This is a genomic window from Rhodococcus sp. 27YEA6, assembly GCF_044908235.1.
Lineage (GTDB): Bacteria > Actinomycetota > Actinomycetes > Mycobacteriales > Mycobacteriaceae > Rhodococcus_F > Rhodococcus_F qingshengii.
In genome coordinates, this window is sequence record NZ_JBIYCY010000003.1 from 1 (window position 1) to 57,671 (window position 57,671).

The window sequence follows — 57,671 nt, forward strand, 5'->3', positions numbered from 1 at the left end:
ACTGGCACAATCACAGGCGGCTGCATGGTCACTGCGGCGACATCCCGCCAGCAGAGTACGAGAAGACGTTCTACGCTACTGAGCAGGGTGAGCAGACCTTGGTTGAAATCAAATAGCCAGAGCCTCCATCAGACCCAGGGCGATTCAATTGCTTCGATTCGTCGTGCTGGAGAAACGCTTTGAACCATCCTTTTGAGTGAGGCGCGGGCGGCGGTGAGCTCGTCCTGGAGTTCTTCGGTTCGTGTTGTCATGGTGTCGGCGCGTCTGCGTTCGGAGTCGAGGTCCGAGCGCAGCTCGGCTGCTATCTGTTCGAGCTCGTGGATACGGGCGAGCAGTGTGTCGTGCGGCAGGTGTTCGAGTTGGTTGCCGAGTAGTAGTTGCACTTTGGTCTCGAGCTTGGTTCGGTCCGTTCGTAGCGCCCGAACTTCCTCACGCGCCATCAACAGTTCGGCGTGAAGACTGTCCGCCGTAGCGGACGTGCGTCCGGCGCTGCTTCTGGTGGCGGTGTGGGAGTGCTCTTCTGTGGCGCGTTCGACGGCGGTTCGAATTGCTGCGGTGTTGTAGATGAACCATGGAGAAACGCCTGCGCGACGCGCTATTTCGCTGATGTTGATGCGTTCGCCAGCGGATGAGAGGTCGGCGATGACTGTCAGCGTTCTGCGTTGTTTGTCAGCGCTGTCACGTCGACGGGAGGCGATGAGCCGTTGGGTTCGTATGTCACGGTCATCGGCAGTCATCGTTGTTCGTCCTCGTTCGTGTGGGTGGTTACGGACTCGAGCGGTATGAAGGCAGCTGCGGTCCTCGCTTTCCTCAGTTCGCGGGAGGCGTTGTCGATGACCGCGCGTTGGTCTGCGGGCAGGTCGGCAAGCATTGCGTCCATCGACGAGATGACGTCCGTGAACGCGTGAATTTGGGCGTCGAAGTTGGTGATCACCCACGACGCGGAGTCGGTGGCGATTGCAGTTTCTTTGTCTGTGCGCAGCTCTGCGAGATGCTGCTCGATTGCGGGCCGGTAGGACGGGTCCGGTCGGTAGAAGGAGCATCCTGCGCACTGGAATCGGATCGGGCAGTGTTGGCCGCCGGCTTTGATGTTCGAGGGTTCGGTGCAGTTTCCGAAGGGCACGGCCACCGACTGTCGCTCGTACTCCGTTACCGACGTGAATCCCGCCGGTCGTCCGTGCCTGTCGATCGCGAACTTCGAAATCTCCTCGGTGGCTTGGCGTTTACGTTTGAGTGTGACGGAGAAGTATCCCATGGTCGTGTCGACGCTGCGGTGATCCATCAATTCGCGTAGGACGTCCACCGGTGTGCCGTTGTCAGCGTGCCGCTGAGCGTAGGAGTGCCGCAATCCGTAAGGAGTGATCATTGATCTGTCGTAGAGAGCTGGGTTTCCGTCATCGTCGAGTCTTTCGTCGACAAGTTCCGGGATTGCATCGATCCAGATGGCGAAGGCCCGGGACCCGAACTGCGCACCGCTCAAGTGCCCGCGGCGAATGTTGTTGCGGGTTCCCGGCGTGGGAAAGAGCCAGTCGCACAGTGTGTCCGGAACAGACAGCGATTGAAGGTGGTCGAGCCATTGGTCGATCACGGTTGCCGTTGCAGTGCTGATCGGCAATCTACGCCCCATTCTGCGACGTTTACGGTTGTCGTAGACGAGTGTGGGCTTGCCGTCGACCCAGTCCAGGCATGAGCGTTTGAGCCCGACGATCTCACTCGGGCGTCGACCGGTGTCCCGGATGATCTGGTAGACCGTCTGATACATCATGGCGTAGTCGTCAGGGTTCCAGCCCGGCGCGGAGTACGTGGAGTGCCTACCCAGCAGCTCGAGGTGTTGATCGAGTTGTGCGATGACATGTTCGGGGATCGTGCGTCCGAAGTCGTCCTCGCTGGTCTCGACCTGGGCAATTGTGTGCGAACGCAGATCGAGTGCGAAGGAGCCGGGGATGTCATCCATTGCGCCCGTGCGGCGTGAGAACTCGAGAAGTCGGCGCCACCACCCGAGCAATGATCGTCGATGGGTGAAGGAATGGGGCTTGCCCTCTCGATCGGCGCTGGTGCGGAAACCCTCGACGACAGCGCTCATGTCACCGTGGTCGAGTAGTTCGGGGTGATCGCCGTTCGTGCGCAGCGAGAGTTGCCGTGAAGCGATTTCGGCGGCATGAACGGTGTGCCGCAGTGTCGTCACGGGTGGGCGTACCTCGCGGCCGAATTGTTTGGTGATCTCTCGAAGCCATCGCTGTCTGATCTCTCGGAAGTCCACAACGCCACCGGCCGCACTGTATCGCCGGTCCGGAGCAGCTTGCAGGCCCACGACGGCAGGTTTCCACACGTCGGCCATGGTGGGATCAGTACCGGAGTACACGACGTGCGCCCGCTGCAGATGTGTGACCAACGACCGGAACACACCACCGGCTGCAGCTCCGAGTGCCTTCTCGAACTGGCGATTTCCGGCGACATCGAGCAGTGAGCGACAATCCGGTGGGAGGTGGGAAACTATGCTGCGGATCCGCATCGGAACCAAGATGATCTGATCACGGTCACGCTGCTGCACTCCGTAAATAATCTCCGCCGCAACAGTGCCGTTCACCTCACTGAGTTCGAAATCGACTTTCGAAAAGGCTTTTTCGTCTCTTCGTGGAACCGAATCGGGGTCGAATGTCCGGTCGAAGAATGAAGGTGAGGTCCCGTTGAGCTTGCGGTGGCGTTCGCACCGCCTGCAACGGCGGTCGAAGATTTCCACGACCGTCATGCATCGGTCGACTCGGCACAGATAGACCGCTGTCATTTCGTTGTCGACGTCTCCGGTGAATACCTGTCGGCGTGAATCCCATTCCGCGACTCGCCATTGCGGGTCGATTCGTTCGATCAACCACGCTTTCCAGGTCTGTTCGTTTCCAGTCGAGAGGGCTCTTGACTCGACGGGTAGAGCGGTGATGCTCATATGCCCACTCTTTCCACTGCCGCCCTCAGGTCCTCCGCGTCGGGGTGTTGATAGATCGCGGTCGATGCTCGGCTCACATGACCGAGCAACGACTGAACCACGTCGATACCGGTGCCGTTGCGCGTCCAGATTGTGGCTGCCGTATGCCGGAACATGTGGGGCCGCAATCGGAAACCGGCACGGTTGCCGATCCTTTCCACAATCTGTTTTGCGTTCGAATACGACATCGGCGAACCGGCGTGATGCCCGAGAAGGTTGACGAACACGAAGTCCGAGGTCATTGCGGTGGGCACGCTGTCTCGTTCGAGAAGGTACTCGCGATACTGAGTGACCACCTCGTCGCTGACCGGTACGACTCGGGATTGTCCTTTAGCGCGGGCACCGTTCGAATTGCCTTCACGCCGAACAACATGAACATGAGGTCCACGTTCCTGGCATCCCAGATGAACCGAGGTCGGAAGGAAATGCAGGTCGCTACGGCGCGAACCCAATGCCTCTCCGATTCGGAGTCCGGAACGAACCAGCAACAGCACCAGAAAACGGTCTCGTTCGGTGTTCGCGGAGTTCAGAGCATGCGAAAACTGTTCTTCAGTAATAATTTCCGGAGGCTTTACGACTTCCGGCGCTTTGAGGGTTCTGGCACGAATCAGCCGATGCTGACCGGATTCACCTTCGTGGAAATCGCGGGGTGCGTAGGCCAGGTACTTGGGCTGGGACAGCCCAGAAACAACATCTGCGGAGACCAATCCACGCATTCCGCAGAACCTGAGGAATTCGACGACAGCGGTCATCACTGCGTTGACCGATCTGCCGGAGCGCAGCCGGTAGTGGACGGTTGGGGTGTGTTCGACGGCGAATTTGAAACGAGTGAGTTCACCTACACGAATCTCGTGCCAATCCAGTCCGCGACCGGCAGTCCAGTTCAAGAACCAACAGACCCGAGGAACGTATGCGCGGATTGTTTGAGGTGACCTTCCGGCGCCTTGCATGAACAGCACCCACTCGGAAGCCTCCGCGACCGGGCGCATGGATTCTTCGTCCACGATCACCCAACCCGACTGCCCCGTCGTCGGTGAAATGACCTTCTCTACAGCACACGACATCGCCACTCCTATGGCTGTCCCACCTGTGATATAGACGCTATTAGATAACCATGAGGGACAGGGCGACCGACACGCCGTGCCTACCGTGCCTTCATCCTGATGCGGCGCTAGAGATAACACGCAATGACGTCCTGCGGCGTGACCTCACCGACCTGACATTCAAGGACGGCTCCAAAAGCTGCTCGGTCCAAACCGGTACGCTCCGTGACCCGTACACGAACAAGACCATCGCGTTCGCCCGCGGCCAGGACACGTCTTCTGCAGTCCAGATCGATCATGTAGTCGCACTCTCGGACGCCTGGCAGAAGGGCGCACAACAGCTCGATACACAGACGCGAACCAATCTGGCCAACGACCCTCGAAACCTGCGCGCTGTCGACGGGCCCACGAACCAGAAGAAGTCGGATTCCGACGCGGCGACCTGGCTGCCACCCAACAAGGCCTACCGCTGCCAGTACGTGACTGCTCAAGTGGAAGTCAAAGCGGCATACGGTTTGTGGGTCACCCAAGCCGAACACGACACCATCGCAGACATTCTCGCGACCTGCTGAACTCTTGCGGTGATCAGCGGCCCTTGATCAGATACCGCACAATCGCCATTCCGAGCGCGAGGCCCACTACGGTGGCGAGCGCTGCAACCAGACCGTGACCGGTCAGTGCGACGAACACACCGGTGATGACTGCGACGACGGCAATGATCCCCGCGTCCACTCTGCTTTGACCACGTTCAGGCATGGCACTCTCTCGTGCTGTCAGGTCCGTCCGCTCCCCTCGTAGCGGACGGACCCAGCGGCAATCTGTCGAAATGCGCGAACTCCGGTGGCCTCACCGGGCTGACTTTGCGGGCGGTCCTGCGAGGCCGGCACGTCCCCCGGAGCCAACTCACATCGGTTCACGAAGTCCGTACCTTCGCAGAATATACCGATTGGTAGGTAATTACCGAGGGCTAAAGTCCCTGGTCATGGACTCATGCGACGAGTGGTCGGAAACTCGAGACGAACGAGCACATCCGCGAGGCGAGCGTTAGCCGAGATAGCAGAGGTCCGTGGCCACGGCCAGAGGCCCATCTGGAATCAGAGCGGCGACGTCTATGACCCGAAAAGTGATCCGAGATCCAACGATCCGACTGACGACACTCGCTTCCAATCAGAGCAATATGCGGTGGTGAAGCGAGAATCCGTCAAGAGAATCGTGACTGTCGCCGGTTCGAGGGTGCTTTCGAACTCGAGTACATTCAATTCACCATCGCCGTCGACTTTTGCTCGGCCGTATATGCACGGCATGTCAGCTGATACGGGCCCAGACGTCGTGTAGGTTCCCGGCAACACCTCCCACGGCACGTCGAACAGCCCGTGACCGGGAATCGTTCCCGGCGCTGCTGAGGCCGACGTCCCGATCATTGCCACACCGACAGCTACTGCTGCAGCGGACGCGAGCAAACTAACCTTGCGCATTTTCCCTACCTTGTTCATACCTGAACCGCAGCGGCGAGTTCGAAGGCTTGTTGATGTAAGAACCCGCGGTTCGCGCAGTTCTTCAACTCACGGTAGTAAAAGGGCACGAGTTTTGGTGAGCTACCTTTTTGTGGTTCTGGCCCGATTTCCGTGACGGAGACTCCCATTGAGAAGATCAGAGAACGCCGGCGTTGCGGCTCTCGGCATGATTCGAACCTGTCATTCCAGTATTCGATCACACACCCGCATTCGAGCCGAAACGTCGACGCTCCCCTGCCGTTTGGGTGACTCAGCCTCCGAGTGAGCCCGTCGGCAGCTTCGAGAAGATGTCCCCGAGGCTTCCGGTTCCACCAGGAGTTTCCGGTTCCGTCGGATCCACCGGCTCGACGACGATGACACCAGGCACGGTGACGGTCACGGTCTTGTCCGCAGATTCCGAAGAACTGAACTTCTTGGTACCCAAGAACTTTGCGGTGATGCGATGCTCGCCCTGGTCGCGGAACCGCCAGACCAGTTCTGCATGGCCATTGGAATCGACTGTGGCGCTGCCGATCTTCGTATCGCCGTCGAAGAACTCGACCGTTCCCTCACCCGGGTTCGGGTCGATACTCGCCGCAATCTTGACGTCTTCGCCCGTCAGTGCCTCCAGTACGACAGCGACCATCGTCTCGGTCTGGTTGGTCGTGAAGACCTCGGTAGTCGAGAGGGCGCTGCGTCCCTCGCCCGCAGCAACACAATACCCAGCGGCATTGACCCACCGGGACTCACCGAAACTCATGCTCGTGTCTTTGATCTTGATACTCGGGCTCGTCGCCCCGGCGCGCAGGTGCGTCGTCGCGTTTCCCTCGTCGGACCGAGCTTCGAGTTTCAATTCGACTGCCGGTAAACGAAAGTCCGTGTTGGCCTTGACTTGCAGCCCTTCCTTGGGCTTGTTGTCGTTCGCGCTCGGACCGTCGTTGACTGTCTTGTTGCCGGTACCGGTAATTCGCAGGTACTCACCCGCCGGGTTCGCGTTTCCGTCTGCGCCCACCCGGAGCAGCACCGCAGTCTCGCCGGTCAAGTTGGACGACGAATCACCGACGAGGGAGTACGAAACCAGGGTTGCCCCTTGCGGTAGTGCGATGTCGTACTTGATACGACCGGTGTCCGAATCCGAACTACGCATGGTGCCTGGATGCAATTTCACTGTGAACTGTTCGCCGGGACGCACGGACGTGGGCGCCGTTACCTCCATGTTGTCGGAGAACGACGAATCCCAATCGGTGGCGCCGTCGACCCGGCACTTGTGTTCGAAGGAAACTGTCCGCGTCACGGTATCGGAAGCCGCTGCCACCGGCGCGGACACAGCGAGGAGTCCGGCCGCGAGTGCTGGTACGACAGCGCAAACTGCCAGAGTGCGGGGGTTCATGTGTTGCCTTTCAGAAGAACTCGGCCATTGAAAGTTCAGTGAGGTAGGACCGTGATCACTTGCCACCGAGCGAACCCGTTGGCAGCTGCGGCAGAACGGACTCGAGGCTGCCGAGACCGCCCGGAGTGCCCGGATCGGTCGGGTCGGGATCGACCGGACCTGTGGTGTCACCGGTCACCGTGAGTACGTGTGCCGCCGACGTGTACTTCGCCTCGTCTCCGGTAGCGGTGAATACTGCAGTCACGGACTTGGTACCCGCCTTACCGAAGGTGAGATCCAGGCGCGCAATACCGCGAACCACCGGCCGCGGGTCACCGACGGGTTTGCCGTCGACCATGAACTGTACTGTTCCCGTTGTGTTTTCCGGATCGACGTGAGAAGCAAAAGACACCTTGGTACCGGTCGCGGCGGTAGCCGGTCCTTCGAGCTTAGTCACGATGTCCGCGCCTGGCTCAGGATCAACGGGCCCCAGGTCCCCGTCGATCTTCGTGGATGCCAGGGCGCCGGCACCGGCATTGAGGGGGCCGGTCTCAGCGTCGCGCGGCGAGCAGGATGTGGGCGCCCAGATGGTTCCCGCGAGCCAGTGACTGACCTGAGGGAGGAAGGTCAAAAATGACTCGGGCCCGCCGAAAGTACCTGCAGCACCCGAAGTCCGGACATTGGTTTCGACTGCGCCGGACGGCCCGGCCTTTACGGTGATTCTGATCTTCGGAAAGACGATGTTGGTCTCGACTCCGGACTGAGCATTGATCGCAAGCCCGCCGTGCGCACCCGACGACGATGACGGACTGTTGCCGATCGCTTCGTTTGCGCCGGACAACCGGAGTATCGGACCGTCCGCTGCGGGAGTGCCGTCTTCGTTGACACGAATCACCGAAGCAGGTTTCCCGGCAATAACATTGCCCGGATCGGTGACCGTCGCCGAAACGAACTCCGCGTTGGTCGGAATCGGCAGATCAATCTTCAGACGCGAGATCTTCTTGACGCTTGCGCCGCTCACATCGTTCGGGATCTGGACGCTACCCGGATCCACGTCGATGTCGAAGACCTGACCTGGCGCGACTACCGTCGGAGCCGAAACCCGCACCGTAGCAGGCTTTCCGTCTGACGACCGGAGAACGCACTCGGAACTGCGCGGCACGTGACCTGGAACATTGTTGACGTGGTTTCTGCAACGGGCGCCGCGGTCGCCGGAATCACGGCCGCAGCGGTTCCACCGGCAAGGAGGCCGGTAAGGAGCGCAGCACTCAGTAGGCGTTTTGACATGATGTCCTCTCGGAACAACCTGATTGACGTTTGCCGCCGAACTGTAACGGAGCCAGCGTCCGAGTTGACCCGTTTTCAATAAACAAAACCCACACAGTAAGTAAATACTTGGTAAGAGTTGCCGGTCGTCACATCTGACCGCCGCCGCAGACCTTTCCCCTCTCGATCAATCTCCCGATTCGAGATTCACTGCGGGGAAACACAATTCGACAGAAGTTCGCACCGTAGCGAGATCTCCGGTCATACTCTACCCTTACAGGAGGGTAGAGTATGAGAACCTCGTCAGGACGGAATCTCATGGCAGTAACCATCGCTTCATCCACCAACGACAATTCGGTTCGGGCCGCGCTCCGGTCACCTCACCGTCTCAAAACGGAGGTTTTGGCCGGACTGGTCGTGGCGTTGGCACTGATTCCCGAGGCGATCTCGTTCTCGATCATCGCCGGCGTCGATCCGCGGGTAGGACTGTTCGCGTCGTTCACGATGGCAGTGACCATCGCCGTCGTCGGCGGACGACCCGCAATGATCTCCGCAGCTACCGGCGCCGTCGCACTGGTCGTCGCTCCACTGACGCGCGAGTACGGAATCGACTACCTGATTGCGACAGTCCTTCTGGCCGGCCTTCTCCAGATCGTGCTGAGCCTCCTGGGCGTCGCAAGGTTGATGCGCTTCATTCCGCGCAGCGTCATGGTGGGATTCGTCAACGCACTCGCCATCTTGATCTTCATCGCCCAACTCCCCCACCTGATCGATGTTCCGTGGCTCGTCTACCCACTCCTTGCAGTCGCACTTCTGCTACTCGTATTCCTGCCGAAACTGACGAACGCCGTCCCGGCTCCACTGGTGGCAATCGTTCTACTGACCACCGCCACAGTCATTTTCGCGTTCAACGTCCCCAATGTCGGCGACGAGGGCGAGCTTCCGTCGAGCCTGCCGACGCTACTGATCCCCGATGTCCCCCTGGACATGCACACACTGTCGATCATTGCGCCGTACGCATTGGCCATGGCGCTCGTCGGACTCCTCGAATCGTTGATGACGGCCAAGCTCGTCGACGACGTCACGGATACGCACTCGAACAAGACCCGAGAAGGGTGGGGCCAAGGCGTCGCGAACATCGTCACCGGCTTCTTCGGGGGCATGGGAGGGTGCGCGATGATCGGCCAGACCATGATCAACGTCAAGGTCTCCGGCGCTCGCACTCGAATCTCGACTTTCCTGGCGGGCGTGTTCTTGCTGATACTCGTGGTCGGCCTCGGCGATGTCGTGGCGTTGATTCCCATGGCCGCATTGGTGGCCGTCATGATCATGGTCTCGGTCGGCACTTTCGATTGGCACAGCATCAATCCGAAGACCCTGCGCCGCATGCCGATCGGCGAGACAGTGGTCATGTTGGTCACCGTGGCAGTCACCGTCGCGACCCACAATCTTGCCTACGGCGTGATCGTCGGAGTGATCACCGCGATGGTCATCTTCGCTCGCCGCGTCGCGCATCTCACCGAAGTGATCGACGTCGCGCATCCGGACGAGGACACCCGTGTCTATGCGGTTCGAGGCGAACTGTTCTTCGCATCCAGCAACGATCTGATCTACCAATTCGACTACGCCGGCGACCCGAAGAACATTGTCATCGATCTGTCCGAGTCTCATGTCTGGGACGCGTCGACCGTCGCGACACTGGACGCCATCACCACCAAGTACGCGGCCAGAGGCAAGAATGTCGAGATCGTGGGGCTCGACGACGCATCGGCCGAGCGCCACCTGCGCCTGTCCGGTCGGCTGGGTGACGGTCACTGAGAGTATGGAGGCCCAGCGCGAGGAAAGTGGGAGTGATGTCTGAGCCGGAACATGCGGGCCAAGGGCCGAACATGCAGATCGGACAGGTTGCCGAACGCACCGAACTGTCGATCAAGACGATTCGTCATTACGACGAGGTCGGTCTGGTTACTCCGTCCGAGCGGAGCGCCGGAGGATTCCGCCTCTATACCGAGGCCGATGTCCAACGGCTACTGGTAATCCGACGAATGAAGCCGCTCGGATTCAGTCTCGAAGAAATGAAACAACTTCTCGATTCTCTGGCAGTGCTCGGCGACGAAGCTTCGGACGCGCCAACGCGCACCGCTGCAACCGAATTCGTCACCGACTGCCACACCCGGGCGGAAGAAAGCTGCACACACTTACGTAAGCAACTCGCCTACGCCGAAGAGCTGACGGGTTTGCTCGCCGACCACAGTCTCAACGGTGAACGGCATTCGTGATCTGCAAGCTGAACTAAGCTGAGTTGATGGCCCGATACTTCGACGTTCACCCGGAAAACCCGCAGCCGCGCGCGATCAGCCAGATCGTCGAAATGCTGCGCAACGACGCGGTCATCGCCTACCCCACCGACTCCTGCTACGCCCTGGGCGCCCGAATGGACAATCACTCGGGCACCGATCGGATCCGCGAGATCCGTCATCTGCGTTCGGACCATCACTTCACGCTGGTCTGTGCCGATTTCGCGCAGCTCGGGCACTTCGTCCACGTCACCAACTCTGCGTTCCGCGCGGTGAAAGCGGCTACGCCTGGGCAGTACACGTTCATCCTTCCCGCCACGAAGGAAGTTCCGCGTCGGCTGGCACACGCCAAGAAGAAGACCGTCGGAGTGCGTATCCCCAGCCACCCGGTAGTGCGGGCACTCTTGCAAGAGTTGGGTGAACCCATCCTCTCCAGCACCCTTCTCCTGCCCGGCGCCGAGGAACCGATGACGGACGGCTGGCAGATCAAGGAAGAACTCGACCACCAACTCGACGCCGTCATAGACTCGGGTGACTGCGGAACCGAACCCACCACAGTCGTCGACTATTCGTCCGGTGTTCCCGAAATCGTGCGGGTCGGCGCGGGAGATCCTTCTCGTTTCGAGTAGGCCCCGACGTCAGCTCCGCATTTTCCGAGAGCGGAAGGCCGCCGGAGAGGCCCCGAACCGTTCTTTGAAAAGTCGCGAGAAGTGGCTTGCGTCGGAGAAACACCATCTGGTGGCGATCGAGGTGATCGAGCTGTTCGTGCGACGCAATTCCTCGCGTGCCCTGGCCAACCGCCGCGCCCGTACCGTCCCGTTGAACGTCTCACCAGATCGGCCGAAAACTCGCTGGACCGTCCGGGCCGAGACCGCGTGGGCGGCGGCAACAGAGGTCAACGACAACGACGGATCACTCAGGTGCCCGTCGATCCAGGCATCGATCGACAAGCGCAGCGCGGCGGAACCGACAGCGTCCTCAGTTCCGATGGTCTGGCTCACTGCCCCGTCGAACAGTTCGAGGGTGGCATTTCTGGCCGCTGATATCGCGGATTCAGGAAGTTCGGCCAACGAATCGGCCAGCATCGACAGATAGGAAACCAACAAACGTACCGACGGTGAGTCCCGTTCCAGCGCGCCGCCGAAAGCCGGCCACGCTCGACCGGAGACTTCCGCCAGGGCCGAGCGCGGAATCAGCAGATTTATCGAACGAATCGACTCCAGAACCTCGAACTCGGCCTGATTGCGCGTATCCCACAGAACTACGTCACCAGCGCCCACGAGAGTCGTCTCACCTGCTCGTGTCAGCGCTTCGCGTCCTGACTGGATTGCGATCAGCACCACCCAGTCTTCTGTGGCGTCGGATACCTGAGTTGCGGTTCGCTTTCCTGTGCACGGATCGCAGCTGAGGTCGACGAGACCGAAGTCGTCCAGCGAGCGTCGCTTGACCGATGCGGTGAATCCCTCCCGGAGATCCGATCGGGATACCTGCACATCAAGGGGAATGAACTGCTCCCGCAGACGAGATTCCCACCATTGGCCTCCCATACCGATAGGAATGCCGTCGGCAGTCTTCTCTCCAGACCGGATGGTGACCATAACTAAGATTATCGCAAATTCACTTCATGGATGGGTGAAACGGCGCGAAAACACCAAACCGTGGCGCGCAGATACATGACCGAGGCCCCCGACGGGAGACAGCATGTGTCCAGGAGCAGACGAGATGACACTGCACCGCGAAGCACGCTCGAAGGGAATGTCGATGAAGGCGAAGGCAGCCGTGCTGTGGGATCACAACACACCGTGGAGTGTCGAGGAGATCGAGCTCGCAGATCCGAAAGAACGTGAAGTCCTGATCAAAGTGGTTGCCAGCGGCATGTGCCACTCCGACGATCATGCTGTGACCGGTGATCTGGCAGTCCCGCTCCCCGTGATCGGTGGCCACGAAGGTGCGGGCATAGTGGAGAAAGTCGGCCCCGGCGTACGAGACGTCGAGGTGGGCGATCACGTCGTCCTCTCGTTCATTCCCTCGTGTGGACGCTGCCGCTGGTGCGCAGTCGGACAGAGCAACCTCTGCGACCTCGGCGCCATTCTGATGGCCGGCGCGCAGGTCGACGGAACGTACCGCGCGGCAGCACGCGGGAAGGACGTCGGAACCTTCTCGCTTCTGGGCACTTTCGGCAATTACACGGTTGTACCGGAAGCGTCGGTCGTGAAGATCAACAAATGGATTCCCCTCGAGAAGGCCTGCCTCGTCGGTTGCGGAGTCACCACCGGTTGGGGATCTGCCGTCAACACCGGAGAGGTCTCGCCAGGCGACTCCGTGGTCGTCGTCGGAATCGGCGGGATCGGTGGAAGTGCCCTCCAAGGAGCGAAAATCGCAGGCGCGAGGCACATCGTGGCAGTCGACATCTCGCCGGACAAGAAAGCCATGGCCGAGACTCTCGGAGCAACACATTTTGCTTCGTCGATCGACGAAGCCATGACGCTGGTCAACGAATTGACCTGGGGCGTCATGGCTGACGTCGCGATCCTGACCGTCGGAGTAGCGAGCGGCGACATGATCCAGCCGATGGTCGGACTGATCCGCAAGGGTGGCCGCGTGGTTTTGACGGCAGTCTCACCGATGGGCGCCACCGACACACAGTTGCACCTCGCCGAAATGACCCTGTTCCAAAAACAGCTCCGCGGAAGCCTGTTCGGCGAATGTAACCCTCGCGCCGACATCCCCCGACTACTGAACCTCTACGAAGTCGGACTGCTGAAGCTCGACGAAATGGTCACCACCGAGTACCGCCTCGAAGACATCAACCAGGGCTACGACGACATGAAGTCGGGAAAGATCATGCGCGGAGTCATCATTCACGAACACTGATCACCGATCAGTCGCACCAGTCACGGCGTGACTGGTGCGACTGTCACGGCGTGACGATATCGAACCACAGATCGAAGTCCTCCAGCAGCGAGATGAACGTCTCCAGTTCGGACTGATCTCCCACAGCTTTTGCCGTTCCGGCCTTGATGGATTCGGTGAGCGAGGTCGTTCCCAGATACACCTCGTTGAACACGGCACGGGTCAAGGTCAGAGTCAGGGCGGCCGAAGCATCTGCCTTGTCCATGTCGTAGTTCAGCACGCCGTTGCGCACTGTGACCAGGACGTTGTCCGCGGTATCCGACAACACGAATCGCAACGACAGGTCTACATCGGCTGCTTTGGGACCGTCGAGGCGAACTGCCCAGAAGTCCAGCATCTGCTCGAGCGGCATCACTGCGACCACGGCCGGGCCAGTGGGGTTGTTGGACGGCATCGGCGCCAGCGGATGCCGCAATTCCATCGCTCCGACCAGGTAGAAGTTGCGCCACGTACCGTTCTCGGCTTGGTAGCCGAGTTGTTCGTACGTGTTCGCCAACAACTCTCGCGCTTTCTGATTGCTCGGATCGGCGAACACCAGATGGTTCACCAGCTCGGCCGCCCAGCGGTAGTCGCCGTCGTCGAACGCCTGCTTGCCCTTGGTCAAAAGTGCGTCCGGTCCGCCGACGGCTTCGACGTAGCGCTTGCCGTTCTCCACCGGCGGATGGGGATTGAGGTGAGCGGGAACGCCGTCGAACCAACCGAGATAGAAGGTGTAGATCGCTTTGACGTTGTGACTGAGCGAGCCGTAGTACCCACGGTTGTACCACTGCTTTCCGATCGCGTCGGGTACCTCGATCTGGTCGGCAATCTCTACCGGTGTCAGTCCCTTGTTGGCAAGGCGCAACGTCTGATCGTGCAGATACTTGTACAGATCTGCCTGATCCGACATCAGATTCAAGATCTTGTCGTTGCCCCACGTGGGCCAATGATGCTGCGCAAAGATGATTTCGACGTCGGGGAACAGTTCCATTGCCAGACGCACGTAGTGCGACCACGCTTTGGCGCCGCGAGTCTTGGCGCCGCGCAACGTGTATAGATTGTGCATCGTGTGCGTGACGTCCTCAGCTGACCCGAGAGCCTTGAAATCTGGTAAATAGAAGAGCATTTCGGACGGCGCTTCGGTTCCCGGCGCGAGCATGAACGTCACGCGCACACCGTCGATGACCTCTTCGTGCACCGGTTCGGTGATGACGTCGGTAGGCACGGCGAACGTCGAAGTGCCGTGAGAAGTGGACAGGCCGAGACCACCGGATACCTGCCCTTGTGGCCCCGGACGCAGGAACGATCCGTACATGTACATTCCGCGACGTGTCATCGCCGTGCCGGCAAGTACGTTCTCGGAAATCCCTTCCTCCGTGAAACTGTCTGGTGCGTAGACCTTTACGGCACCGGACTCGATCTCTTCGTCGGTGACAAATCCTTTGACACCGCCGAAGTGATCGCCGTGGGAGTGCGTGAAGATGATTGCCTTGACCGGAACCTTCGGGCGGTGCTGGTAGTACAACTCCAGCGCGAGAGCGGCTGTTTCCGCGGACATCAGAGTGTCACCGATGATCAACCCGGTGTCGCCCTCGATGATCGTCGTGTTCGACAAGTCCTGGCCGATCACCTGGTACAGACGATCAGCCAGCTTGAACAGTCCACCGCCCTTTCCCATTAAAGTGGCTTGGCGCCACAGACTCGGGTTGACGGTATCCGGTGCATCGCCGTCGGCGAACCCGTAGGCGTCGTACGAGAAGATGAACTGCCCTTTGTCACCTTTGACCAGTCCGCCATCGATGAGCGGTGCCACGAGACCTCGAGAAATCAGTTCGAAGTCGAAGGTGTCGTCGAAAGGAAGGTCACGGAGAACCTGGGCATTTGCCAGGCGGTCGCTTCGGTGGCGGGCTTGGGGTCGAGTTCGAACGGTGTAGACATCTTCTCTTACGCTCCTCGGGAACTCGCGATGACCTGTGTCGGGATATCGGTTCATCCTCGATCCCCACGCAGCCCTCGCACATCACCCGGAAGGGATGATCAGGTGGCCCGTCCAGCAATCAACAGCGCAACGACGAACTCACGCACCAACGTCCGCTCGTCGTTCTCGTCCGCCCCCGGCACCATGAGCAGCGAGAGAATCACTCGCACGATCCAGCGCGCCCGCGACGCTGTGCCTGCTCCGAGTTCACCCAGCATCGCGACACCAAGTCCGTTGATGACGTCGGATGAATTGGCAAGTTCACCGGCAAGACTCGCATCACCCGGGGTGAACCATGCAGCCAACGTCGGAGTGCTACGCACCGCGGACACTGCAGTGAGTATGGCCGTCTCCAGACGCTCACTCGGATCGTCGATGGTCGCTACCGATTCCGCGATCGCAGTTCCCAGCCTGCGAGCTTCGCGGTGAACGAACGCAATGTGAAGAGCCTGCCGATTCTCGAAGTACCGATACAAGGTGGCCCGGGAACATCCTGCAGCAGAGGCTATCTCCGCCATACCGACCGCGTTGACGCCTTTCGCGACGAACAATTGTGCCGCGCTGTCGAGGATCTTCTCGGCTGCCGCCAAGGCGCGCCCCTCGCCGAGCCAGTCGTTGCTCATGGCCGAGTCACCGACATCGGAGCCGAGAGCGGACGGCGCACGTAGTTGCCCGGCGCGTATTGCATCGCGTCGATGTCGACATGGAAGTCGGGAATCCGGGAAAGCAACTCTTCCAAAGCAACTCGCGCCTGCATTCGAGCTGCCGACGCGCCCAGACAATGGTGGGCGCCATGACTGAAGGTGAGAATCTTCTGCGGTCGACGCAAGACGTCCAACTCCGCCGCGTCGGGTCCGTACTTCTCGGGATCACGATTGGCCGCACCGTACATCAGCAGAACCTTACGTCCTGCCGGAATCACTTTGCCACCCAAGGCCACATCTCGCGTCGTGGTGCGTGCCAGTCCTTGGACCGGCGAGGTGAGTCGAAGCAACTCGTCGACCGCGTCGGTGATCAATGCGGGATCGTCCAGCAGGATCTGACGCTGATCGAGGCGTTCGGTCAGCATCGCCACCGAACCACCCAGCATTCCTGTCGTGGTGTCGTTTCCACCGGCCACCATGGTGAAGGCGAAGCCCAGAATCGACAGCAGGCCGGACATGTCGCCGTCTTCACCGAGTCCAGCGGCGAGTAGGTGCGAAATCGTGTCGTCACCCGGTTCGACCTTGCGGCGTTCGATCAGCGAAGCGAAGTACATCATCAGCTCACCGGTGGCGGCCTGCGCCGTCGTCGCTGCCGCGGCCACACCACCTGCCGAATTGGCAGCGACAATGGCTTCGGTCCAGCCGTCGAACTGGTCACGGTCCGATTCCGGCACACCCAGATAGTGTGCGACAACCATCGACGGCAACGGTTTGAAGAGCTCGACGACGATATCGCCGCTGCCACGCGCTTTCAGCGCCTCGATACGTTCGACGACAAATTCGCGAACCATCGGCTCGACCGCCGATACCTGACGCGGAGTGAAACCCTTCGACACCATGCGCCGGAACTCCGACTGCACTGGCGGATCCTGCATCACGAACGGCGGATTGTCCTGCATCCCAATCTGTTCGAGTTCACCGTAGACAGTGGTCAATCCCTTTGCCGACGAATACGTCTCGTAGTCGCGAGCGGCGTTGTAGACGTCTTCGTGACGGGTGAGCACCCAGTAGTCGTCCTGCGGCGCAGCGTCCGGCACAACGTTGTGCACCGGGTCGTTCTCGCGCAATGCGTCGTACATGGCCCAGGGCGAACGCCAGGACTCCCCGGTGGAAGGTACAAACCGTGGCGAATGTGACACAGAAGTTGTCATGACTCGACTATGAGACAAATAGCCGAATGTGTCAACGTTCTACGATCAACCGTTCCTACGAGCAGCATTGAGTAACTCGCATCCACGCAGAGCACTATCGTGTGTCGGGTGATCACGGATCCGAAGAATCATCCGAACAGCTCTGCCTCCGGGCGCCGCGCCGTGGTTGCGGTCCTGCTCCCCCGCGAACATCTCCCCTTCATCAGGGACTGGTGCCTGCACCACATCGAGCAAGGCTGGGAGGTTGTTCTCTACGACAACACCGGTTCCGTCGGGTCCACCCGCAAGACAAGCGCATTCAGTCTCAACCGTTGGCACGGCCGCAGCGAGGACAAGAGAGGCAACTCTTACGGCGCCTTCACTCGATCGATGTCGGACAGTGAAGTTCAGGTCGCATTCCGCAAAGAACTGCACGACCTTCCGGTGACGATCGTCGACTGGCAACCGCGCGACGCGGACGGTCGGATCGTGCACGGACAGGTAGAGGCGTACGTCGATTACGTGAGCCGGTACCGCGACACCGTCGCATGGGCAGCATTCATCGACGCCGACGAGTACCTCCAACACGCACCAGGATTGGACTGGGAGGTTCTACTTGCCGGCGTTACTCAAGCGGGTTCGCACCGCGTCGTTCTCGATGCTCTGGTCTACGAATCCAGGTGGACGCGCGACGGGCAATTGCGAGACGTCGAGGAATTGAAATGCCTTGGGCTACAGAGCCATGGTTGCAAGAACATACTGGAGCTGTCGGAGATTTTGCGAGCAGACGTCCACTGGGGATGGAAGACAAGCGAACCGGACAGCCTGGTGCGGCCCGACCGATCCCTCTTCTACTTCCACCATTACCGCGGTTCGGAGGCGGCACTCGACTTCACTCCGCTGCCGAACTTCGGACCCCAAGCCCACGAAGAAGGTGCGGATGTTCCGGCGGCAATTGACGTATCACAGAATTGAATGTGCCTGCAAGACACAGGTATTCATCTGCAGACAAACCTCCGGCCCGCATCCACGAAGGCAATACCTTCAGAATGCGGGCCGGGGGCCGTAAATCCGGTTCAGCGAAGCAATCAAGCCTTCGGCTGCGAGCTTCCTGCGCCACCAATTGCGCCGAGAAGACCTGCAACTGCGCCGATGCCGACGAGAACGCCGCCCAGGCCTGCAATGATCTTCTGGAAGTCGCCGAGAGTTGCGAGGTCCGTCTTGCTGCTGCCAGTGGTGAATGCCATGTCTAGCTCCTCATCATGGAATGTGTACGCGGTCCGCGCGCCCGGTATGTAACGGCGCTCACAATATACGTAAGACGACCGAAATTTGAAGCGGTGCCGCTGAGTGGGACGTAACTCACATCTCATCCAGCGGGAACCCACGAGTAACAATGCGCGATTCGGACAACGCTTCGGGAACCGTTGAATGACGAGCAGGAGAACAGCAGTGGGCAAGTTGGATGGAAAAGTGGCCCTGATCACTGGCGCAGGGCAAGGCGTCGGCCAGGGAGTTGCGTTTGCGCTCGCCAAGGAGGGCGCTTCCGTCGCGGTCGCGGGCCGCACTGAGTCGAAACTCGTCGTCACATGTAACGAGATCGCCGAACGCGGAGGCCGTGCCGAACCGGTGCTCATGGATATCGCCGACGCGGATTCCATCACCGGAGCCGTGGCGCGAACGGTGGAACTGTTCGGCGGCGTCGACATTCTGATCAACAACGCCAGCCTCAACCCGCTCGGCAACGTCCTCGACCTCACTCCGGAGCGCCTTGCCGACGGATTGACGTCCGGCCCCGTCGCGACTCTGCGAACCATGCAAGCCTGTTACCCGTTCATGAAGGAGCGCGGCGGCGGGGCAATCATCAACATGGTCAGCTCCGTGGCCGTCCGCTGGGACGCTGCCGGCTACGGCGGCTACGCGGCCGTGAAGGAATCCGTCCGAGCCCTCAGTCGCGCGGCAGCATGCGAATGGGGCGTCGACGGGATCCGGGTCAACGCGGTTGCTCCCCACGCGTCGTCGCCGGGGCTGCAGCGGTGGGCAGATGCACGCCCGGAGGAGGCTGCCGCCTTTGTTGCCGGGATTCCGCTACGGAGGATCGGCGACTGCGAAACGGACATCGGAACCGCGGTGGCTTTCCTGGTCGGCCCGGATGCCGCGTATCTGACTGGAGCAACAATTCCGCTCGACGGTGGTCAGTCACGCTGGGGCTGAGAGCTGGCGTCGTCGAAGGCAAGCACCGCCGACTTGGCTTCGGCGATCGGGCGGCGGAAAACGAAACCGACCAGAACGGATGCCAAAACCAAGGCGGCCAGAACAATGAGCCCGACCATCCACCACATGGTTTTCAGTATGCCCGAACCGACCTCCGCCGGACGCGCGCCACGGCCGCCGGAAAGCGGCGACAGCCTCGAAAAGTGCTGAACACCAGTCAAATTCCGTTTTGCCCGTTTCCTGAGCTTCTTGAGAAGCCGTGATCGATGACACATATTCGGATCCCGAACCGGAACGAGTGCGTGACTACGACGACACCTCGGTGCATCCTGGCAGGTATGGAATCCGCTGTTTCGGCCCAACTCACCGACGGAAGCACCCTCACACACCCGTGGGGCGGGACAAGCAACATCACCGATCTCGGCGGTGACGTTCACTGGATCGACTTCGGCGGTCCCAGCGGAGCGCCGCCCATCGTGCTCGTTCACGGTCTGGGCGGCTCGCACCTGAACTGGGTGCGGGTCGCACCGGCGCTGGCGGCGCGCACGCGCGTGTACGCACTTGACCTCGCCGGATTCGGACTCACCTCTGCCCGTGGGCGACACACCGGCGTCGACGCCAACGCAGTACTTCTGAATCGCTTTCTCGACACAGTGGTGGGTGAGCCCGCCGTCCTGTTCGGCAATTCCATGGGCGGAATGGTCTCGGCAATGTCGACCCATGCCAGTCCCGAATCAGTCGCCGGCCTGGTCCTGGTGGATCCGGCGCTCCCCCTGCCCGTCCAACTTCCCGATCTGACCGTCGCCGCCCAATTCGCGCTCTACTCGATGCCGTACGTCGGTGAGCAGGTTCTCGGCTTCGGACGCCGAAAGATGTCAGACCGGCAGTTGGCCGCTCAGATGACCAGATTGTGTTTTGCCGATCCGACGCGAGCCGACCCCGCGGTCCTCGACGCGGGCGCTGCCTTGACGGCGATTCGCCGCAACGAACCTACCCAGGATGCCGAATTCCTTCAGGCAGCACGGTCACTGCTGATGACCCTCGCCCGTCCTGCCTCCTATCGAAAGACATTGCGAGAGATCACGACTCCGACGCTCCTGATGCACGGCGATCGCGATCGGCTTGTCCCGGTCGAGGCCGCACGGGCAGCCGCTGCTGCACATCCACACTGGACCACCATCATTCTCGGCGACACCGGCCACACCCCACAATTGGAGATTCCGGACGAGTTCACCCGTCATGCGCTCGCGTGGCTCGATCGCACGGGGCTGATCAGGAGCTGACACGTACCAACACTCCCCGGTGGAACGCCCTTGCCGATCGAGCAAGTGCCCCATCAACTTCGGAGTATCAAGAACGATTCGGCGGTCGTCTACGTTGGCAGGTCCGGCCCACCGGGGAACGCGAAACGGACACATACCCCAAAGCTCTCGAACCCTGGGAATGTGTCGGGGTACGCGCGTAGCGTGAGATTCAGGCCTTCCTCGGCCAAGCATTTCCGCGTCCCCTGCTTGTGTATCCGTTTCGGTTAAGGAGAGTTTTCAGATGCCCGCACGCACAGCGCTCGACGGAACACCCTGTTGGATCGACCTCACCAGCTCCGACACCGAGGTTGCCAAATCCTTCTACACCAACGTGTTCGGCTGGCAGGCTGACACAAACGACGACCCGCAGTACGGCGGCTACGCGATCTTCAGCAAAGACGGGCAGCCCATCGCCGGGCTCGGACCCCAGCAGGAGGGAAACCCCTACGGCAACGTGTGGACCACCTACATCTCCTCGACTGATGCGGCAGCGTCGGCGTCCAAGGCCCAAGCCGCGGGCGGAACGATCATGATGCCGTCGATGCAGGTCGGTCCTCAGGGCAGCATGGCGATCGTGGGCGATCCGGCCGGTGCCGTCGTCGGCATCTGGCAGGCAGATCAGCATCACGGCTTCGGTTTGGTCGGCGAGGCCGGAGCGCCGGTCTGGCACGAGACCTTGTCCAAGAACTACGCCGCGGTCCTGCCGTTCTACACCGACGTGTTCGGCTGGACTTACGAGTCGATCGGTGACAGCGACGAGTTCCGGTACTCACAGGCCAAGCAGGGTGACACCGTCGTCGCCGGTTTGATGGATGCCAGCTCGTTCCTCCCGGCAGAGGCGCCGTCGTTCTGGCAGGTGTACTTCGGGGCGGACGACACCGATGCGGCCGTCGCCAAGGTCGTCGAATTCGGCGGCAGCGTCTTGCGCGATCCCGAGGACACGCCCTTCGGTCGTCTCGCGTCGGTGGCCGATCCACTAGGTGCCAAGTTCCAGATCTCCACGATCATGGAATGAATCTCCGCGCGGAGGCCGCACCGGTCCGCGGTCTCTGCGCGCTGATCATCTGGAAAGTCCGGATTTGACCGCACAGATTTGAACACTCGCCCAGAAGGTATGCAGTTTTCTGCGTCCAACGCCTAATCTCATGGGATGCCCGCCCCCGCCCCTCTCCTCGATGTGTACTCGCAGCCGACTCTGTCGACGCTTGCGCCGTCGGTACTCGCTTCTCTCGGAGTGAGCGGCGAAGCGAACCGTCTCGATCTACAGCCCAGCAAGAAGACCGTAATTCTACTGGTAGACGGGATGGGCGCGAACTTGCTCGCCCGCAACGCCGAACACGCACCATTCCTGAATTCACTCGTCGGAACGCCCATCCGGGCAGGCTTCCCCACGACGACGGCCACCAGCATCGTCTCACTGGGGACCGGTCTGCCTTCGGGAGCGCACGGCATCACCGGCTACCAGTCCTACGTCGAAGAAGCCGATTCGGTGTTCAACTGGCTGGGTTGGCACAGCGCGGGCAAGAAGGAATCTCAGACCGACTCCATCGTCCCGGAGACCCTGCAGCCGCAGGCCACGACGTTCGATCGCGCCGCCGCAGCCGGCATCACCGTTACAACCGTCGTACCGTCGAAGTTCGACGGCAGCGGCCTCACCCGTGCCGGGATGCGCGGTGCCCAGTTCGCCGGAATCCAGGCATACGGAGACCTCCTCGCTCGCACCGTGGCGGCGTCGAAATCTGCCGACCGCACGTTCACGTACTGCTACATCAGCGAGATCGATGCACTCGGCCACGTCTACGGACCCGAGTCCGAGCCGTGGATCTTCCAACTGATGCTGGTCGATCGACTGGTCGAGCAACTCGCCGCGGCTCTCGGCCCGGACGTGAGATTGCTGGTGACGGCAGACCACGGAATGGTCGACGTGTCGGACGAGAACAAGATCGACTTCGACAACACTCCGATTCTGTCCAAAGATGTACTCGCTCTTGCCGGTGAACCTAGATGTCGTCACATCCACACCCGAGAAGGCGCTGCACAAGATGTTGCGGACCGCTGGCGCGCCGAACTGGGTGACCGCATGTGGATCGGGACGAGGTCCGAGGGCATAGTCGCAGGATTGTTCGGGCCTGCAGTGCATTCCGAGTATCACGGCCGGATCGGTGACGTCATCGCCATTGCGTCCGGGGACGTGGCCGTCGTACGTCGATCTGTCGAATCGGGACTGTCCGGCCTCCGTGGACAGCACGGCGCCCTCACTCCGGACGAACTGCTGGTACCGCTCTTGTCCTCAGGACAGCAGTAGGGTTCGCGCCCGGCGAATCTCGGGAACACCGACGACCTTGCATGCGCCCAACAGGACGACGGCACCGACGGCCGCACCCGCCGACAATGAAATAACAGCAGCAAGCCTGGGCTCGGGAACTCGGTTCTGAACCGCCACCACCAAAGCGAGCGCACAACCACCTGCCAGAATTGCCGCCGCCGAAATCCTTCCGACGGTGGCCTGCACGCGACGGAATCCCAACAGCCCGTATCGCTTTCGAAGAAGGATGTGGCCGAGCACCGCTCCACACACGTAGGAGAACGAGCCGGCGGCACAGACGGCCAGGACCAGCCTTTCGTCACTCGCCGACAGTGACGCAAGAAGGACGAGCGCAGTCTTGGCGACCACCATCACCAGGGCGATCACCGCGGGAGTTCGGGTGTTGTTGTCGGCGTAGAACACTCGCAGCTGAAGCATGACCATCGCAAAGGGCACCAGCCCGAATGCACTGACCGCAACGGCCGTCCCGATCAACCGGGCACTGCTGCCGTCGACCCGGCCGAAGAAGATCAAGGTGGTCAACGAGGGACCGAACACCATGAGCGCCACAGTCACCGGGATCAGCGCCACCACAGAATACCGGGCTCCCCGGCCGAGATCGGATACGACGCCGACGTCGTCACCCGCAGCAACCGACCTGGCGATCCGCGGCATCAGCACCGTCAACAACGACACACCGAGAATGCCGTACGCCACTTGAAACAGCAGATCCGCGTGCGTGTACATCGAGTAGACGTGACGGGAGAGAGTGACCTTCATCGTCACCCACACACCGATCTGGCCGGCAACGACGTACACAAGTACCCAGCCGAGCAACGGCGCCCCGACGCGCACCGGGCGCCAGGTGTGCGGTACGACGCGCACGCGAAGGCGCCACCGAAACCCGTTGCGGTGCAGCGCTCGAGCAACGACGGCGGTTTGCGCCACGATCCCGAGCAGAGTGCCGATACCGATCACCAGAACCTGCGCGGTGGTCATCGACTCGGGAGTCAGAGCCACCGGCCCCGGGATACACAGGAAGACCGCGACCGTCACCAGAAGGACGACGTTGTTGATCACCGGTGCCCAGGCCGGCGCGCCGAACACCGATCGAACGCTGAGCACAGCCGTCATCATCGCCGTGACGCCGTAGAAGAAGATCTCCGGAAGAAGCAAGTACGCGAAGAGCGTCGTCAGCTCTCGTTGAGCCGGATCATCGATCACGGCCGAGACCAGAGGCGGCGCGCACACCACGGCCACTACCGTCACGAGCGCAAGAGCCAGCGCTCCGACGGTGAGAACGCGCTGCGTCTGCTCTCGTTCGAGCGTCCGCCCACGGCTGCGTTGCCGCGTCAGATACGGAAGCAGGACGCTGGCGAGAATCCCGCCGAGGAGGAGCTGATAGACCATGTTCGGGAAGCTGTTGGCCGCGTTGTACGCATCACTGACCAGGGCGATGCCCAGGACCGCGGCAAGGGCAAGGGTGCGGACGAAGCCGGTGATCCGACTGACCGTGCTGGCGAGCGCCACTTGCCCGCCCATCTTCGCCAAGCTGCCGCCCGTCACACCATTACGTTCGGACTCTCGTTCGGACTCCCCCACGTTCTCGACCATCTCGCCAGAGTGCCACATCGCAGACGTTCGACGATCCGGACGGAAACGGAAGGGCGCCCCGAACCGTGGGTTCGAGGCGCCCTTGCGAAAGGAACAATCAGGCGGATTCTGCTCCAGCCAACGGCGGCATGACGACAACCTGACCGGCGAAGGACAGACCCGCACCGAAGGCGAGAAGCAATGCCTTGTCGCCCGGCTTGCACTGGCCGTCGCGCAGCATCTGCTCCATGGCGAGCGGGATCGAGGCCGCGGACGTGTTGCCCGTCTCGGCGATGTCGTTGGAGACGGGGAAGCCCTCGGGCAGCTTCATGCTGCGAGCGATGACCTCGTTGATGCGCTGGTTTGCCTGGTGCGGCACAAAAGCGTCGATGTCCTCGATACCCAGCCCCGACTTCTCCAGGGTGCGAGTGGCGACCTTGCCCATCTCGAAGGCAGCCCAGCGGAACACCGCGGTGCCGGCCATCTTGATCCACGGCCGAGGTCCGGTCGGGTTCTTGGTGTAGTCGAGCCAGCTGGGCTCCTGAACGATGGCGTCGGACTGGCTGCCGTCCGAACCCCACTCGACCGGGCCGATTCCGACGGTATCGCTCGGGCCGACGACAACTGCGCCTGCGCCGTCACCGAAGATGAAGCGAACGCTGCGATCGGTGGGCTCGGTGGCCTCGCTCATCAACTCGACGCCGACGACGAGTACGTGATCAACCGTGCCGCCGCGAACCAGGTCGCTGGCCACCGCAAGGGCGGTACAGAAACCGGCGCAGCCTGCCGCGACGTCGAATGCAGCCGGACCCTTGATGCCGAGCTCGTGGGCGACGATGGACGCAGCCTGAGGAGTCTGCAGGTCCCACGTCGACGTCGCGATGATCACGGCGCCGATCTGCTCAGGGGCAATGCCGCTGACGTCCAGTGCTTTACGCGCCGCGCTGATCGACATCGCGAGGATGCCTTCACCTTCGCCGGAGAACCGGCGCGACTTGATACCCGATCGCGTCTGGATCCACTCGTCGGTGGAATCGATCAGCTCGCAGATCTCGTCGTTGGTCACGACTCGCTCCGGGCGGTGAACGCCGAGCCCGAGAAGGACGGACTGCCGACCTCCGGCCACACTGGCAATCGGCTTACCCATTGATCGATCTCCTCGTTGGTTTCTGGTGATGACGCGCATTCGACATCACACGTTACGTACAGGACATAAGCCCCTGCCTCTCAGGTCACCGTTCGATCACGGCAACAACATGAGGCTGGCTCACATTACGCTTCGGTCAGGTATGTAGTCCAGATCCACGATCAGGCGCGTAAATGAGCTAGAACTGCCAAAACACGACGATGCCCGCTTTCGGAAGCCGACAGGCCGAGTTTTGCGAAGATATTTCCTATGTGCTTGCTCACAGCAGTGTCGCTGACGACCAGTTTCCTGGCGATTTCCTGATTTCCCAGCCCCTCCGCCATCAGTCCGAGAACCTCGGACTCGCGTGGCGTCAGCGATCTGATCGGATCGTCGGCGCGTCGACGGCTCATCAGTTGGGATACGACCTCGGGATCCATCACGGTTCCGCCGTCGACGACCCGGTTCAATGCGTCGACGAACTCGGCTACCTTGCCGACCCGTTCCTTGAGCAGGTACCCGACCCCGCCGGCGCCTCCTGCCAACAATTCACCGGCGTAGCGATCCTCGACGTAAGCGGAAAGGACCAGGACGGGAAAGCCCGGGCGAAGCTTGCGCACCTCGATCGCCGCTCGAAGTCCTTCGTTGGTGAAAGTAGGAGGCATCCGGACGTCGAGCACCGCGGCGTCGGGGGCGGTCTCCTCGAACACCGTGAGGAACTGCGCGGCGTCGGAGACAGCAGACACCTCGAAGCCCTCTCCGCGGAGCAGCAGGGCCAGCCCCTCTCGCAGGAGAGCGTCGTCCTCGGCAATCAGAATCCGCACGGTAGTTCCACCCTCATCGTTGTCGGTCCACCCTCCGGGCTCTCCAATACTGCGGTTCCTTCGAAAGCCTCGACCCGGCGTCGAATACCCGCCACGCCGCCGCCCGGGCGTTCGTTCGCGCCGCCGTGACCGTCGTCGATCACGTCGATGAGCATCGTCTCACCCGACGAGTCGTCCGACGTCTCCGTCCGTGCCGTGACGGTGACCCTGCGGGCTCCGCTGTGTTTTGCGACGTTGGTCAAGGCCTCGGCGACGACGAAGTACGCAGCAGCCTCGACGGCAGCCGGGGCACGGCGGAGCTCGTCGATCTCGAGTACGCAGGGCACGGCGGAGCGCCCGGCGAGCGCCGAGATCGCGCCCTCCAGACCCAACTCGTCGAGGATCGGCGGGTAGATGTCGTGCACCAACGTCCGGAGTTCGCTCAACGCCTCGGTGGCCGCATCTTGGGCCCGATGCAGTTGTGGCAGAGCCTGGTCCGGATTGTTCTGCAACGACCGCTCGGCCATCCCCAACATCATCACCACCGCGACCAGACGGTTCTGCGCTCCGTCGTGCAGATCCCGCTCGATGCGCTTGAGTTCGGCCGAATGCGCGTCGAGCGCCGCAGCGCGGCTGGCCGTCAGGGCGGTGACGCGCTTCGAGAGGTCCGAACGCGTATCCGGCGCAAGCAAAGTCGTGGTCGACCAGCTGATCCATTTCGCCATCGCGGGGATCAACCACCACGCGATCAGGAAGTACAGGATGCCGATCAACGGCATTCCGGCAGCGCCCAGCCACGACGTCACGGGGTACGGATTGTTGACGGGTTCACCGGCGGGCATCTGCTGCCAGTACAGCGGGACTGCAATCGCATTGAGCGCACCGAGTGGCAGAGCAATGGTCAGCATCGCCGCGACGAAAGCACCCAGACCATGAATCGACAACCAGGCCGCGTCGCGCCTCGTCGACTGATCGGTGAGGAACCGGCTCCAGTCCCCGAATGTCGGATTGCTGGGCATCGGTGGGTATCGCTGCAGAACAGGGCGTCCGGTGTACGCAGCGGTGCGTTTGCGAGCCAGGCCGGCCCACCACCGGAGCACTCGCACGTACGACGGCAACAGCAACCAGCCGACGATCAGAATCGAGAGCGACAACAGAATGAGACCGACCATCAGCAAGAACAGGGAAACCACAGCTGCCGCGCCCTCGACGAGCACGTACACCGCAGCCCTGGTTCTCTTCTTCACTGCCCCAGCATGCCGCACCACACCGCACGATCCACTACAGCTGGCTACACCATTGATTCGGGACTCTGCTGGATGTCGACGAATGGCGAATCTCCATAGCGTTCTTCCCATGAAGAATCGACACTCGGTCCTCGCCCCGCCGGCTCCTGGTGCCACGGGAGCTCGAACATCTGCCGTGCGACTCGAAGGGGTCAGCAAGGTCTACGGCAACGGCCGCGGCGCCGTGACCGCCCTCGACAACGTCAGCCTCACTCTGCCGCGCAGCACCTTCACCGCAGTGATGGGCCCGTCCGGATCAGGTAAGAGCACTTTCCTGCACTGCGCCGCGGGCCTCGACCGACCGAGCAGCGGATCGGTGTGGCTGGGCGACACCGAAATTTCACAACTGAAGCCGAAGGCCCGCAGCATCTTCCGTCGCGATCACATCGGTTTCGTCTTCCAGGCCTACAACCTGCTCGGCGCTCTCGACGTCGAGCAGAACGTCACGCTCCCCCTACTCCTCGCCGGGCGACGAGCCGACAAGCAGTACCTGACCTTCGTCCTCGAATCCGTCGGACTCGGATCGCACCGCAAGCGCAAACCCTCCGAGTTGTCCGGCGGTCAGCAGCAACGCGTCGCCATCGCACGCGCCCTCGTTACCCACCCCGACGCACTCTTTGCCGACGAACCGACCGGCGCCCTCGACTCCCGTAGCGCCAAGCAGGTTCTGGAGTTGTTGCGCCGGACAGCCGCCGAGTTCGACCAGACCATCGTCATGGTCACGCACGACCCGGTGGCCGCGTCGTACGCCGATCGTGTGCTGTTCCTCGCCGACGGGAAACTTGTCGGGCACATCGACCGCCCGACCCCGCAGCAGATCGCCGAGCGCATGACGCACCTCGGGGACTGGTGATGATGAAAGCGCACACCTTTGCGCACCTGAAAGCGCATCGCTCCGGTTTCGTCGCCGTGTTCGTCTCCGTATTCTGTGCAGCGCTCCTCACCTGCGGTCTGGGTGTGCTGCTGGAATCGGGAGTGCGGGGCGGTGTCTCACCACATCTCTACGCCGGTGCCGACGCCGTCGTGAGTGCACCACAGGCGCTCGAGGTCAAGGAAGACGCCGATCAGCCCTTTGCCGAGCGAGTTCTCCTCGACGGCGATACGGTCCGCAAGCTCGACACACTCGACGTCACGGTGGTTCCCGACATCTCCGTGCCGGTCAGCACGGCCGAGGGCGTCGTACTCGATGCACATCCTTGGAACACAGCACAATTGGCGCCGTACTCGCTCACCGAGGGGCGCGCTCCGCAGAGCCGCGACGAGGTGGTCTCGACCACGGGCGCCGCGCTCGGCGAGCGAATCACGCTGGCTCACGGCGCGGTAACGGACGAGTACACCGTCGTCGGCACAGCTGATTCGGCTTCGGTGCCGTCACCCGACCGTCCGGCACTCGTCTTCCTCGACGACGCAGAGGCCGAACGGTTGTGGCCGCACCAGAACGCTGTCACCGCAGTCGGATTGATCGCTCCCGAAGGCGTGGATGCTGCCGCTCTCGCCCGCGATGCACTCGCCGGAACCGGTGCGGAGGTCTCGACCGGCACTGCACGCGGAGGCATCGAATTCCTCGACGCCGGTGCTGCGCGGACGCAGTTGATCGTGCTCTGCGCGTCGTTTGCCGGTCTCGCGTTGATGGTCAGTATGTTCGTCGTTTCCAGCACGCTGTCGCTCTCGATCAACGCCAGGCGCCGAGAGTTCGCTCTGTTGCGGGCAATCGGGGCCACCACGCGGCAAGTGCACGTCATGATCGGACGTGAAGTGCTGCTCGTTGCTGCTGCGGCGGCAGCTCTCGGCGCGGTGCCCGGATACCTGCTCGCCCGAGTGCTTGGCGCACAGTTCGCCGACGCCGGGGTCATGCCCACCGATTTCGCGCTGGCCTACAGCCCGCTTCCGGCGATCGCAGCTTTCCTGATCTGCGTACTCACTGCCCGCGCGGCAGCGGCGATCGCGGCACGACGACCGGCGAAGCTCGACCCCGTCGAAGCGCTTCGCGAATCCGAAAGCGGCCCGGCGAAACTGAGCCGCGGACGCATCGTCACCGGGCTGATCTTCGGCGCCGCCGGCCTCAGCGCCTGCGTCCTCCCTGCTTTCCTGCCCGGCAGCGTGGCGGCCGCTGGAGCCGGTTCGAGCGCACTGTTGTTGATCTTCTCGGTCGCGCTGCTCGGCCCCTTGTTGGTGCGCGGCATCATCAAGGTGATCGGCGGTCCGCTGCGCCGCAGTGGGTCGGCGTCCAAAGTTCTCGCTGCCGCCAACGCCGAATCCAATTCGAGACGGCTCTCGTCGGCGGTTGTTCCGTTGGCTCTCGCAATCGCACTGGGCTCGGTGCAGTTCTTCAGCCAGAGCACCGTCGCCGCCGAGGCGACCAACCAGTCGATCAAGGGCGTCACCGCCGACCTGATCGTCGGCGCACCAGCCGGTATCGCTCCCTCGCTCCTCGAGTCGATCGCATCGGTGCCCGGAGTGAGTGCGGCAAACCCGGTGGTCCGCAGTCAAGTCCTCCCGGTACCCAGCGGTGAGGAAGGCGGCTCAGCCGACAGCGCGATCGCGGCCCAGGGCATCGACGCCGCCAGCGCCGACGCGACCCTCGATCTCGCAGTGACCGAGGGCGACCTCAGCGCTCTGACCGGCGATACCGTTGCCGTGAGCGAAGACGGCGCCTTCACCCTCGGAGCCAAGGTAGGCCAGCGCGTCGACCTCTATCTGGGTGACGGAACACTGGTACATCCCATGGTCGTCGCAAAATATGGTCGCGGCCTCGGATTCGGGGACGTGACCATGCCGATCGAGACTTTGCGTCAGCACTCCACCGACGCTCTGATCGACACCGTTCTGGTTGCTGCCGAACCCGGACGGTCGGCCGAAGTCCAGCAGTCGTTGCGCTCGTTCCCCTCGATCGCCGCGATGAACCAGGACCAGTTCGGGGCCGCGGGCGAAGATCAGCGCCGTATGCAGTCGTGGGTCAGCATCCTCGCCGTCCTCGTCCTGCTCGGCTATCTCGCAGTCGCAGTCGTGAACACCCTGGTCGCCGCCACTGCCGAGCGTTCCCGCGAGTTCGCGCTCCTTCAACTGGTGGGCTCGCGGACGAGGCAGGTCCGAGCAATGATGCGCATCGAGTCGTTGATGGTGGTGGGAATCGCCGTCGTGGTCGGATCACTGATCGCCCTGCCGCCTCTGATGGGCATTGCCGTAGCGGTGTCCGGGCAGCCGATCCCGGCGATTTCACCGGCGATTTACGGTTCCATCGTCGCGGTGACCGCTGTTCTGGGATTTGTCTCCATCGCGATCCCGACGCGCGCCGCTCTACGCAAGAACCCGATGGACGGAGTGCGTAACCACTGAGTGGCACTACCGTCGTCATCTATGGATGCGGCGGCCTGGGACAAGAAGTACGAAGAAACCGAGCTCGTCTGGGGCGCTCCTCCCAACGAATTGCTGGTGGAATACGCGACGGCCCTCCCCCACGGCCAGGCACTGGACCTGGCGTGCGGCGAGGGCCGTAACGCGTTGTGGCTCGCGACCCGCGGTTGGGAGGTCACCGGGATCGACTACTCGGCCGTCGCGATCGAGAAAGCCCGCACGATCGCGGCCCGCTCGCCCCGATCGGTTCTCGACCGGCTCGACTACCGATGCGGCGACGTCACCGTCGCGGATTACGCCTCGAGGAACGGGCAGGGATACGACTTGGCCCTGCTTCTTTACCTTCATCTGCCCGCACCACAACGCACCCTGGTTGTGAACCGTGCCATAAATTCTCTGAAACCTGACGGAATCCTCATGATTTTGGGTCACGACCGAAGCAACATCGACTACGGCGTCGGCGGGCCGCAAGATCCCGAAATCCTTTACACACCAGAAGAATTGATGCAGGAGTTCCGCGGAAAGCTCGAGTTCGAGATCGCCGGAAATCCCCACAGGCACACCGAAACGGGAATCGCGGTCGACGCGCTTGTCATCGGACGCAAATCCGGTGTTGGCAATGCAAAGAACGGCTAGTAACATGTATTAAGTTACCGACGAGTAATAAACTTCGGGCGGTACTAGGAGTGCTGGACCGCACCACCTCACTGGGAGAAGCAGAAGACATGGGCCATTACAAGAGCAACGTTCGGGACCTGGAGTTCAACCTCTTCGAGGTTCTCGGACTGGAGAAGCCACTGAGCGAAGGCGCTTGGGGCGACCTGGATGCCGACACTGTCCGCAACATGCTGGCAGAGGTCGCACGCCTGGCCGAGGGACCGCTTGGCGAATCTTTCGCCGATGCGGACCGCAACCCCCCTGTCTTCGATCCCGAGACGCACACCGTTGCACTTCCGGAATCCTTCAAGAAGTCGTTCAAGGCTCTGTGGGATGCCGAGTGGTACCGCATGGGATTGAGCGAAGAGGTCGGCGGCGTGCCGGTTCCCCGCTCCGTCGTGTGGGCCATCGGTGAGCTGATCCTGGGCGCACAGCCTGCAGCGCACATGTACCAGGCCGGACCCGCCTTCGCGGACGTGCTGTTCAACAACGGCACCGAAGAGCAGAAGAAGTGGGCAGCCACCATCGTCGAACGCGGATGGGGCGCCACGATGGTCCTCACCGAGCCCGACGCCGGCTCCGACGTCGGTGCCGGACGCACCAAGGCGATCAAGCAGGACGACGGCTCCTGGCACATCGAGGGCGTCAAGCGCTTCATCACCTCGGCCGACTCGGACGACCTGTTCGAGAACATCTTCCACCTCGTTCTCGCTCGCCCCGAAGGCGCCGGACCGGGCACCAAGGGCCTGAGCCTGTTCTTCGTCCCGAAGACGCACTTCAACTTCGAGACCGAAGAGTTCGGCGAGCGTAACGGTGTCTTCGTCACCAACGTCGAGCACAAGATGGGCCTGAAGGTCTCCGCCACGTGTGAGGTCACCTTCGGCGGCCACGGCATCCCCGCACAGGGCTGGCTGGTCGGCGAGGTCCACAACGGCATCGCCCAGATGTTCGACGTCATCGAGCACGCTCGAATGATGGTCGGCACCAAGGCAATCGCCACCCTCTCCACCGGTTACCTCAACGCTCTCGATTACGCCAAGCAGCGCGTGCAGGGCGCAGACCTGACCCAGATGACCAACAAGGCAGCACCGCGCGTGACCATCACGCACCACCCCGACGTGCGTCGTAGCCTGGCAATGCAGAAGGCATACGCCGAAGGCCTGCGCGCGGTGTACCTCTACACCGCAGCTCACCAGGACGAGGTTGTCGCCCAGCTCGTCTCGGGCGCAGACAAGGACACCGCGTTCCGCGTCAACGACCTGCTGCTCCCGATCGTCAAGGGCGTCGGCTCCGAGCGTGCGTACCAGTACCTGACGGACAGCCTGCAGACCCTCGGTGGCTCCGGCTTCCTGCAGGACTACCCGATCGAGCAGTACATCCGCGACTCCAAGATCGACTCGCTGTACGAAGGCACGACGGCCATCCAGGCTCAGGACTTCTTCTTCCGCAAGATCGCTCGTGACCGCGGCGTCGCGCTCGCTCACGTTGCCGGACAGATCAAGACCTTCATCGACAGCGAAGCCGGCAACGGTCGTCTGAAGGCGGAGCGCGCACTGCTCGCCACCGCACTCGAAGACGTCCAGGCCATGGCCGCCACGCTCACCGGCTTCCTCATGGGAGCTCAGGAGCAGCCCACCGAGCTGTACAAGGTCGGCCTCGGCTCCGTCCGCTTCCTGATGTCCGTCGGCGACCTGCTCATCGGCTGGCAGCTGCTCCGCCAGTCCGAGATCGCTCTCGCAGCACTCGACAACGGCGCTTCCGACAAGGACAAGGGCTTCTACGAGGGCAAGGTCGCCATCGCTTCCTTCTTCGCCAAGAACGTCCTGCCCGAGCTCACCGCTTCACGCGAGATCATCGCGAACACCGAGAACGACATCATGGAGATCGACGAAGCAGCATTCTGATTCGTTCCTGATTCATGAAAAGTGCCGGTCCCGAGAACGTTTCGGGGCCGGCATTTTCATGCTCAGCGGTCCATGGAATCCGAGGTCATCTGCGCTCGACGGTCGGACAGCTGATCTGTGCGGACAGTACGGACGTCGTCGGTTGTTCGCCGGGCCGTGCCGCCCTTCCTACCAGGGAAAGCGCCACGCGCCTGCGGTCCGGAGAACTGACGATTTCGATGGACTTGTCGTCACCGCCCCCGAAGGACACGAACTGTCCGCTCTGATCCGAGAACTTCATGATCGCCGACCCGTGCTGACCTGGTTCCGGTTTTTCGTTCACGTAGACCTGCAACTGGAAATCACGTCCCGGATACTCGCCGCCGCCGTCGTACTCGTAAAAGGAACTGGTGTGCACCTCGTAGGCCCACTGGCGGTGACCGGCGGGCAGCGAATCCGCCCAGTTGTGCTCGAAACACGTGACGGATCCGGGCAGCGAGACATTGGCTGCGCCGCTCCACCCACCGGACAGGGTGATGGCTCCGTACGGCGCTGCTTCGGACTCGTGCCGATCGGAAGGCAAGGGCGGAACGGTCACGGGTCCGACATTGCGACCGGTGAACTCGAAAAGCCTCTCGCTCGACACGAACGGGGGCGACTCGCGCTCACCGGCACAGGAGACAACCGACAGGGTGGCCATGACCAGCACCGCGCACATCCCGCGTCTACGAACCGGCACCTCGACTCCCCCGTTCCGTTTCCAACAGAATACATACCGTTCGGTCTCCAAGTTGCCGGACGTGTCCGACACATCCCATTCATGGGACAGCTCGCCCGCTACCGATGTGATTGGGTGAGCACGAACGTCCACTGAACCAGCACTCGGTTCTTTCGAAGGCCGAGTAGATCAACAGACAGGTGATCATCGTGGTCGCACCAGAGCACGCACAACCCGATTACGCCCCTGACCTGGCATTGACCGCCACGGACTTGGCGCTCGACGGCCCATGGGGGCCGGTGTTCGGACCCGTCAATCTCGAGATTCGTGCGGGCGGTGTGACCATCCTCGAAGGCTCGGCCGGTTCAGGACGTACGTCCTTACTTCTGACACTCAGCGGGCGAATGAAAGCCAGTTCCGGATCACTGTCCGTCTTCGGTCGAACGCGTCCCCGAGAGATCTTCGAGATCGCCGGGATCGCCGGGTTCGAGGACATCGACGAGCTTGCCGAGTCCGTCACCGTCCGCGATCTGATCACCGAACAAATTCGCTGGGATGCTCCCTGGTACAAACTCGTCGGACGCGCCGGAGACCGCGAACTCGAAGCGGTGTGCGCTCCCGTCTTCGGCGATCATCCGTTGCCTGCGCTCGGCCGATACGTCAGCGATCTCGGGGAACTCGAGGCGACCCTGCTGCGTATCGCCGTCGCGAACACGAAGAAGCCGGCCTTGCTGGTCGTCGACGATCTCGAACAGGTGCGGCGTGACTCCGAGCGCGCATATCTCGTCGAGCGACTGGTCGAGATGGGGAGCTACCAGACCATCATCGCGTCGACCGTCAACCCGCTGCCCGACGGATCACCCATCGATGCCGTCACCCTGCTCCAAGAAGTCACCAATCCCGACCAAGAAGGGGCGAGGTAACCGCGATGCTCGCTGGAATGTCTCTCGGAACCGAACTCAAGCGGTTCTCCCGCGGCGCGATGCCCAGGATCGCACTCGTCACCATCATCTTGATGCCACTGCTGTACGGCGCGATGTACCTGTGGGCCTTCTGGAATCCGTTCGGTGAGGTCAACAAGGTCCCCGTCGCGCTGGTCAACACAGACCGCGGTGCGATGGTGCAGGGTCAGGAACTCAACGCGGGCGACGAGGTAAGCCAAGCGCTGCTCGATTCCGGTGAGCTCGATCTCCACCTGGTCTCACAGCAGGAAGCCGCTCAGGGAGTCTCGGACGGCACGTACTACTTCTCTCTCACCTTGCCTGAGAATTTCAGCGAGGCCGTGGCCTCCCCGACGACCAAGGACCCCCACAAAGCTCAGTTGCAGTTCACCTTCAACGACGTCAACAACTACCTCGGCACCATCATCGGCCAAAACGCCGCCCAGCAGGTCCTCAGTCAAGTCAGCGACAAGATCGGCGCGCAGTCCGTCGAGACGGTCCTGGTCGGATTGACCGACGCGGGTGCAGGTTTGAAGCAGGCCGCCGACGGAGCACTCCAGCTCTCGGCCGGAGTGAACACTGCCAACGCCGGAGCCGGCGAATTGGCGTCGGGCTCGAAAACGCTGGCCGACAACATGGTTACCGCACGTGACGGCGCAGCCACTCTTGCCGGCGGTACAGCGCAACTCTCGACCGGTATCAATACCGCCACGGACGGTGTCCTCGCACTGACCGACGGTTTGGGGCAGCTCGATCTCGGGGCCGTCCAACTGGGCGACGGCGCAAGCCAACTCAGTGGTGGCGTCACCCAGGTCGTCGACCAGCTGAGCGTACTCGGGAACACACAAGCAGACGTCGCACAGCTGGTCGGTCAGGCAGTGGCCAGCCTTCGACTGAACCCGGATCCCGTCAGCCAACAGATCGCCAACGCCCTCGCGCCTGCCCAGGACATGCTGCGCACTCAGGGCTTCGGCGAAGCGACCATGGGTCAACTGGGCGAACTCAAGAGCGGCGCACAACAACTCGCTTACCAACTCGACGATCCCTCGAGCACCTTCCGCGCCGGGCTCAGCGCCGCGGCCAACGGCGGCGGTGAACTCCGCAACGGCCTGGTACAGCTGCGTGACGGCGGTCAGCAAGTCAACGACGGCGCTCAAACCCTCAGCAGTGGACTGGTTCAACTCACCGACGGCAGCGTCCAACTCTCCGACGGTGCAGCCAAACTCGCCGACGGAACCGAGCAACTCCGTGCCGGGTCTGCCGAACTCGCAACCAAACTCACCGAGGGCGCCGGCCAGGTTCCCAGTTGGACCGATCAGCAGCGAACAGCAACCGCTCAAACCCTCTCCAGTCCGGTCGAGCTGCAGGAGACCTACGAGAACCGGGCAAGCACCTTCGGTACCGGTTTTGCTCCGTTCTTCCTGCCCCTCGCACTGTTCGTGGGCGGCATCATCACCTGGATGCTGCTCAAGCCGCTCCAGAACCGGCCTATCGCAAACGGACTCGGCGCGCTGCGAGTGGTCCTCGCCTCGTACTGGCCGGCCTTGCTCATCGGCATCTGCCAGGTGATCGTGATGTACCTGGTCGTGCACTTCGCCGTTGGCCTGCACCCCACGCACGCCCTCGGCACCGTCGGATTCCTGATGCTCATCACTGCCACGTATATGGCGTTGATCCAGGCGTTCAACGCCATCTTCGGAGTCTCCGTCGGACGCGTGATCACCCTGGCGTTCCTGATGCTGCAACTGGTTTCGGCCGGCGGCATCTATCCCGTGGAAACCACCGCGAAACCGTTCCAGATCATCCACCCGTTCGACCCCATGACCTACGCGGTGAACGGGCTTCGACAACTCACCGTCGGCGGCATCGACTCGAGGCTGTGGGTCTCGATCGCCGTCCTCGGCGGCCTTCTCGTCGCCTCACTCGGGGCCAGTTCACTTGCTGCACGCCGAAATCGGCAATGGACCATGGACAGGCTGCATCCGCCGATCGAAGTCTAGGTCAGGGTCTCCGGCCAAGGCTCCACGGTCAGCGCAGGCCATTCCCTGCGCCACCGTGCTGCCTTGGCCTCGTAAACCTCTCGCGGCGCCAGCACCGGGAGGGGCGGACGATCATGTTTTGAAGCTGCCTCGCACGTGATGCAGACCCTGCCAGGAACCTTTACGACAGGGTCTGCATTCGGCTATCTCAGATATCGTCGGAGCTGCCGATCAGCTCACGTCGAATATTCTATTTCGCGCTCATCGATCGAGGCTTGCCCACCCGCCGCCTTCCATTGATGCGGTCCACAACCCGACCAACGTCAGCCCGTAAAACGCTAGCGTGTTCTTGACACTTCCGGTCCAGAAATCAGACGACATGAGTTCACCCTTCTTTACGAGAGTCCGACAAGGAATTGTTGAAGCGGAAACCTAAGGGCGTAGAACGTCATGGTTGCAAGTTCAGCCAGGTCCGTGCTCATTGCGTTGAGCGACATCTAGTTTCTCCTCAGATTGAACAGGGTCACCGGGGGTAACCGAATGACAGTTGGAGCGGGATATCCATCAGATATGTAAATAACATCGGAAGCATCTGTTCTACGGTCTGCCCCAGCGACGCGGTACCTTGCTGCACGGATCCCATCAGCCCTCTCCTCCACTCGCGGACATGTCGAGCGAGATGGCGTTCAATCCATCAAGCCCGTCGCCTAACGATGTTGCAAAGGACGGGATAAATGCCCGCAGGAGGGCCATGAACTGACCTAACATTTGTTACTCCGTTTCCAGTAGGTAATTGCTCTGACTGTGGCGCGGGGCCAGGTCGGTTTATCCGGCACAACAGTGGTTGCCAAGCGAGGTTTTGGGGAAGCCCGCAACTCCTCGTGGTGCCGACAACTGTACCCAAAATTTGCAAATTAGGAACTCGTTCTAGGAATTTTTCTTGCCATAGATGGAATTCATTTAGTTAGCACTAAAGTCCTAGTACTATAGTTCGGTTCATTAAATCTTTAGGACTAGAAATTTTGCACCGAAAGCGAGATGGAACCGCTGGCAGGATCAGAAAGCCACCCGAATCACGGATTCAGGTCGCGCAGCCAACTTCCCGATCACGGCTTCACGAACACTATTCAGTGGCACAAGAATTGATTGCGAGCCAACCTTACGGCGATTGCCCATAAGCCATGACTTCGAGACGATACCGATGCCGTCCAATCCGTGCCGGACGACCGAATTACATCGAGCAGGCTGCGAGACAAAGCCGCAGAGACAGGCCTGCATTCGTCACAGCCGAAGCAGCATTCGCCATCTCCCTGGCGACACCCGCGCCCATTGTCACAATTGCCGAAACACACACCCGAACTCGCAACACGGCGTCATACGGCGAACGGGTTGGAGCACGGAGACCCGCACTCCAACCCGTCCAGGTTCTTACGATCAACCTTGCAGCCGATCGACTTACTGGTAGTAGAAGTTCACCTTCGAGGCCCTATCCGAAAAGATGAACGCATTGCCATGGAGGAGGAACTCCCCTGCATCGATGACGGCGTCCGCCCCGCCGCCCGACCACTGCCCTGTGCGAGTTGTTGTGCCGTCCAACACGGTCGGAGTGTCGGTGGACATCCTGACCTCACCACCGCTCGTCACGGTGCTAGCCATCGCCGAGTCACCCTGCATGCACCATCCACCCGCGGCATTCGTTGTGGCGGTGAAGGTCGTGATCGGAGTCGTGCTGGAGGATGAGCTGTATAGCTTGCCAGTGACCTGGGCGCCCACTACCGCTTTGGCACCAGAAGGCACGCCCGCCACGTGGGCGTCCGGGCCGACGTAGAAATTGCCACATACCTGATACGCAGAGGATGCGGAAAGAGTTACGGCGGAGCCAGCAGCGCCGACGGTGGCAGCGGATGCAATACCGGTTCCGGCGAGCACCATCGCACCGGCTGCGGTACCGAGCAGGACACCTCTGACGGAATTCTTGGCAGTCAACTTCACGAGTTCTTCCTTCGGTTGAATTGATAGACCCCAGGCGTTCAATTCATAGGCGAGAGCGCGGAGTCCTTAACGCTCCAACCCGATCTGTTCTGACCATCTCTTATCACCAACCGACCTGCTATCTTCGGGGCTATCGCCAACTTCGCATTTATGGCCCTGCTCGCAGGGCTACAGCTTTCCCTAAAAGGGAATGCCCTGGTGAGAGCTCGCATTGAACAGGACCCGAAGCTCTGGTGACGTGAGTCACTGTACTCACATTTCGTCCATCCGGGAACAGGTTCTAGAAATTTTTCGTCCAACCTCGATATTTTTCTCAATGAAATTTCGAGCATCGAATGCAAAGCGTTTAAACCGACAATCCAAATAGTCGAGAAGTTTGAAAAGCCACGACAGTCGTCGAGCAGAAAATATTCCGATATATCGCACGTTGCACGAAAAGTCACATAGACAAACCACACTTTCACCGTAGAATGTTCATTTGTTAGTGATGATTGCTATTCACATTGGAGAAACCTTATTAGCACTAAAGAATTAGACGTAAAGTATTAGAAACAATCCACCAAATATCGGAAGAGATTTTCACCATGAGGGGACCCAGACAATCATGGATGAACGTCGCAGCACACTGAAAGTTCGTGAAATTAGCGCAGACGATTCCGAAAGGCGCAAGGTCTTGCGGGGGTTCAACTACCAGAACTACAGCTGGATGCGTTGAATCCGGCCGGTTGTCTCCATGCACGGACGGACGAGACAGCAGGGTCGACACGGATCGGCCACAGTTCGTGGCCGTGGCGGACGCACTGCGACCAGGGAAGACACGCCTCTCACGCCGAAATCGGCAATGGACCATGGACAGGCTGCATCCGCCGATCGAAGTCTAGGTCAGGTTCTCCGGCCAAGGCTCCACGGTCAGCGCGGGCCATTCCCTGCGCCACCGTGCCGCCTTGGCCTCGTACACCTCTCTCGGCGCCAGTACCGGGTTGGGGCGGACGATCATGTCGAAAAGGTCGTCGTAGCCATGCGGGGCATACACGTCGACGGTGCCGTCTGATCCCTTGGTGATCCCGAAACAGCAAGTTGTGGAAGCGAAGTGGTCGATAGCGTCGCGGCAACTGGTGAACGGAACGCCGGGAATCCCGAAATGTTGCTCGTACCACAGGTGCACGCGGGCTTCGTTGCGTACTTCGACATCGGCATCGACATCGGCGAACAGTTCTGCCGCCGAACGAATCACACGGTCCTCCGCGTCGTAGCTCAGATCGCCGGCGTCGAAGTAGAAGAGGTCGTAGTCCTTGATTCCGGCGCCGAGGTCACGGCCGTCGATGTGATTCCAGACGGTTTGGAAGAGCCCACCCGCCGTCAGGTACCACTCCGGCAATCCCAGCTTCGGTGCCCGATCCACGATCGTTGCGACCACCGGATTGGCCAGGGCGATCTCGAGAAATCGTTCACGCATGCTCTTCAGCCTCTCATATGACAAGCAAACTTGACATCTAGTGACAAGTATTCTTTACTTTTTGCATGACTGGAAAGGCCGGCGACAACAACGTGCGGGAGCACCGACGCCTCGCCGGCCTCACCCAGGCGCAACTGGCCACGGCAGGTCAGGTGAGCAGACAGAGCATCGTCTCCGTCGAACGCGGCGACTATGCACCGAGTGTCTACCTGGCACTACGCCTGGCACTGGCACTGGGGACCACCGTCGAAGCGCTCTTTCCCCTACCCGAATCGGAACTCACCACAGAAATTCCAGAGGAGACGGCATGAGCACCATGATGAAGGCAATGCGGTTCGTCGGCGATCTGGACGACGACTTCTACAAGGACGAGCGTCAGCGCGACGTCTGGAACGAAGCCTCGGCGGTGGGACTCCAGAGTGTCTTCTGGGCAATATTCGTCAGCTCGGCGATTCTGCCCTGGGTCGCCGGCCGAACAGGGGCGTGGATCTCGCTCGCGCTGCTGATCGTTGCGTTGTTCGGCTCGTTGATCACGATCATCTATGCGAAGCGTCGCGACGTCGATGTGTACGTGTTGTCCACCTACGGCCGTCCTCGCGTGGTGATCAGCATCGCGCTCTACCTCGTGGCCGCTGTCGGAATCATGGCCCGTCTCGAATTCGATTCGTACGAAGAATCGTCAACCTGGGTCGGCGCGCTGGTAGGCGCCATCATCGGCGGTGGCGTCGCAATCGCAATCGTCAAACTTCACCAGCAGCGCGCCAAGCGACGCGAAGCGGCCGAAGAACTTCTCTGAATTCCGGAAGTCTGCCCAGCACAACGGAATCCATAGAGTTGGTAAAATCGTGCCAGGTCAACCGATCGCGAGTAACGTCGAAACGGTGAGCACTCGCCTCGGATACCAGATGCCCAACTTCAGCTACGGCGGTCCGGTCAAGGACCTCTTCCCCACCGTCATAGCGCAGGCCCGCGAAGCCGAAGCCGCAGGCTTCGACACTGCATTCGTGATGGATCACTTCTACCAACTCCCCGGAATCGGAGCGCCGGACGCCCCGATGCTCGAGGCCTACTCCGCGCTCTCCGCGCTGGCGACGGCCACCGAGACCATCCAGTTGTCTGCACTGGTCACGGGAAACACCTACCGCAATCCGCCCATGCTCGCCAAGACCGTCACCACCCTCGACGTGGTGAGCGGCGGTCGGGCCATCCTGGGCATCGGCGCCGGCTGGTTCGAACTCGAACACAATTCGTTCGGATACGAGTTCGGCACTTTCACCGAGCGCTTCCAGAAACTCGACGAAGCCCTGCAGATCATCGCGCCGATGCTCCGCGGTGATCGCCCCACCTTCGACGGCAAGTGGTACCACGTCGAGGACGCCATCAACGAGCCTCGCGTCCGCGACGACCTACCGATCCTGCTCGGCGGTGGCGGTGAGAAGAAAACGTTCGGCCTCGCCGCTCGCTTCGCGGATCACCTCAACATCATCTGCGACCCGTCGGAACTGCCCCGCAAGATGGAAGCACTTGCGGCACGCTGCGACGAAGCCGGTCGCGATCCCGCAACCCTCGAAACCAGCTTCCTGACGTTCATGATGATCGACGAGGACGGCGACAAGGCTCGCGCGCATCAGCGAACATTTCTCGCGGAGCGTGGCCTCGACATCACCACCGCGCCGGAAGACGTGGTCGCCAAGGCCACCGAACGCCATTTCGTCGGCAGCCCGGACGACGTAGCCGAGCAGGTCCAGACGCGCATCCTCGACCACGGCATCGACGGCGTCGTGATCAACCTGATCACGAACGGCGAAGAGCCAGGCATCGTCGACCTCGCGGGCCGCACCCTCGCCCCACTCGTCGGCAAGTAGTTCCCTACTCGCACTTCACGATCGGCACCGGGTCGTACTTGACGGTCCGGGTGTTCGAGGAAATCTCGGCGCCACTCGCGTGGTCGGTGATCACGCGAGTGTCGCTGACCGTGAACCCGGGCGCACCGCTCGAAGCCACACAGCCAGGCCCCTCCGGCAAGGTCACGGTGTTCGGCGACGTCGGCGACGTCCGCGGGCCGGTCGTCGACGTGACATCGACAGTTTTGGTTCCCCAGATCCGAACGGTGATGTTCGACGACGTCGCAATCGTCTCGATCATCACGCCGGTCTTCGCCGGATTACGGAACTGCAGGTCGATCGCACCATCGAAGATGGTCGCCTCACGAGCCTCGGGGTACCGCGAGATGTAGTAACTGTGCTCGGTGTGCGCGACGTCCTCCATACCTGCGAAATACGTCGCGTTGTAGAGCGTCGTCGCGAGCTGGCTGATACCGCCGCCGACAGCCTTGTCCGGGCGACCGTTGTTGATGATCCCCGACTCGATGTATCCCTGCGCCGCACCGCGCGGGCCCGTGTACTCGTTGAGCGAGAACGTATCCCCGGGCTTGATCACGGCCCCGTCGATCTCCGACGCGGCCAGGCCGATGTTCACACCAGACGCGTATTCGAAACCACCGGTAGTGAATTCGCCGATCACCTCGTTGATGCCGAGGGCCTCCGCGGCTTCGGTGGTCAACGCCGGCGGGACCGGTCCGTAAACGGCGGGCGTTGCCCGAGAAGCCGTGCTGCCCAACAGAACCGGAAGTTCCTTGACCGTGTCCGGCCAGTTGATCAGATCACCGACGACACCGGGCACAACCGACGGTTTGCCACCGGCGAAGGTGAACGACGCGTCCTTGGGTTGTACTTCCGTCGACGCCAACTGCGGAGTCAGAATCTTGATCGCAGCATCCGTGTTGTACTGCGGAGTCAGCCCACCCGAGCCGTCGGGTGTGAAGGTCAGAACCTCGCCGATCTGATCGACGCCGAGTGTCGCGACCTTGCCGTCACGGCCGTTGACCACGACGTCACCCGAGACAGCTGGAATAGCGATCTCCTGCAGCGCACGATCGACACCGGCCTGAGTGACCGTCACCGGAACCTCGTCGACCGGAAGATCGACGACGCCACCATCGGACCATTCAGCGGCGAAGGTCGAACCCGCCTGCTGCGTTTCGAGCGCCTGACCGGCAGCGGGCGAAACACCAGTCGCCTTCCCGTTCTCGAACACGACTGCACCTTCGACGGGCGCACGATCGCTGTTCGCCGCGAGCTGCGCCATCGACGCATCCAACGCACCCTGGTCGATTGCCGACACCACGGGCACCTCGCGGGAGCCGAAGAACGACGTGATGCGGGTGATCGGGTTGATGGGCTGAGCGTTCACGCCCGACAGCGTCGCCGACCAGTCGACGTCCACACCCGCAGACGCGGGAACGATCTCGGAGTCGACGCCGCCTGCATGTACCGCTACCGGTTCGACGAGCCTCGGGCCGAGTTGGGCGCGCAGCGTGGCTTCCGCGTCGGCGGGCGTGAGATCACCGATGTCCACCCCGGCGACCTGAGTGCCGCGTGGTGTCTTCCCGGACGAGGTGAAGATGTCCACTCCGTAGGCAATCGCTGCGACGGCAAAGATGGCGCCGACTGCTATCGCCGGTTTGACCCACTTGCGGGAAGACTGCGAAGCGGGCACCACCGGTTGTTGCGGCGCCGGGGGTGCAACTACCTCTGGTTCTCGGACAACAGGCTCGTACTGCTGCTGGATGGGTTCGAGTTGCTGGGTGTCGTACTGCTGCACGAACTCGGGACGCGGCGGCTTCGGGGGAACCACCACTGCCGGGGGCTCGAACTGCTCTGTCTGCTCGTCGATGGCTTCTGTCGCCGGAACCTCGTCGACTACTTCCGACGGCGGTGCGTCCTCCGCTGGGACGACAGGGATGACGGTGGTGACCTCGTTTGCCGATTCGTCGACTGTCGCTTCCGTGGAATCGCTTGCTTCTTCGTCGACAGGCCTTGGTGCTTCGGCTGGTTCAGGTTCTACTGATTCAGCCTCGACAACGGCCTCGGTGTCCTCAGGGGCCTCGGGTTCCTCGACCGACTGGGGTTCCTCGACCGACTGGGTTTCCTCGACCGACTGGGTTTCCTCGACCGACTCGGTCTCTTCGACCGCCTGAGGTTCCTCGACCGACTCGAGTTCCTGTTCTGGGAGGGACGAGTCCTCGCTGTTCGTCTTCTCGACGGACGGACCCTCTTCGTCACTCACCTGTTGGCTCCTCGCTGCATCAACCGTCGCTGCGGCGCTCACCGACAACTCAATACAGGATATCCGGACATACGAGAGCCCCGCGCTGCTGCCAGGTCGGGGGTCAGGCAGCAACACGGGGCTGTCATGAATATCGGTAGCTATTCTGCAGCGTTACACGCCTGCGCGAAAAAGTTTGCAAAGAGTTCGGGGATCCGGCCACCCCTCGTGGCCGGATCCCCGATTACGCATCCCCTCGCGACGATCACTGCAGGTGAGCGCAGTTTTCAGTCGCATGGGGAGATTGTGGAGCGGTTACCGCTCGATGATCGCCGTGACACCCTGGCCACCGGCCGCACAGATCGAGATCAGGCCGCGGCCCGAACCCTTCTCCGCGAGCATCTTTGCGAGGGAAGCCACAATACGTCCGCCGGTCGCCGCGAACGGGTGACCTGCAGCCAAGGACGATCCGTTGACATTGAGCTTGCTTCGGTCGATCGATCCCAATGCGCCGTCGAGGCCGAGGCGTTCCTTGCAGTACTCGTCCGACTCGAAGGCCTGCAGGGTTGCGAGAACCACCGAAGCGAAGGCTTCGTGGATCTCGTAGTAATCGAAGTCCTGCAAGGTCAGACCGTTGCGGGCCAGCAAACGCGGGATCGCGTACGTGGGAGCCATGAGCAACCCGTCTTTGCCGTGGACGTAGTCGACGGCAGCGGTTTCGGAATCGACGAGGTGCGCCAGAACCGGAAGATTGCGCTCGGCTGCCCACTCGTCGGTGGAGAGGAGCACTGCAGAAGCGCCGTCGGTGAGCGGCGTCGAGTTGCCTGCCGTCATCGTCGCGTCGCCGAGCTTGGTACCGAAGACGGGCTTGAGCGTCGACAGCTTCTCGACGGTCGAACCGGGACGGAGGTTGTCGTCGCGGGTCAGGCCGAGGAACGGGGTGACGAGGTCGTCGAAGAAGCCGCGGTCGTAGGCAGCTGCCATGTTCTTGTGGCTGGCAGCGGCAAGTTCGTCCTGGTCCTCGCGCTTGATGCCGAATTCCTTGGCAGTGATCGCAGCGTGGTCACCCATCGACTTGCCGGTGCGAGGCTCGCCGTTGCGCGGAATCTCCAGGCCGAGCATGCCCGCACGGACGTTGCCGAGCAGCTTGATGCGGTCGCCCGTGGACTTCGCGCGATTGAGGGAGAGCAGGAACTCGCGCGCCTGATCGTTGACGCCGATCGGGGCGTCGGACGTGGTGTCCGTGCCGCCGCCGATGCCCGAATCGATGCGGCCGGCCGAAATGGCGTCGCCGACGGCGATGATCGACTGCAGTCCCGTGCCGCACGCCTGCTGAAGGTCGTACGCCGACGTGTACGGGCTCAGCGCGCTGCCGAGAACGGACTCGCGAATGAGATTGAAATCACGGCTGTGCTTGAGCACCGCACCGCCGACGACCATGCCGAGCTTCTCGCCCTGCAGATTGAATCGGCTCACCAGACCGTCGAGCGTCGCAGTGAACATGTCCTGGTTGGACGCCTGTGCGTACGCCTTGTCCGAGCGTGCGAACGGAATGCGATTTCCGCCGACGATCGCAACCGGACGGCGCTGACCTGCAGAATTTGCAGCGGCTGCGGCCGGTGCAGTGCGCGGTGCGGCGGGCTTTGCATTTGAACGGGCTTTGCTTGTCACTTGCGTCTCCAAGGATGGTGCGATTACCTGTTGAAGACTATTCTTACTCAGTAGTAAGTTACTTGTCTATCGCCGCATTCTTTCGATTGCCCGGTGAGAGACAACCCGAAACACAACAGAAGGTAGGACCGTGGCAGCCAGCAAGGGAGCTCCCGACCTCTATTCACAGTTCCTCTCGTCCGCCCCCGGCGCATTCATCGCGTCGAAGGCCGGCCTGCCCAGGCCCGAGAACCTGCGTCGCTACAAAGCAGGGGAACCCGCACTCGCCGGACCTGTCCTCATCGGCGGCAAGGGTCGACTCGCAGAACCACTTCGCGTACTGCTCTCCGACTACCCGGCGGCTCAGGCACACGACAGCAGCTTCGGCGGACTCGTGTTCGACGCCACCGGAATCACTCAGGTCAGCGAGCTCGAGCAGCTGTTCGAGTTCTTCCAGCCCGTAATCCGCAACCTCGCACCGTCGGCTCGCGTCGTCGTTCTCGGCACGACGCCGGAAGAAACGTCGAGCGTCGACGAGCATGTCGCGCAGCGCGCTCTGGAAGGCTTCACCCGCAGCGTCGGCAAGGAGATCAAGCGCGGCTCCACCGCTCAGCTGGTCTACGTCTCCCCCAAGGCATCCACCGGACTCTCCGGCGTGGAATCGACTCTGCGCTTTCTCCTTTCGGCAAAGTCCGCCTTCGTCGACGGCCAGGTCATCGTCGTCGGCGCTGAAGATTCCGTCGCGCCCGCAAGCTGGGACAAGCCGCTCGAAGGCAAGGTTGCCGTCGTCACCGGCGCAGCCCGCGGTATCGGCGCCACCATCGCCGAGGTCCTGGCCCGCGACGGCGCGCACGTCGTCTGCGCTGACATCCCGGCCGCCGGCGAAGCGCTGTCCGAGACCGCGAACAAGGTCGGCGGCACGTCCCTCGCCCTCGACGTCACGGCAGCCGACGCAGCCGAGGTCCTCGCAGCTCACCTCCTCGAGCGTCACGGTGGAGCGGACATCATCGTCCACAACGCCGGCATCACCCGCGACAAGACCCTCGCCAACATGGACGAGGGCCGCTGGAACATGGTCATGAACGTCAATCTTCTTGCACCGCAGAAGATCACCGAGCACCTCGTCGAGAAGGGCGCCCTCAAGGAAGGCGGCCGCGTCGTCGACGTCTCCTCCATCGCCGGCATCGCGGGCAACCGCGGCCAGACCAACTACGGCACCTCCAAGGCCGGCGTCATCGGTCTCGTACACGCCGAAGCTCCCGTCCTGGCGAAGAAGAACATCACCATCAACGCCGTCGCACCGGGCTTCATCGAGACCGCCATGACCGCAGCCATCCCCTTCGCCACCCGCGAAGCCGGCCGCCGAATGAGCTCGCTCCTGCAGGGCGGCGAGACCGTCGACGTCGCCGAGACCGTCGCATACTTCGCCAGCCCGGCCTCCAATGCCGTTACGGGACAGGTCGTTCGCGTCTGCGGCCAGAGCCTCCTGGGCGCATGATGGCAACAAAGACCGTCGCGCTCACCGAGCAGCCGAAGACCCTCGACATCTACTCCCGCGCGGTACTGGGATTGTTGCCGTGGAACAAGTCCAACTCACGCTCGGTGCCACAGCAGACCTTCACCCTCACCGGATTGAAGGTCGACACCGACAATCTGGCGGCGTACTGCCGCGTGACCGGACTGCGGTTCGGCGACACTTTGCCGATCACCTACCCCTTCACCTTGGCCTTCCCGACCGTGATGAAGCTGATGGTGTCGAAGGACTTCCCCTTCGCCGCCGTCGGCTCCGTTCACGCCGAGAACGTCATCGAGTCACTGCGGCCCATCTCCGTCAGCGAACCGCTGGACCTCTCGGTGCATGCCGAGAACCTGCGTGAGCACCGCAAGGGCCTGCTGATCGACGTGATCACCGAAATTCGGGTGGGACGGGAACTGGTCTGGCGACAGACCTCGAGCTTCCTGAACCAGCAGAAGACCTCCCTGTCCGGCCAGCCCGGTCCGGAGCCCAAGGCCGACGAGGTCCCGCCGATGCCGATGAGCACCATCCGCGTCGACCAGACCACGATCAGCAAGTACGCCGCTGTCTCCGGCGACCGTAATCCGATTCACGTCTCGTCTCTGGGCGCGAAGGCTTTCGGTTTCCCGAAGACCATTGCTCACGGAATGTGGAGTGCCGCGGCAGTTCTGCGGACCGTCGAGGGGTCCGTCGCGGACAAGGTCACCTACAGCGTGCGTTTCGGGAAGCCGATTCTGCTACCGGCGACGCTGAATGCCTACGCTGATCGCACCGACGACGGCTGGGATCTGTCACTGCGCCACCCGAAGAAGGGTTACCCGCACGTCACTGCGACGCTGCGCTGACCTGAGTTTTGTCGGGTTCCCACCCGCCCCAATTGAGCGAACGTACCTTTCGGCGCCTTGGATGCGCTGAAAGGTACGTTCGCTCAGATTGGTTTGAGAGCTATTCGGACTTCTTCTTGCCCGACAGACCGCGCCACGCGAGGGATTCGAGTAGATCCGCTGCGGCATCCACTTCGATTTCCCCACCGGCGACTCGGTCGGCTACTGCCTCACCTGCGCCGACGAGCGCGATGGCGATGATCCCGTAGTCGTGCGCGGCATCAGGATCCTTGGTGCTGGACTCGAGCAGATGCGCGGTCAACTCGATCAACCGATCGCGACTGGACTGCACGGTGCCCGCAAAAGCCTGCTGCCCGACGGCCTGACGGTAGAGCACCATCCACGACTTGCGGTTTGCGCCCACGAACCCGAGGAAGCCCTCGAGAGCGGCGCGCAATTGTTCACGCGGAGTCAGGTTCGGCGCGCCGGCCGGGGCGAGCGCTTCGAGGAAGCGGAGTCCTTCACGATGAATGCACGCCGCGAACAGCTCTTCCTTCGAGCCGTAGTACAGGTACAGCATCGGCTTCGAGATCTCGGCCTTGGCCGCGATGGTGTCCATCGAAGTTTCGTGAAATCCCCTGTCGGAGAACACGTCCACAGCCGCGTCGAGCATCTGCTGCTCACGCACTGCGCGTGGCAGTCGCTTGGTACCGCCGGCCATGCTTCCTCCAACCACAGGGTAAATGTCGATCTTACTCTACGGTAAGATTGCGCGTCGAATCCTGACTTCGACTCAGCAGGTCACGGCACCTTTGGCAGCGGCAACTGTGACCACGGCCTGATCGACCCGCGTCTGCGGAAGCTCACCCGACGCGACGGCCTGCTCGAGATGGTCGAGAACCCGCGGAACGTCGTCGGTGGTCAGCCACAATGCCTGATCGACTCCAGCCACCAGCGCAGCCTGAACCGCGTCGGCAATATCGTATCGGTCGGTGATCGCCTGCATGCCGCTGAGGTCGTCGGTGAACACCGGGCCGGTGAACGGCGCTGCGCCGTAACCCACTCCGTCGCGAAGCAACGCGACGGCGGCGGGGCTGATGCTGGCAGGGGTACCGGGCTCGGTCAGACCGGGAACCTCGAGGTGACCCATCATGACGCCGACTCCGGTTCCCGACAGCTCGCGGAAGGGAATCAGGTCCGACGCGATCAGATCCTGTAGCGGCGGCGTGGTCACCTCACCGCGGTGCGAGTCACCCGACGCGCTGCCGTGCCCCGGAAAGTGCTTGATCACCGGGAAGATTCCGGCGTCGCGCATCCCCTGCGCGTACGCACCGGCGTAGGCAACCACGGTCTGGGGGTCGTCGGAGTACGAGCGGTCCCCGATCACGGAGTCGTCGGGTTGGCTGCTGACGTCGACGTCGGGTGCGTAGTTGACGGTGATCCCGAGATCCTTCAAACCGCGTCCACGCTCGAGTGCCATCTGGTACGTCTGTTCCACTGTCATGGTCTGCGCCGTTTCCCTGGCCGACGGATCGGGCCCGAGGATGTCCGCGACGCGCGAAACCCGTCCACCTTCTTCGTCGATCGTCACCATCAACGGCAACTTCGACGCCGAAGCAACCTGCGGCACTTCGCGATTGGTGAGCATCGACTGATCGGTCCAACTTCCGACGAATATGCCGCCGATCTCCTCGTTCTGCACTATCGACAACGCGTCGTCGGTCCCGGTGACGCCGACGTTGAGCAGCTGGGCAAGTTTCTGACGCAAGGACAGCGAGGCTAGAAGGTCACTACCGCACGACGCGGCGACGGGTGCGGAGCTCGATGCCGCAGGCGTCGACGTGATCTCGGTGCTGGTGCTGGTCGGGGCGCTCGAAACCGGATCGGCGGTCCCGTTTTCGCCCGAGCATCCCGCAACCAACCCTCCGCACAATGCAATGGTCGTTGCAGCCTTCAGAAACTTGATCCGCATACCTCGACCGTAACGGACCCGGTACCCATACACTCCCTCACGGGCACATCGGGACGGTAGCCTGGAAGAGAACCGATTCCCCCGCTGACGAGGAGGTCGTGATGCCACAAGGTCTGATGCTCATCGCGTACGACGGTTCCGACAACGCCAAGCGTGCAGTCGACTATGCGGGGCGTTTCCTCTCCGCCAATCGTGCTGTTCTCGTCACTGCCTGGGAGCCCATGGTTCGCCAGGCCGCTCGCATGTCCGGCCTGTCCGGGGTGATGCAACCGGAGTGGGTTCCCGACGACGACGTCGAGGACATCGCGTACACCGACGCCAAAGTCACCCTCGCCGAGGGCGTCGCACTGGCCGAGGCCGCAGGCCTGACCGTCGAAGGTAGAAGCGCCGAGTGCCGATCCGCGATCTGGTCTGCAATCGTCGAAACCGCAGACGAATTGGACGTCGACATCATCGTGACCGGCACCCGCGGCACCACGGGTTTGCGGTCGCTACTGCAGAGCAGCGTCGCGGATCATGTTCTGCGTCACAGTCATCGGCCGGTGTTGATCGTCCCTCCGGGGAAGTGACCTTCGCGCATTCCTGATCCGTGGCCGACTAGTGTCGAAAGCACCATGGACGGTTTTGTTCTCTCGCGCCCCGATCACAGCGTGGTCACCCGCGGCGTACAACGCAGCTTCGACAGCTCCGACGCGGCCACCCACGCTCTGTCGGCAGGTACGACAAAGCTGATCGTCGGAGCGCTCCCCTTCGACCCGGCTGCCGCAACGGCGTTGTACGAACCCGCCGAGGCGACGATCGCGTCGCGGCCGTGGCAACCGCGCGATCCCCAGGCCCTGCCCACGACCCGGGTTGACCGGGAGATCCCGTCGTCGTCGGAGCATCTTCGTCGAGTGGAAAAGTTGATCGGACGCCTCCGCAGTGGAGAGATCGACAAGGTTGTCGCGGCTCGCACTGTGGAACTTCGCACGCAGACCCCGATCTCCCCAACCGCGCTCGCCGCACGCATGGCGGCGCTCAATCCCGTCGCCAACACCTTTGCCGTCGACCTCTCTGCTGCGGGAGCCGAATTCGCGGGCCACAGCCTGGTCGGCGCGACGCCCGAAGTATTGGTCAGTCGACGCGGGCGCGTCGTGACGTGTCGCCCGTTGGCCGGGACCACCAAGCGATCCGCCGACGCCGATCAAGACCGCGAGGCAGGCGAAAGCCTTCTGCATTCGACGAAGAATCTGGCCGAGCACGCCTTCGTGACGTCGTGGATCCGCGAGGTCCTGCAACCGATGTGCAGTGATCTGTCGGTGCCGGCAACTCCCGAACTGACCAATACTCACGAGGTCTGGCACTTGGCCAGCCCGATCCGCGGCACGCTGCGAAACGACACTACTGCGCTCGACCTCGCCATCGCGCTGCATCCGACGCCCGCGCTGTGCGGAACACCCACTGACGCGGCACTGAAGGTCATCCGCGAGACCGAGGAACCTCGGCGTTTCTACGGCGGCGCCGTGGGATGGTGCGACGAGGCCGGTGACGGCGATTGGGTGGTTGCCATCCGCTGCGCCGAGATCGGTGCAGACGGCTTCACTGCCTGGGCCAGCGCGGGTGGCGGAATCGTCGCCGAATCGGATCCGCAGGACGAACTCGACGAGACGTCCACGAAACTGCGCACTCTGTTGACCGCGCTTGGTGCCGAAACCCTCGACTGACCAGCACGTCACGAGGGTAATCGTCCGGATTCTCGAGTGCGGGTGATACCTTGACCCGAGCAGTTCGTACGGGCCGGTAAGTCCGTCCGACCGCGAACGACCGACTAACGACCAATTGGGAGATCCGCGATGACGAAGTTCCTTGTCCCCGGTGTGGCCAGCGCTGTCATCGGTGCCGTTCTGGGTGCCGGCGTCATCTTCGGTGTCACGGCCGCCGCGTCGGACAACACTCGTCCCGAGATCGACCGCAGCGGAAACGCAGATTCTTCCGTGCTGAACCAGGTTGAGTACGGCAGCCGCTGAGAGCGCAGGCCTCGCGAGTTCCCGTTCTTCCGCCGACGCAGCGGTGTCTTCGGTAGACACCGCCCCGTCGGCAGAGCCCCTGTCGAAGCGGTGGCTGTTCGGCGCCTCCGTCGTAGCGTTTCTTCTCACTTTTCTGCAATCGCCGGGTCTGATCACCGCTGACACCAAGTACGACCTGACGCAGAATCCGTTCGGTTTTCTCGAACGCGCCTCGCATCAGTGGAGTAGTCAGGCCCCGCTCGGCCAGGTTCAAAACCAGGCCTACGGATATTTCTTTCCGCACGGGCCGTTCTTCGCGCTCGGCGAGTTGGCGAACGTTCCGCCGTGGGTCACCCAGCGCATCTGGTGGGCGCTGCTTCTGATCGCAGGTTTCTGGGGCATCATCCGAGTTGCCGAGGCTCTCGGCATCGGCAGCCGTAGTTCGCGCGTGATCGCAGCGGTTGCCTTTGTTCTTTCTCCCCGCGTGCTGACCACGCTCGGTTCGATTTCCTCGGAAACCCTTCCGATGATGTTGGCGCCGTGGGTGTTGTTGCCGGTGGTTTTGGCCTTCGGCCCTGTGCGTGGAAAAGGAGTCCCTGGACTCCCTGACCACTCACGGGGGTTGAGGCGGTTGGCCGCACAATCCGCACTTGCCGTCGCACTCATGGGTTCGATCAACGCCGTCGCCACCGCCGCGGCCTGCCTGGTCGCGATCATCTGGTGGCTCTCGCACAAACCCAACCGAACATGGCTGACGTTCACCGCGTGGTGGGCGCTGTTCGTCGCTCTCGGCACCCTCTGGTGGATCGTGCCGCTACTTCTGCTCGGCAAGATCAGCCCACCGTTTCTCGACTACATCGAGTCCGCCGGTGTCACCACTCAGTGGGCATCGCTCGCCGAGATACTTCGCGGCACGGACAGTTGGACCCCGTTCGTCTCCCCCGAACGCATTGCCGGCGCCGTCCTGGTCACCCAACCCGCAGCAGTCGTCGCCACCGGCCTGGTTGCCGCCGCCGGCCTCGCCGGGCTCTGCATGCGGTCCATGCCTGCTCGCGGCCGGCTGACGCTCATCCTGTTCGTCGGTATCACCGGCCTGGCCGCGGGTTACGTGGGTGAACTCAGCTCGCCGGTGTCGGAGTCGGTGCGCCTGTTCCTCGACTCGGCAGGCGCGCCGCTGCGCAACGTCCACAAGCTCGAGCCGTTGGTCCGTCTGCCGCTGGTGCTCGGACTCGCACACCTGCTGGCCAAAGTGCCACTGCCGGGATCGGTTCCACTCGCCCGATGGCGCCGCGCGTTCGCCCATCCCGAGCGCGAACCGATGGTCGCGCTGACCAGCCTGATCCTCGTTGCCCTCACCCTCTCGACCGCCTTGGCCTGGACGGGAAAGCTCGCTCCCCGCGGTGCGTATCCGGACGTCCCCTCGTACTGGAACGAGGCGGCGCAGTGGCTCGAGGACAACACCTCCCCCGGGTCGGAAGCCGAACGTGCCCTCGTCGTCCCGGGAGCGCCCTTCGGCAGCCAAGTCTGGGGTCTGACGCGCGACGAACCGCTTCAGGCGTTGGCGAGTACGCCGTGGGCGGTGCGTGACTCGGTCCCGCTGACCCCTCCCGGCGCCATCCGAGCGCTCGATTCGGTGCAACGTCTCATCGCCGACGGACGTCCGTCGGACGGCCTCGCACAGACCTTGCTGGGGCAGGGCATCCACTACCTGGTGATGCGCAACGACCTCGACGGCGAAACGTCGCGCTCGGCCAGGCCGATACTCGTGCACCAGGCGGTCGAAGGCTCGCCGGGGATCAAGCGAGTCGCCCACTTCGGTGAAGACGACAGCCCCGAACCGATCGAAGGGCTGGTCGCGGACAGCGATCTGCGTCCCGGTTACCCAGCCATCGAGATCTTCGAGGTCACCCCGCCCGACGGCACCCCGGCGGTCAGCGGCCCGTACTCCGTCGACCTGAACCAGGTTCCGCGTGTACAAGGTGGGCCGGAATCGTCTGTGCGACTTCATGAAAGCGGGCTGGTTCCGGGGACCGGGCCGATGATTCTTGCCGCCGACGCCGAAGCTGCGGGACTGCCCGTCGATTCGGTCACCGTCACCGACACACCGCGCGATCGAGAAACCGATTTCGGTCAGGTCGACAACCACAGTTCCGCCCTGCGCACCCCCGACGACGCTCGTCGTACCTACAATCTGGTGCCCGACTACCCGGTTGCGAACACGCCTCTCGTGGAAGGCCGTTGGAGCGGAGCTTCGATCACCGTCTCCAGCGCCGCCTCGGATGCCACCCAGCTGGGCGGCACTTCACCGTCGAGCAGTCCCGCGTCGACGGTCGACGGCGATCCCGCCACCGGCTGGTTCAGCAACGGCATCGAGCGCGCACTGGGCCAGTGGTTGCAGATCGACTTCGACACACCGATTTCCAGTGGGTTGCTTCATCTGACCACCAGTGCCGCGGCAATCGGAGCTCCCGTCAAATGGCTCGAGGTCTCGACACCGAACGGCAGCACAGCGGTGAAGGTGGAGCGTCCCGGTGAGCCCATCACCGTCTCGATCCCGGGCGGCACCACTCCGTGGGTACGCATCACAGCGACTCACACCGAAAACGGATCGCCTGGAACACAGTTCGGCATCAGCGAACTCTCCGTCGAAGACTTCTCCGATCGCAGCGCACCGAAGACCGTACCGATCCGTTTCGACACGGTCCTGCCGAATACGCCGACGGGCGCATCCGTGAACGCCTGGAATCTGAGCCAGGAGTTCCCCGGTCGCAACGCGTGCGCGGACTCGACCGACCGCGTGCGGTGCAGCAATGCATTCATGGCGATACCGGAAGAGCCGAGCCGCTTCCAGCGCACGCTCACGGTGCCCGAAAACACAATCGTTACACCGACACTGACTGTCCGAGCGCGTCAGGGCAACGCCCTCGAAGATCTGCTTGCCGTCCCAGGCCGAATCACGGCTTCGGGTTCGAGCGACATCGGCGACACACGCGGATCTGCCTTCGCTGCCACCGACGGCGACGCACGCACCACGTGGTCGGCGCCGCAGAGCACCACCGAACCCGGCGGCCCGAAACCGACGCTGACTCTCAATCTTCCCGAGCCCACCCTGGTCACCGGCCTGGACATCACGCGGGGACTCGGCACCCTGCCGTCGCTGCCAACCAGCGTCGCGGTGAATCTCGGCAACGGACCGCAGGTGCGAGAGCTGCCCGAACCCTCGGACGACACGCCTCGAACCAGTCGAATTACCCTCTCCCCCTTCGTCACCGACAAGATCGTCCTGAGCATCACCGATTGGGAACCGGTCCTCGATCAGACGGCGCTCGGCTTCGCCCAGGCGCAGCCCACCGGCCTCGCCGAGGTCGGCGTCATCGGTGCCGACGGAACCCCGATCGCCGGTTCGAGAGTGCAGGGCTCGGACTCATTCGACAACCGCACCGTCACCGTCACCTGTGGCGATGGCCCGACCATTTCGGTTGCCGGACAGCAATTCCCCACCTCGATCACGGCGACGGCGACGCAACTCCGGACCGGCGCACCCGTCGAGGCACGTGTGTGCGGTCTGGACGCTTCGGCGACGTTGCCGGCGGGCCAGCCCGAAGTGGTCGTCGAACCAGGCCCGGCATTCTCGGTCGACAACCTCGATCTGACGGCGGTCGGTCCTTCAGCCGCGCAACGGAATACACCGCTCGAATCGACCGCGTGGACGGCGAATCACCGCGAACTCACCGTCACGAACTCGTCCACCGATCAGCTGATCGTCAATCCCGAGAGCACCAGCATCGGTTGGATCGCCACGGCGCCGGACGGTTCCGAGCTGACGCCGGTGGTCGTGAACGGTTGGCAGCAGGGCTGGATCGTGCCGGCAGGCACCGCGGGAACCGTCACCATCGACTTCCCCAGCGATCGTTGGTACCGCCTCGGCATATTCGGCGGGCTCGTGTTGCTGATCCCGCTGCTGTTCGCGGCACTTGTCCCCACGCGCCGAGAGCCCAAGCCCCTCACACCACCCCGACCGTGGCGCAGCGTCGCGGCAGGATGGGTCGGCGTGCTCGCGGCGGCCACCGTCATCGGCGGCGGAGTGGGAGCGGCGATCGCAGTTGTGTGCTCGATCCTCGGACTTGCCGCGCTGCGAATCTTCGGCCCCGCTCGGACCGCACGCATTCTCGTCGGCACCGCCGGCGTAGCCGCGATGATCGGCATCACGCTGCTCTCGACCGGACCGTGGCGAGCACCGGGCGGCTATGTGGGCGACTCGTTCGCGATTCAGTTCTCGATGTTGGTGGCCTTGGTCGTGACCGGGTTGGCCGCGTTGCCCTTTGCCGGTTCACCGATATGGCGGCGCTTCTCCCAGCGCGTGACCGCGACGCGCGCCGGTTCCTCCACCAAGGCGTAACTGGCCGAGGCCACAGCGACGCTCAGGACGACCGTCAGCGCCAGGACGTAGAAGAAGCTGCCCGAGAACGGAACTATGCCGAACACGGGGAACACAGCGTTCAGTACGGCCAGGTGCCAGATGAACAGGCCGTAGGACCAGCGTCCGATTGCCAGCGCCAGCGGGCTCGCCAGGAATCGATGCTGCGATTGATCGCGCAACACCAATGGCGCGATCAACGAAAAACTGATGATCGCGCCGAGTGCAATCTTGATCGCGTACTGCCACGGCTCCGGCCGCACCAGACCTTCGGGCCCGGCCAGATCGGTGCACGAGAGAACGAAGGCCACAAACGCAACAAAAGTCAGGAGCACCCGCCGGTGCGCGAGGCGATGCACCCACGTCGACGGGCCCACGGCCAACTCGGCCAGCACCATGCCTGCGCCGAACCACGGCAGGTAGCCCGGCAGCCAGTT

48 protein-coding genes and 2 pseudogenes (1 of these 50 running past the window's edge) are annotated in these 57,671 nt (G+C 62.3%); 25 read left to right on the forward strand and 25 right to left on the reverse strand.

Annotated elements, in window-relative coordinates; all coding sequences use genetic code 11:
• Nucleotides 1-128 precede the first annotated feature (128 nt).
• From ABH939_RS10385 to ABH939_RS10395, 3 genes are read right to left on the reverse strand one after another with little or no spacing between them, the layout of a single operon-like run.
• A complete protein-coding gene (locus ABH939_RS10385) occupies nt 129-737 on the reverse strand; it encodes a DUF6262 family protein (protein WP_064445081.1) in 609 nt (202 codons plus the stop codon).
• Nucleotides 734-2,941, reverse strand: coding sequence for a site-specific integrase (locus ABH939_RS10390; protein ID WP_058037609.1), 2,208 nt, complete (start codon nt 2,939-2,941; stop codon nt 734-736). Before ABH939_RS10390 ends, ABH939_RS10385 begins: the two co-directional genes overlap by 4 nt.
• Nucleotides 2,938-4,044, reverse strand: a complete 1,107-nt coding sequence (locus tag ABH939_RS10395) for a tyrosine-type recombinase/integrase (protein WP_047269064.1) — start codon at nt 4,042-4,044, stop codon at nt 2,938-2,940. Before ABH939_RS10395 ends, ABH939_RS10390 begins: the two co-directional genes overlap by 4 nt.
• Nucleotides 4,045-4,160: 116 nt before the next feature.
• Between ABH939_RS10395 and ABH939_RS10400 the strand changes: the two are divergent.
• Nucleotides 4,161-4,592 (forward strand): annotated as a pseudogene (locus ABH939_RS10400) (HNH endonuclease family protein); the annotation flags it as partial.
• Nucleotides 4,593-4,608: 16 nt separating this feature from the next.
• Here the strand turns inward: ABH939_RS10400 and ABH939_RS10405 are convergent.
• From ABH939_RS10405 to ABH939_RS10420, 4 genes are all read right to left on the reverse strand, one after another.
• Nucleotides 4,609-4,779: a hypothetical protein gene (locus ABH939_RS10405; RefSeq protein ID WP_007734610.1), complete on the reverse strand. Its 171-nt coding sequence runs from the start codon at nt 4,777-4,779 to the stop codon at nt 4,609-4,611.
• A gap of 353 nt (nt 4,780-5,132) precedes the next feature.
• On the reverse strand, nt 5,133-5,498 hold the full coding sequence (locus tag ABH939_RS10410; protein ID WP_235867732.1) for a hypothetical protein: 366 nt from the start codon (nt 5,496-5,498) through the stop codon (nt 5,133-5,135).
• Nucleotides 5,499-5,787: 289 nt separating this feature from the next.
• Nucleotides 5,788-6,906, reverse strand: a complete 1,119-nt coding sequence (locus ABH939_RS10415; protein ID WP_099696972.1) for an Ig-like domain-containing protein — start codon at nt 6,904-6,906, stop codon at nt 5,788-5,790.
• A gap of 55 nt (nt 6,907-6,961) precedes the next feature.
• On the reverse strand, nt 6,962-7,993 hold the full coding sequence (locus tag ABH939_RS10420; RefSeq protein WP_235867733.1) for an Ig-like domain-containing protein: 1,032 nt from the start codon (nt 7,991-7,993) through the stop codon (nt 6,962-6,964).
• A 476-nt stretch (nt 7,994-8,469) separates the two neighbouring features.
• Here ABH939_RS10420 and ABH939_RS10425 point away from each other — a divergent pair, with 476 nt between their 5' ends.
• The 3 genes from ABH939_RS10425 to ABH939_RS10435 are packed head-to-tail and all read left to right on the forward strand — an operon-like array spanning nt 8,470 to nt 11,077.
• Entirely contained in the window at nt 8,470-9,969 is a 1,500-nt protein-coding gene (locus tag ABH939_RS10425) for a SulP family inorganic anion transporter (RefSeq protein ID WP_099696973.1), read from the forward strand.
• Nucleotides 9,970-10,004: 35 nt separating this feature from the next.
• Nucleotides 10,005-10,430 carry a MerR family transcriptional regulator gene (locus ABH939_RS10430; RefSeq protein ID WP_047269546.1) on the forward strand — a complete coding sequence of 142 codons (426 nt, stop codon included), beginning with the start codon at nt 10,005-10,007 and terminating at the stop codon, nt 10,428-10,430.
• 26 nt (nt 10,431-10,456) lie between these two features.
• The gene (locus ABH939_RS10435; protein ID WP_003945756.1) at nt 10,457-11,077 is read left to right on the forward strand and encodes an L-threonylcarbamoyladenylate synthase; all 621 of its coding nucleotides are present in this window, start codon (nt 10,457-10,459) and stop codon (nt 11,075-11,077) included.
• Nucleotides 11,078-11,086: 9 nt separating this feature from the next.
• Here ABH939_RS10435 and ABH939_RS10440 read toward each other — a convergent pair whose 3' ends face one another.
• The gene (locus tag ABH939_RS10440; RefSeq protein WP_099696974.1) at nt 11,087-12,046 is read right to left on the reverse strand and encodes a helix-turn-helix domain-containing protein; all 960 of its coding nucleotides are present in this window, start codon (nt 12,044-12,046) and stop codon (nt 11,087-11,089) included.
• 163 nt (nt 12,047-12,209) lie between these two features.
• Between ABH939_RS10440 and ABH939_RS10445 the strand changes: the two genes are divergently transcribed.
• Nucleotides 12,210-13,322: an NDMA-dependent alcohol dehydrogenase gene (locus ABH939_RS10445; protein WP_054827326.1), complete on the forward strand. Its 1,113-nt coding sequence runs from the start codon at nt 12,210-12,212 to the stop codon at nt 13,320-13,322.
• Nucleotides 13,323-13,365: 43 nt separating this feature from the next.
• On the opposite strand, the gene ABH939_RS10450 is transcribed toward ABH939_RS10445, so the two are convergent.
• The 3 genes from ABH939_RS10450 to ABH939_RS10460 form a co-directional block, all read right to left on the reverse strand.
• Nucleotides 13,366-15,153: an alkyl/aryl-sulfatase gene (locus ABH939_RS10450; protein WP_235867734.1), complete on the reverse strand. Its 1,788-nt coding sequence runs from the start codon at nt 15,151-15,153 to the stop codon at nt 13,366-13,368.
• 224 nt (nt 15,154-15,377) lie between these two features.
• Nucleotides 15,378-15,941: a TetR/AcrR family transcriptional regulator gene (locus tag ABH939_RS10455; RefSeq protein WP_054826166.1), complete on the reverse strand. Its 564-nt coding sequence runs from the start codon at nt 15,939-15,941 to the stop codon at nt 15,378-15,380.
• Nucleotides 15,938-17,173, reverse strand: coding sequence for a cytochrome P450 (locus tag ABH939_RS10460; RefSeq protein ID WP_099696975.1), 1,236 nt, complete (start codon nt 17,171-17,173; stop codon nt 15,938-15,940). The genes ABH939_RS10455 and ABH939_RS10460 overlap by 4 nt, the downstream gene beginning before the upstream one ends.
• Before the next feature lie 108 nt (nt 17,174-17,281).
• Here ABH939_RS10460 and ABH939_RS10465 point away from each other — a divergent pair, with 108 nt between their 5' ends.
• On the forward strand, nt 17,282-18,127 hold the full coding sequence (locus tag ABH939_RS10465) for a hypothetical protein (protein ID WP_099696976.1): 846 nt from the start codon (nt 17,282-17,284) through the stop codon (nt 18,125-18,127).
• 113 nt (nt 18,128-18,240) lie between these two features.
• On the opposite strand, the gene ABH939_RS10470 is transcribed toward ABH939_RS10465, so the two are convergent.
• Nucleotides 18,241-18,399, reverse strand: coding sequence for a hypothetical protein (locus ABH939_RS10470; RefSeq protein WP_156423205.1), 159 nt, complete (start codon nt 18,397-18,399; stop codon nt 18,241-18,243).
• A 205-nt stretch (nt 18,400-18,604) separates the two neighbouring features.
• On the opposite strand from ABH939_RS10470, the gene ABH939_RS10475 reads away from it, so the two are divergent.
• Nucleotides 18,605-19,366: an SDR family NAD(P)-dependent oxidoreductase gene (locus ABH939_RS10475; RefSeq protein ID WP_042452547.1), complete on the forward strand. Its 762-nt coding sequence runs from the start codon at nt 18,605-18,607 to the stop codon at nt 19,364-19,366.
• Here the strand turns inward: ABH939_RS10475 and ABH939_RS10480 are convergent.
• Nucleotides 19,348-19,485, reverse strand: coding sequence for a hypothetical protein (locus tag ABH939_RS10480; RefSeq protein WP_003945592.1), 138 nt, complete (start codon nt 19,483-19,485; stop codon nt 19,348-19,350). The two genes, ABH939_RS10475 and ABH939_RS10480, sit on opposite strands and share 19 nt — an antisense overlap.
• A 219-nt stretch (nt 19,486-19,704) precedes the next feature.
• Between ABH939_RS10480 and ABH939_RS10485 the strand changes: the two genes are divergently transcribed.
• The 3 genes from ABH939_RS10485 to ABH939_RS10495 all read left to right on the forward strand — a co-directional run bounded on the left by ABH939_RS10485 (nt 19,705) and on the right by ABH939_RS10495 (nt 22,975).
• Nucleotides 19,705-20,649 (forward strand): alpha/beta fold hydrolase, encoded by a 945-nt coding sequence (locus ABH939_RS10485; protein WP_042452549.1) that lies wholly within the window; start codon nt 19,705-19,707, stop codon nt 20,647-20,649.
• A 262-nt stretch (nt 20,650-20,911) separates the two neighbouring features.
• Nucleotides 20,912-21,685 carry a VOC family protein gene (locus ABH939_RS10490; protein WP_042452552.1) on the forward strand — a complete coding sequence of 258 codons (774 nt, stop codon included), beginning with the start codon at nt 20,912-20,914 and terminating at the stop codon, nt 21,683-21,685.
• Nucleotides 21,686-21,820: 135 nt separating this feature from the next.
• Complete coding sequence (locus tag ABH939_RS10495) at nt 21,821-22,975, forward strand: alkaline phosphatase family protein (protein WP_007734589.1); 1,155 nt, start codon at nt 21,821-21,823, stop codon at nt 22,973-22,975.
• Here the strand turns inward: ABH939_RS10495 and murJ are convergent.
• The 4 genes from murJ to ABH939_RS10515 all read right to left on the reverse strand — a co-directional run bounded on the left by murJ (nt 22,961) and on the right by ABH939_RS10515 (nt 27,744).
• On the reverse strand, nt 22,961-24,589 hold the full coding sequence (gene murJ, locus ABH939_RS10500) for a murein biosynthesis integral membrane protein MurJ (RefSeq protein WP_228232473.1): 1,629 nt from the start codon (nt 24,587-24,589) through the stop codon (nt 22,961-22,963). The two genes, ABH939_RS10495 and murJ, sit on opposite strands and share 15 nt — an antisense overlap.
• A 97-nt stretch (nt 24,590-24,686) precedes the next feature.
• Nucleotides 24,687-25,715, reverse strand: a complete 1,029-nt coding sequence (locus ABH939_RS10505) for a beta-ketoacyl-ACP synthase III (protein WP_003945837.1) — start codon at nt 25,713-25,715, stop codon at nt 24,687-24,689.
• Between the two features lie 161 nt (nt 25,716-25,876).
• A complete protein-coding gene (locus ABH939_RS10510) occupies nt 25,877-26,518 on the reverse strand; it encodes a response regulator transcription factor (RefSeq protein ID WP_003945784.1) in 642 nt (213 codons plus the stop codon).
• The gene (locus tag ABH939_RS10515; RefSeq protein WP_179090776.1) at nt 26,506-27,744 is read right to left on the reverse strand and encodes a sensor histidine kinase; all 1,239 of its coding nucleotides are present in this window, start codon (nt 27,742-27,744) and stop codon (nt 26,506-26,508) included. The genes ABH939_RS10510 and ABH939_RS10515 overlap by 13 nt, the downstream gene beginning before the upstream one ends.
• Nucleotides 27,745-27,853: 109 nt before the next feature.
• Between ABH939_RS10515 and ABH939_RS10520 the strand changes: the two genes are divergently transcribed.
• From ABH939_RS10520 to ABH939_RS10535, 4 genes are all read left to right on the forward strand, one after another.
• The gene (locus tag ABH939_RS10520) at nt 27,854-28,636 is read left to right on the forward strand and encodes an ABC transporter ATP-binding protein (protein WP_051649487.1); all 783 of its coding nucleotides are present in this window, start codon (nt 27,854-27,856) and stop codon (nt 28,634-28,636) included.
• Complete coding sequence (locus ABH939_RS10525; RefSeq protein ID WP_373937127.1) at nt 28,636-31,119, forward strand: FtsX-like permease family protein; 2,484 nt, start codon at nt 28,636-28,638, stop codon at nt 31,117-31,119. The genes ABH939_RS10520 and ABH939_RS10525 overlap by 1 nt, the downstream gene beginning before the upstream one ends.
• 21 nt (nt 31,120-31,140) lie before the next feature.
• The gene (locus tag ABH939_RS10530) at nt 31,141-31,773 is read left to right on the forward strand and encodes a bifunctional 2-polyprenyl-6-hydroxyphenol methylase/3-demethylubiquinol 3-O-methyltransferase UbiG (protein WP_007734580.1); all 633 of its coding nucleotides are present in this window, start codon (nt 31,141-31,143) and stop codon (nt 31,771-31,773) included.
• A gap of 89 nt (nt 31,774-31,862) precedes the next feature.
• The gene (locus tag ABH939_RS10535; protein ID WP_007734578.1) at nt 31,863-33,698 is read left to right on the forward strand and encodes an acyl-CoA dehydrogenase; all 1,836 of its coding nucleotides are present in this window, start codon (nt 31,863-31,865) and stop codon (nt 33,696-33,698) included.
• 85 nt (nt 33,699-33,783) lie between these two features.
• Here the strand turns inward: ABH939_RS10535 and ABH939_RS10540 are convergent, their stop codons facing one another.
• Nucleotides 33,784-34,416, reverse strand: coding sequence for a hypothetical protein (locus tag ABH939_RS10540; RefSeq protein WP_228232471.1), 633 nt, complete (start codon nt 34,414-34,416; stop codon nt 33,784-33,786).
• Nucleotides 34,417-34,595: 179 nt separating this feature from the next.
• Between ABH939_RS10540 and ABH939_RS10545 the strand changes: the two genes are divergently transcribed.
• Nucleotides 34,596-35,318 carry an ATP-binding cassette domain-containing protein gene (locus ABH939_RS10545; RefSeq protein ID WP_054826521.1) on the forward strand — a complete coding sequence of 241 codons (723 nt, stop codon included), beginning with the start codon at nt 34,596-34,598 and terminating at the stop codon, nt 35,316-35,318.
• Nucleotides 35,319-35,323: 5 nt separating this feature from the next.
• Entirely contained in the window at nt 35,324-37,336 is a 2,013-nt protein-coding gene (locus ABH939_RS10550; RefSeq protein WP_058039138.1) for a YhgE/Pip domain-containing protein, read from the forward strand.
• Between the two features lie 1,434 nt (nt 37,337-38,770).
• Here ABH939_RS10550 and ABH939_RS10555 read toward each other — a convergent pair.
• Nucleotides 38,771-39,307: a hypothetical protein gene (locus ABH939_RS10555; RefSeq protein WP_054781872.1), complete on the reverse strand. Its 537-nt coding sequence runs from the start codon at nt 39,305-39,307 to the stop codon at nt 38,771-38,773.
• An 877-nt stretch (nt 39,308-40,184) separates the two neighbouring features.
• Complete coding sequence (locus ABH939_RS10560) at nt 40,185-40,763, reverse strand: nucleotidyltransferase family protein (RefSeq protein WP_063314946.1); 579 nt, start codon at nt 40,761-40,763, stop codon at nt 40,185-40,187.
• A gap of 65 nt (nt 40,764-40,828) precedes the next feature.
• Between ABH939_RS10560 and ABH939_RS10565 the strand changes: the two genes are divergently transcribed.
• From ABH939_RS10565 to ABH939_RS10575, 3 genes are all read left to right on the forward strand, one after another.
• On the forward strand, nt 40,829-41,074 hold the full coding sequence (locus tag ABH939_RS10565) for a helix-turn-helix transcriptional regulator (protein WP_007734566.1): 246 nt from the start codon (nt 40,829-40,831) through the stop codon (nt 41,072-41,074).
• Nucleotides 41,071-41,559 carry a hypothetical protein gene (locus tag ABH939_RS10570; protein WP_050655513.1) on the forward strand — a complete coding sequence of 163 codons (489 nt, stop codon included), beginning with the start codon at nt 41,071-41,073 and terminating at the stop codon, nt 41,557-41,559. The genes ABH939_RS10565 and ABH939_RS10570 overlap by 4 nt, the downstream gene beginning before the upstream one ends.
• Nucleotides 41,560-41,644: 85 nt before the next feature.
• On the forward strand, nt 41,645-42,628 hold the full coding sequence (locus ABH939_RS10575; protein WP_172403486.1) for an LLM class F420-dependent oxidoreductase: 984 nt from the start codon (nt 41,645-41,647) through the stop codon (nt 42,626-42,628).
• A 4-nt stretch (nt 42,629-42,632) separates the two neighbouring features.
• Here the strand turns inward: ABH939_RS10575 and ABH939_RS10580 are convergent, their stop codons facing one another.
• Nucleotides 42,633-44,891, reverse strand: coding sequence for a VanW family protein (locus ABH939_RS10580; protein ID WP_404649602.1), 2,259 nt, complete (start codon nt 44,889-44,891; stop codon nt 42,633-42,635).
• 294 nt (nt 44,892-45,185) lie between these two features.
• Entirely contained in the window at nt 45,186-46,541 is a 1,356-nt protein-coding gene (locus ABH939_RS10585) for an acetyl-CoA C-acetyltransferase (RefSeq protein WP_003945465.1), read from the reverse strand.
• Nucleotides 46,542-46,671: 130 nt separating this feature from the next.
• On the opposite strand from ABH939_RS10585, the gene ABH939_RS10590 reads away from it, so the two are divergent.
• Both ABH939_RS10590 and ABH939_RS10595 read left to right on the forward strand, forming a co-directional pair.
• Nucleotides 46,672-48,018, forward strand: a complete 1,347-nt coding sequence (locus ABH939_RS10590; RefSeq protein ID WP_003945596.1) for a 3-oxoacyl-ACP reductase — start codon at nt 46,672-46,674, stop codon at nt 48,016-48,018.
• Entirely contained in the window at nt 48,018-48,881 is an 864-nt protein-coding gene (locus ABH939_RS10595) for a MaoC/PaaZ C-terminal domain-containing protein (RefSeq protein ID WP_007734551.1), read from the forward strand. Before ABH939_RS10590 ends, ABH939_RS10595 begins: the two co-directional genes overlap by 1 nt.
• A gap of 100 nt (nt 48,882-48,981) precedes the next feature.
• On the opposite strand, the gene ABH939_RS10600 is transcribed toward ABH939_RS10595, so the two are convergent.
• Both ABH939_RS10600 and ABH939_RS10605 read right to left on the reverse strand, forming a co-directional pair.
• The gene (locus tag ABH939_RS10600) at nt 48,982-49,581 is read right to left on the reverse strand and encodes a TetR/AcrR family transcriptional regulator (protein ID WP_003945885.1); all 600 of its coding nucleotides are present in this window, start codon (nt 49,579-49,581) and stop codon (nt 48,982-48,984) included.
• A gap of 72 nt (nt 49,582-49,653) precedes the next feature.
• A complete protein-coding gene (locus ABH939_RS10605) occupies nt 49,654-50,832 on the reverse strand; it encodes a glycoside hydrolase family 3 N-terminal domain-containing protein (RefSeq protein ID WP_058039141.1) in 1,179 nt (392 codons plus the stop codon).
• Nucleotides 50,833-50,933: 101 nt separating this feature from the next.
• On the opposite strand from ABH939_RS10605, the gene ABH939_RS10610 reads away from it, so the two are divergent.
• The 4 genes from ABH939_RS10610 to ABH939_RS10625 all read left to right on the forward strand — a co-directional run bounded on the left by ABH939_RS10610 (nt 50,934) and on the right by ABH939_RS10625 (nt 57,216).
• Nucleotides 50,934-51,401 (forward strand): universal stress protein, encoded by a 468-nt coding sequence (locus ABH939_RS10610; RefSeq protein WP_058039142.1) that lies wholly within the window; start codon nt 50,934-50,936, stop codon nt 51,399-51,401.
• Between the two features lie 45 nt (nt 51,402-51,446).
• Nucleotides 51,447-52,535: an isochorismate synthase MenF gene (locus tag ABH939_RS10615; protein ID WP_064074117.1), complete on the forward strand. Its 1,089-nt coding sequence runs from the start codon at nt 51,447-51,449 to the stop codon at nt 52,533-52,535.
• A gap of 129 nt (nt 52,536-52,664) precedes the next feature.
• Nucleotides 52,665-52,838, forward strand: coding sequence for a DUF2613 domain-containing protein (locus tag ABH939_RS10620; RefSeq protein WP_003945488.1), 174 nt, complete (start codon nt 52,665-52,667; stop codon nt 52,836-52,838).
• A 43-nt stretch (nt 52,839-52,881) separates the two neighbouring features.
• Nucleotides 52,882-57,216 (forward strand): alpha-(1->3)-arabinofuranosyltransferase family protein, encoded by a 4,335-nt coding sequence (locus tag ABH939_RS10625; RefSeq protein ID WP_404649603.1) that lies wholly within the window; start codon nt 52,882-52,884, stop codon nt 57,214-57,216.
• A 23-nt stretch (nt 57,217-57,239) separates the two neighbouring features.
• Here the strand turns inward: ABH939_RS10625 and ABH939_RS10630 are convergent.
• A pseudogene (locus ABH939_RS10630) lies at nt 57,240-57,671 on the reverse strand (acyltransferase family protein); its annotated part runs 618 nt beyond the window's last position; the annotation flags it as partial.

Bases quoted from the DNA above. Each gene is read 5' to 3' on its own strand.
- ABH939_RS10445 (WP_054827326.1), top strand. From the start codon at position 12,210: ATGAAGGCGAAGGCAGCCGTGCTGTGGGATCACAACACACCGTGGAGT.
- ABH939_RS10470 (WP_156423205.1), bottom strand. From the start codon at position 18,399: ATGGCATTCACCACTGGCAGCAGCAAGACGGACCTCGCAACTCTCGGC.
- ABH939_RS10410 (WP_235867732.1), bottom strand. From the start codon at position 5,498: ATGCGCAAGGTTAGTTTGCTCGCGTCCGCTGCAGCAGTAGCTGTCGGT.
- ABH939_RS10480 (WP_003945592.1), bottom strand. From the start codon at position 19,485: ATGGTCGGGCTCATTGTTCTGGCCGCCTTGGTTTTGGCATCCGTTCTG.
- ABH939_RS10395 (WP_047269064.1), bottom strand. From the start codon at position 4,044: ATGTCGTGTGCTGTAGAGAAGGTCATTTCACCGACGACGGGGCAGTCG.
- ABH939_RS10610 (WP_058039142.1), top strand. From the start codon at position 50,934: ATGCCACAAGGTCTGATGCTCATCGCGTACGACGGTTCCGACAACGCC.
- ABH939_RS10615 (WP_064074117.1), top strand. From the start codon at position 51,447: ATGGACGGTTTTGTTCTCTCGCGCCCCGATCACAGCGTGGTCACCCGC.
- ABH939_RS10505 (WP_003945837.1), bottom strand. From the start codon at position 25,715: ATGGGTAAGCCGATTGCCAGTGTGGCCGGAGGTCGGCAGTCCGTCCTT.
- ABH939_RS10570 (WP_050655513.1), top strand. From the start codon at position 41,071: ATGAGCACCATGATGAAGGCAATGCGGTTCGTCGGCGATCTGGACGAC.
- ABH939_RS10525 (WP_373937127.1), top strand. From the start codon at position 28,636: ATGATGAAAGCGCACACCTTTGCGCACCTGAAAGCGCATCGCTCCGGT.
- ABH939_RS10390 (WP_058037609.1), bottom strand. From the start codon at position 2,941: ATGAGCATCACCGCTCTACCCGTCGAGTCAAGAGCCCTCTCGACTGGA.
- ABH939_RS10620 (WP_003945488.1), top strand. From the start codon at position 52,665: ATGACGAAGTTCCTTGTCCCCGGTGTGGCCAGCGCTGTCATCGGTGCC.
- murJ (WP_228232473.1), bottom strand. From the start codon at position 24,589: ATGGTCGAGAACGTGGGGGAGTCCGAACGAGAGTCCGAACGTAATGGT.
- ABH939_RS10600 (WP_003945885.1), bottom strand. From the start codon at position 49,581: ATGGCCGGCGGTACCAAGCGACTGCCACGCGCAGTGCGTGAGCAGCAG.
- ABH939_RS10425 (WP_099696973.1), top strand. From the start codon at position 8,470: ATGGCAGTAACCATCGCTTCATCCACCAACGACAATTCGGTTCGGGCC.
- ABH939_RS10435 (WP_003945756.1), top strand. From the start codon at position 10,457: ATGGCCCGATACTTCGACGTTCACCCGGAAAACCCGCAGCCGCGCGCG.
- ABH939_RS10535 (WP_007734578.1), top strand. From the start codon at position 31,863: ATGGGCCATTACAAGAGCAACGTTCGGGACCTGGAGTTCAACCTCTTC.
- ABH939_RS10490 (WP_042452552.1), top strand. From the start codon at position 20,912: ATGCCCGCACGCACAGCGCTCGACGGAACACCCTGTTGGATCGACCTC.
- ABH939_RS10530 (WP_007734580.1), top strand. From the start codon at position 31,141: ATGGATGCGGCGGCCTGGGACAAGAAGTACGAAGAAACCGAGCTCGTC.
- ABH939_RS10520 (WP_051649487.1), top strand. From the start codon at position 27,854: ATGAAGAATCGACACTCGGTCCTCGCCCCGCCGGCTCCTGGTGCCACG.
- ABH939_RS10385 (WP_064445081.1), bottom strand. From the start codon at position 737: ATGACTGCCGATGACCGTGACATACGAACCCAACGGCTCATCGCCTCC.
- ABH939_RS10495 (WP_007734589.1), top strand. From the start codon at position 21,821: ATGCCCGCCCCCGCCCCTCTCCTCGATGTGTACTCGCAGCCGACTCTG.
- ABH939_RS10565 (WP_007734566.1), top strand. From the start codon at position 40,829: ATGACTGGAAAGGCCGGCGACAACAACGTGCGGGAGCACCGACGCCTC.
- ABH939_RS10455 (WP_054826166.1), bottom strand. From the start codon at position 15,941: ATGAGCAACGACTGGCTCGGCGAGGGGCGCGCCTTGGCGGCAGCCGAG.
- ABH939_RS10415 (WP_099696972.1), bottom strand. From the start codon at position 6,906: ATGAACCCCCGCACTCTGGCAGTTTGCGCTGTCGTACCAGCACTCGCG.
- ABH939_RS10560 (WP_063314946.1), bottom strand. From the start codon at position 40,763: ATGCGTGAACGATTTCTCGAGATCGCCCTGGCCAATCCGGTGGTCGCA.
- ABH939_RS10485 (WP_042452549.1), top strand. From the start codon at position 19,705: ATGGAATCCGCTGTTTCGGCCCAACTCACCGACGGAAGCACCCTCACA.
- ABH939_RS10405 (WP_007734610.1), bottom strand. From the start codon at position 4,779: ATGCCTGAACGTGGTCAAAGCAGAGTGGACGCGGGGATCATTGCCGTC.
- ABH939_RS10605 (WP_058039141.1), bottom strand. From the start codon at position 50,832: ATGCGGATCAAGTTTCTGAAGGCTGCAACGACCATTGCATTGTGCGGA.
- ABH939_RS10430 (WP_047269546.1), top strand. From the start codon at position 10,005: ATGTCTGAGCCGGAACATGCGGGCCAAGGGCCGAACATGCAGATCGGA.
- ABH939_RS10550 (WP_058039138.1), top strand. From the start codon at position 35,324: ATGCTCGCTGGAATGTCTCTCGGAACCGAACTCAAGCGGTTCTCCCGC.
- ABH939_RS10460 (WP_099696975.1), bottom strand. From the start codon at position 17,173: ATGACAACTTCTGTGTCACATTCGCCACGGTTTGTACCTTCCACCGGG.
- ABH939_RS10440 (WP_099696974.1), bottom strand. From the start codon at position 12,046: ATGGTCACCATCCGGTCTGGAGAGAAGACTGCCGACGGCATTCCTATC.
- ABH939_RS10595 (WP_007734551.1), top strand. From the start codon at position 48,018: ATGGCAACAAAGACCGTCGCGCTCACCGAGCAGCCGAAGACCCTCGAC.